Genomic DNA, 56521 nt, shown 5'->3' on the forward strand with positions numbered 1-56521 from the left:
CCCCCTCTTCACGTCGTCCTGGTGGTTCAGCGGCCGCGCACGGCGATCACCGCGTACGGGCCGACGTCGCGGCGCTCGAACCGCGGGTCGTCGAAGACCGCCGGATCGAAGAACACGTCGTAGTCCCGCACGTTCGGCAGCTGCGGGAACGCGTCGCCCTTCAGGTTCAGCGCGAGCTTGCGACCGTCCTCGTCGGACGGATCGGCGGCCCGCTCCTGATCGGCCGCGGAAGCCACCGGGCTGTCCTGGACCCGCAGCACGAACACGTTCGGCGCCGCGAACTCGCTGCCGCGCAACATCCCCAGCAGCTCGTCCGCGTCGCGCGCCTCGGTCCACCGCTGGATCTCCGCGGTGCGCTCGTCGTACTCGGCCAGCGGGTTCGCGTAGTGCGGCGTCTCCTGCTGGAAACCCCAGTACGGGCGGAAGGACATCAGCTTGTAGTCGGTGCTCAGCAGCAGGTCCTGCTCCGGCGGGCGGCCGGTGAGCCCGGAGATCGTGCGGTACACGTCGTCCGCCCAGGAACCGGTGCGCTGCGGGTCCCGAGCGCCCTTCGCGTTGTCACCCGTCGGGTAGTAGTCCTCGTAGGCCTGCTCCGTCGAAGGTGCCAGCGCGCTCCCGATCGCCCCCTGGGTCAAGGTGATCGCGCCCAGCAGGCCCAGGGCGAACGCCAGACCGGTGATCCGCGCGGCGTAGCTCAGGTCGACCCGCTCCCGGACCCAGCCGATGAGCTCCAGCACGGCGAACACTCCCGCCACGGCCAGCACCACGCCGAGGATCACGTTGAGCCGGAACGCCAGCAACGTCGTCTTCGCCACCAGCGCCAGCGTGGAGAGGCCGAACCAGGTGTAGATCGCGATCACCACGGTGAGCATCGCGCCCGCGACCTCGCTGCGCCTGCCGCGCAGCACCAGCCAGGCGACACCGGCCAGGCACAGCGCGCCGAACGGGCTCGCGTCCATCATCGGCACCGGAAGGAACGACCCGTCCTCCGGCAGGTAGTGCAGCGCCGCGCTGCGCGGGTTGTCGGTGAACACGTGCGTGCTCAGCACGTACGGCAGCCACACCAGCAGCGAGATCAGGCCGCTCACCACGCCGATCGGCAACAGGCGGAAGAACATCCGCCGCACCGTCGGCCACAGCGCCTCCCCCCGCCGCACCCGGAGCGCGCCGGCCACCACGGCCATCGCCACGATCAGCAGCACCGCGAAGCCGAAGTGCAGCGTGTAGGTGATCGCGGCGAAACCCACGTAGCCGCCGACGCAGACCAGCGTCCACCTCGGGGACCGCCCCTCGCGCCGCATCGCGTTCCAGGTCAGCACCGCTACCGGCGCGAGCCACGCCGCCGAGGGCCACGCGTAGGGCTCCTCGATGCCGTGCAGCATCCCCGCCAGCGAGGTCGCGAGCGCGGCCAGCAGCGCGAGCCGCCGCCGCACCACGATGCTCCACAGGGTGAACGCGACGACGCTCGTCACCGCCACCCAGATCAGCGCGTAGGGCTTGTAGGCGGCCCAGCCCTCCCACCCGAGCAGGTTCGCGAAGCGACCGCCCAGCCAGAACCAGCCGCCGGGGTAGTACGGCGCGGTGTCCGCGTAGTTCATGTCCGACAGGCCCCAGGTCGAGGCCATCCTGGTCATGTACTGCAACCGGAAGCCGTTGTCGGTGGAGGAACCACCGAAGTAGAACCGGGTCGCCTGCAGCGGGATCGCCAGGGCCAGGGTGGTGAACGCGGACAGCGCCGCCCAGGTCCCCGCCAGCCGCAACGGGCGCGGGAAGCGGTTCGGGCCGAACGCCAGCAGGCCGAAGGTGATCAACAACACCAGGGCCGCGCCCAGCGACGCCAGCGCTTCGGGGGCGAAGCTCGGCTCGCTGATGCCCAGCCGCGCCACCCCGAACTGGAGACCCAGGCTGACGACCGCGGCGAGCACCGATCCCACCAGCAGTTCGGAGACCGCGCTGCGCAGCGGAAGTCGCACGGCGGAATCCTGGTGCGGCGCATCGATGGGTCGGGGTCCGGTCAGCACCGGACTCGGCAAGGTTCCCGCCACGTGAGTTCGATCCTTCGGCAGTGGGGGACAGGACGCCCGCGCAGAATAGAGGATGGCCACCCGGCGTCCGCGCCGCGCCTGGCCGGGTGCGGCCGACGGTCTCCCGGCGAACTCGCGGTGCCGCGCCGTGCTCTCGCCGCCGACCGGACCGCGGCAGCAGCGGCGGAGCTGGAGCGGTCGGGCAGGCAGTACAGTGCTGGCTGCTCATCGCCGAACCGGCACCGCAGCGCGGTTCGCCGCGTTCGCCCCACATCGAGGAGGATCGGCTGTTGTCCCCAGGAGCGGTCGAGACCAGCGCCGTCCCCGAACCGCGGGGATGGTCGTCCGAGCGGACCGCCCCCGTCGTGGTGCGCGCCGACCTGCTGCCCGGCCTGAGCGCGCTGTCCCTGGTGGCGTTGCTCGGGATGCCGCTGGCCTGGGCGTGGTCGCGGTTGGCCCCCCCGCAGCAGAGCCTGCTGGGCCGCTCCGGCGCACCGGTTCCCGCGCAGATCGTGGAGAGCTACCACCGGTTCGACGCGCTCGCGGTGTTCCTGCTGCTCGCGTTCGGGACCGGGCTGGTCGCGTCGGCGGTGCTGTGGACGCTGCGCGGGCGGCGCGGACCGGTGCTGCTCGTCGCGGGCGTGCTGGGCTCGTTGATCTCCTCGTGGCTGGCGATCCGGATGGGCGCCACCTTCGCCGCCGAGCTCTACCCCGCGCCCGCCGGGCTCGGCTTCGGGGACCCGCTCACCGCGCCGCCCGAGGTGGCGAGCTGGTGGGCGGTGCTCGCGCAGCCGCTGGCGATGGCGCTCGGCTACGGGATCGCCACCTCGTGGAACGGCTTCGACGACCTGGGCCGCCGGTAGGGTCACCCCGCCGGGCGCAGCGACGCGGTGACCTGGTCCAGGGCCTCGGGAGGCACCGCGCCGGGGATGCCCTGGTCAGCGGCGGCGATGTGCACCACCGAGCCCTTGCCGTCGTTGTTGGTGGCCAGCACGTTGATCACCACGCCGGGCGATCCGCAGGGGCCGGGTGCGGGCACGACGGTGGCGACGACCTTGCTGGCCGCGATGCCGCCGGCCAGCCGCACCGGCCGCGGCGGGGCGAGGTCGATCCGCGCGCCGGGACCACCGTAGGCGAGTTCGGCGAACTTCCGCGCCGTGTCGGTGGCGACCGTCGCGTCGTCCGTCCCGGCCCGGCCGGTGGACCCGGCGATCGCGCGGTAGCTGCCCGGAGCGTCCGGGCAGAAGCCCTCCTGGAAGATCGCCACGCCGGACATCGTGACCGGGTCCTCCGGCGGCCCGAATCCGACGATGTTCTCCGGGGTCTCCAGCTGCCACTCCAGCGGGGCGTCGTACACGGCGCCGCGCTTGGGCACGGCCACGACCTGCCAACCGGGAACCACCGGCTCCGGCGGCGGTGCCGAGGCGGTGGGCCGCTGCGAGGAGGCCGGCGGGGGAGCGGGGGCGCTGGAAGGCGTGGCCGGGCCCGCTGCCTGCTCCTGCCGCGCGTTCACCAGCAGCACGGAGGTGACGGTCGCGATCACCACGACCGCGCCCGAGGCGAGCGCCGCGATCAGCGGACCCCGCCTCGATCGCCGCGGTCCCGGAGGTGGTGGCGGGGGGAAGTGCGGGGAGGCGCCCCACTGGTCCGAGGACTGCGGCTGCTGGAAGGTGCCGAAGCCCTGGTACTCCATGCCGCTCTGGTACGGCGACCGCGCGAACTGCTGCTGGGGAGCACCGGGGTGCTGCTGCGGGGGCCGGTCGCCCGATCCGCCCCAGCGCTCCCCGGATCCCCCGTTGTCCGGAGAACCCCAGTTCCCCGGCCCTCCAGGTGATGACATGGGGGCGATCTTAGCGAGCGCCCCGCGCGGCCCGGGGTCAGTTCGGGCTGGTCTGCTCGGCGAACTCCGCCAGCGGCGCCGGCACGGCCCGCAGCTCGCGCAGGAACTCGGCCTCCCGCACGAGCAGCCGCCGCACCAGCCGCAACCGCTCCAGCGGGTCGGTCTCGGCGAGCAGCTCCTGGCGGTCGTCAGCGCTGAGCACGCAGTCCTCCGCCAGCGCGTAGGACAGCTCGCCCGGAGTCAGCTCCGCGTCGGGCGCGTCGTAGTGCTCCCCGCGCAGACCGGTGCCGTGGTAGCGCTCGTGGGCGGCGCGGGCCGCGGAGTCCAGCCGGGAGATCAGCCTCGGGTCCTCGGCCGGTTCGGTGTCGGGGAGCCACTCGACGCGAGCCATCAGGTACGGCGCCGCCTCCCGGTCGATCTGCAGCAGGCGGAAGCGCCGGCAGCCGTCGGCGGTGATGTCGTAGCGGCCCTGCGGCAGCTGCCGCACCTGGCGCAGCCGCGCCGAGCAACCCACGTCGTACATCGAGTCGACGTTGTCGTCGCCGACCTCCCAACCCTGCCGGATCCCGACGACGCCGAAGCGCCGGTCCGGGACGACGTCGTTGACCAGGTCGAGCACGAGCTGCCGGTAGCGCGCCTCGAAGATGTGCAGCGGGAGGTCGGCGCCGGGCAGCAGCACCGTGCTCAGCGGGAACAGCGGGAGCGTCTCGGTCACAGCCGCCAACCTACGTCCCGGGCCCGCGGTCCTGCCAGCACGACGCCCCGGTGGCCTCACGCACGTTCGGCCGGTGGCCGCAGCACCGCGAACGGATCGGTGACCTCCAGGTCGGGAGCGGTGAACCGGAACAGCGCGGGCGGTCTGCCTCCCGCCGGGCCCGCGGGCACCGTCCGGCCGGTGGGCCGCAGGGCTCCGCGGCGGGTGAGGACCCGCTGCAGGTTCGTCGCGGCGACCTCGTAGCCGAGCGCCGCGGAGTAGATCCGACGCAGCTCCGAGATGGTGAACTCCGTCGGGGCGAGCGCGAAACCGATGTTGGTGTAGGACAGCTTCGCGCGGAGCCGGGCCCGCGCCGCGTGCGTGATGGCCTCGTGGTCGAAGGCGGTCGGGGGCGGGTCGTCCAGCGGGTGCCAGGCGGTGTCGGCCGGGACCTCGGGATCCACGTCCGAGGGCACCAGGCCGAGGAAGGCGGTCGCCACGACCCGCACGCCCGGGACCCGGTCGGGAGCGCTGAACACCGAGAGCTGCTCGACGTGGCTGAGCTTGTGCACGTCGACCTTCTCCGCGAGCTGGCGGCGGATGGAGGTCTCCACGTCCTCGTCCGCTCCGAGCCTGCCGCCGGGCAGGGCCCAGCGGTGCTCGTGCGGGGGCTTGGCGCGTTGCCAGAGCAGGACGTGCAGCCGCCCCTCGCAGGCGCGCAGCACGCCGGCGAGCACCTCGTGAGCCGGATCTCCCTTGTCCCCGCAAGCAGCGGTGTTACGATGGGGCATGTTTTCGATCCTAAGGCGAAAACTACTCGGCGGGCAAACGCCGGGAGGCGCGCGGGAGTGCGCGCCCGGGGGTGAGGAGGAACAGATGGTGGTGGCCGAACAGCTCGTGCCCTACACGGGTGTCGAGCCGGACGAGGAGTGGGCGCGGGAGGTCCGGCGGCTCGCTGACGAGCGCGGCGCGGTGCTCCTGGCGCACAACTACCAGCTGCCCGCGATCCAGGACATCGCGGACCACACCGGGGATTCGCTCGCGCTCAGCCGCATCGCGGCCTCCAGCGACGCCTCGACCATCGTGTTCTGCGGCGTGCACTTCATGGCCGAGACCGCGAAGATCCTCAGTCCCGGGAAGAAGGTCCTGATCCCGGACGCCCGCGCGGGCTGCTCCCTCGCCGACTCGATCACCGCCGGACAGCTGCGGGACTGGAAGGCCGAGCACCCCGGTGCCGTCGTCGTCTCCTACGTGAACACGACCGCCGAGGTGAAGGCCGAGACCGACATCTGCTGCACCTCCTCGAACGCGGTCGACGTGGTGCGCTCGATCCCCGCCGAACGGGAGGTGCTGTTCTGCCCGGACCAGTTCCTCGGCGCGCACGTGCGCCGCGAGACCGGCCGGGAGAACGTGCACGTGTGGGCGGGGGAGTGCCACGTGCACGCGGGGATCAACGGTGCCGAGCTCGCCGATCGCGCCGCCGCGAACCCGGACGCGGACCTGTTCATCCACCCCGAGTGCGGCTGCGCGACCTCCGCGCTCTACCTCGCCGGGGAGGGGACGTTACCCGCGGACCGGGTCAAGATCCTCTCCACCGGCGGGATGCTCGACGCGGCCCGCGCCACCGGCGCCGAGTCGGTCCTGGTGGCCACGGAGGTCGGGATGCTGCACCAGCTGCGCCGCGCCGCCCCCGAGATCGACTTCCAGGCCGTGAACGACCGCGCGTCCTGCCGCTACATGAAGATGATCACCCCTGCGGCGCTGCTGCGGTGCCTTCGCGAGGAGGCCGACGAGGTGCACGTGCCCCGCGACGTCGCGGAACGGGCCCGCGCCTCGGTGGAGCGCATGATCAGCATCGGCGATCCCGGAGGCGGCGAGTGAACTGGGAGGCGCGCGCCGACCTGGTCGTCGTCGGCACCGGAGTCGCCGGTCTCACCGCCGCGCTCCGCGCCCGCGAGCTCGGGCTGCGGACCCTCGTGGTGACCAAGGATTCGGCAGGAGCGGGCAACACGGCCTGGGCCCAGGGCGGGGTCGCGGTGGTGCGGGACGACGAGCACGACGACGGTGACAGCGTCCAGCGGCACGCGGCCGACACCCGCACCGCCGGAGCCGGGCTCTGCGACGAGGACGCCGTGCGCGCCATCCTCGCCGACGGGGCCGCCGCCGTGGAACGGCTCCGCGCGGCGGGCGCCCGGTTCGACCTCGCAGGCGCCGCGCTGGCCCGCACCCGCGAAGGCGGCCACACCGCGTTCCGCGTCATCCACGCCGGAGGCGACGCCACGGGCGCCGAGGTGCAGCGCGCGCTCTCGAGCGCCGTGGGCGCCGACGGGATCCCGGTGCTGGAGCGGCACTGCGTCGTGGAACCCGTCCGCGACGAGAGCGGTGCCCTCGCCGGCGTGCTCGCGTTGGACGAGCACGGCAACCCCGGCGTGCTGCGTGCCCCCGCCGTGCTGCTCGCCACCGGCGGTCTTGGCCAGCTCTACGCAGCGACGACCAACCCCGAGGTGGCCACCGGCGACGGAATCGCGCTCGCGCTGCGCGCGGGAGCGACCGTCGCCGACCTGGAGTTCGTCCAGTTTCACCCGACCGTGCTGCACACCCCCGGTGCGGCGAGGGGCAGGCGGCCGCTGATCACCGAGGCCGTGCGCGGCGAGGGCGCGGTGCTGCTGGACGTGCGAGGCGAGCGGATCATGGCCGGTGCGCACCCGCAGGCGGACCTCGCCCCGCGCGACGTGGTCTCCGCGGAGATCAACCGCCGGCTCGGCGAGACCGGGGCGGAGCACGTGCTGCTCGACGCCACCGGGATCGACGGCTTCGCCGCGCGTTTCCCGACCGTGCACGCCTCCTGCCTGCGCGCGGGCATCGATCCGGTGCGGGAACCGATCCCGGTGACCAGCGCCGCGCACTACGCCTGCGGCGGTGTCGTGACCGATGTGGAGGGCAGGACCGGCGTCGCCGGGCTCTACGCGGCCGGGGAGGTCGCCAGGACCGGCCTGCACGGGGCGAACCGGTTGGCCTCGAACAGCCTGCTGGAAGGCCTCGTCGTCGGCGCCCGCGCGGCCGAGGCCGTCGCCCGCGACCTGGCCCGAGGGGCCGCGGTCCGCAGACCGGTCCTGGTCCCGGTGCCCGCGGCCGCCGTGGTGGACCGGGACCTGCTGCAGCGCACCCTGTCCCGGCACGCCGGGATCGGACGCAGCGCCGAAGGACTCGCGGAGGCTCGCATCGCGCTGGACCAGGCCGGGGTCGTCCGGCCGCTGCGGACCAGGGAAGCCGTCGAGGACGCGTCGCTGGCGCTCACCGCGCAGGCCCTGCTCACCGCCGCCGAAGCCCGCACCGAATCCCGCGGCAGCCACCGGAGGCGGGATCACCCGGAGATCGACGACGTACGCTGGCGGCGCAGCATCGCGCTGCGCTTGGACGTGTCCGGCTGGCTGTTCCGCACCGACCGCGAACCCGTGAGGAGCGTCGCATGACCCTGTCCGAGGTGACCACCGATCACCTGCGCTCGGCGGGGCTCGACCCGCAGGAGGTCCGCTCGCTGGTGCGCGCGGCGCTGGCCGAGGACCTGCGCTACGGGCTCGACGTCACCACCGAGGCCACCGTCCTCGTGGATGCCATCGCCGAAGCCACCTTCAGCTCCCGGCCCGCCGGGGTCGTCGCCGGTGTCCCGGTCGCGCGGGCGGTGCTGGACGAGGTGCTCGGGCCGGACGGCTACAAGGTCCTGCACAGCCGCAACGACGGCGACATGATCATGCCCGGGGAGAGCGCGCTCAGCGTGCACGCACCGGTCCGCGGCCTGCTCACCGCCGAGCGCACCGCGCTCAACCTGCTCTGCCACCTCTCCGGAATCGCCACCGCCACCGCCGAGTGGGTGCGAGCGGTGGAAGGCACCGGCTGCCGGATCCGGGACAGCCGCAAGACGCTGCCGGGGCTGCGGGTCCTGCAGAAGTACGCGGTCCGCTGCGGCGGCGGAGTGAACCACCGGATGGGCCTGGGTGACGCGATGCTCATCAAGGACAACCACGTCGTCGCCGCCGGCTCGGCCGTCGCCGCCCTGCGCGCCTGCCGCGCGCACGCGCCGGAGCTCCCGATCGAGGTCGAGGTGACCACGTTGGAGGAACTCGACGAAGTGCTGGAGGAGGGTGCCGAGCTCGTGCTGCTGGACAACTTCTCCCCGCAGGACTGCGCCGACGCGGTGCGGCGGGCGAAGGAGATCTCCCCGGGGACCGAGCTGGAGGCCTCCGGCGGGCTCGCGCTCGGCGTCGCCCGCGCCTACGCGGAGACCGGGGTGCACTACCTCGCGGTCGGCGCGCTCACCCATTCGTCCCCGGCGCTGGACCTAGGCCTGGACATGTGAGCGCGCGCCGGGTCAGAACCGCCGGTTCGCCAGCACCGGGATGCTCGCCCGAGCCCGGTCCACGGCCTCGGGATCCAGCTCGGTGACGAGCACGCCGGGCGCGTCGGCGAGCTGCTCGTGCACCGTGCCGGTCGGGGTGGCCACCGTGCTGTACCCGATGCCGGTGGGGGCCTTGCCGCCCGGTTCGACGCCCGCGGTGCGCGGGTCGGCCTGGCCGCAGGCCACCACCCACGAGGTGCTGTCCAGGGCGCGGGCGCGCACCAGCAGCTCCCACTGCTCGCGCTTGCCCTCACCGGCTCCCCACGAGGCAGCGGTGACGATCGCCGTCGCCCCCCGTTCCGCCAGCGTCGTGAACAGCCCGGGGAAGCGCACGTCGTAGCAGGTCGTGACGCCGACCCGGGTGCCGTCGACCTCGACGACCAGCGGCTCCGCGCCGGGCGCGACGGTGCGCGACTCGGCGAAGCCGAACGCGTCGAAGAGGTGGATCTTGTCGTAGTGCGCCTCCACCCCCGGCCCGGTCACCAGCAGGGTGTTGGCCACCCTGCCATCACCGGCGGGGGTGAACATGCCGACGACCGCGGTGATCCCGGCCTCGGCGGCGAGCCGGCGAACCTCGGTCGCCCAGGGGCCGTCCAGCGGCTCGGCGAGCGGTGCCAGCGGGACCCCGAAGCAGGCCATGGTCGCCTCGGGGAAGACCACGAGCCGCGCGCCCGCGGCGGCGGCCTCGCGGAGGCCGTCCGCCACCAGCTCCAGGTTCGCCGCGGGGTCGGGGGTGGACACGATCTGGCACAGCGCCACGCGCATGGGTTCAGCCTCTCCACTGTGGTTGCATACCCAGGATATGCAAGAGTTCCGGTTCCGGACGACCGCCCGCACCGCTAGGAGCCACCGTTGACCTCGGGCCGCCAGCTCGCCTACGACCACCTGAAGGACACCGTGCTCAGCGATCCGGCGATGCAGGGCCGGTTCGTCAACGAGCAGACCCTCGCCGACGACATCGGGGTCTCGCGCACGCCGATCCGGGAGGCGCTGCTGCTGCTCGCCGCGGAGGAACTCGTGCAGCTGGTCCCCAAGCGCGGCGCCTACATCGCACCGGTCGGGGGCAGGCAGATCCGGGAGCTGTTCGAGCTGCGCGGGATGATGGAGCGCTACTCCGCCCGCCGCACCCTGGAACTCGGGACCGTTCCGGTGGCCGAGATGCGCGGTGAGCTGGACCGGCAGCGCGCGCTGCGCGCGGGCGAGGACGCCAGGGCCTTCATCGACCTCGACCACCGGTTCCACTCCGCCCTGGTGCGGGCCGTCGGCAACGACATGCTCACCAAGAACTACGACGGGCTGCGAGCACGCCAGATCCGCGCGGGCATCGTCGCGCTGTTCTCTGCGGAGAACCGGCGCACCGCCGTCGTCGACGAGCACGACGCGATCCTCGCCGCGCTCACCGAGGGCGACACCGAGGCCGCCGAGGCCGCGATCACCGCGCATCTGGGCGCGACGCAGCAGGTGTTGCTCGCGGGCTGATCGCCAGGCCGACGAGAGTGACCGCGCAGGCCGCGAGCAGGTAGCAGGCGGGCGCGATCCAGGTGTCGAAGTACGCGAACAGCCCGGTGAACAGCAGCGGGGCCAGCGCTCCACCGATCACCCCGGCCAAGGTGTAGGCGAGTGAGCAGCCGGTGTAGCGCAGCCGGGTGCTGAACTGCTCGGCCACGAAGGCGGCCTGCGGGCCGTACATCAGCGAGTGCCACAGCAGGCCGACCACCACCCCGACCACCAGCAGCGGCGCCGAACCGACGCCGATCAGGGGGAAGAACGCGAACGGCCACACCGCCCCGCCGACCACTCCGATCGCGTACACCCGGCGCCGCCCCCACCGGTCCGACAGCAGGCCCGCGGCCGGGATCAACGCGAGCTGGCAGGCCGAGCCGATCATGACCCCGGTGACCGCCCAGCCCTGCGGGAGCCCCAGCTCCTTCGTGACGTAGGTGAGGACGAAGACCGTGAACAGCGCGTAGAGCACGTCCGGGCCCACGCGGGAGAGGATCGCGGCGAGCAGGGCGCGCGGCTCCTCGGTGAACACCTCGCGCAGCGGTGCCGAGGCCCGCTCGCCGGAGCGCTGCAACTGCCGGAACACCGGGGTCTCCTCCAGCTTCACCCGGATCCACAGGCCGAACAGCACCAGCACCGCGGAGAGCAGGAACGCGACCCGCCAGCCCCAGGCCAGGAACTGCTCCGCGGTGAGCGCGGCGGCCAGCACGGCGAGCACGCCGTTGGCCAGGAGATTGCCCGCCGGCGGGCCGATCTGCGCGGCGGACGCCCAGAAGCCGCGGCGCCGCTCGTCGCCGAACTCGCTGGAGAGCAGCACGGCACCGCCCCACTCGCCACCGATCCCGACGCCCTGGGCGAAGCGCAGGGCCACCAGCAGCACGGCGCCCAGCGGACCCACCTGCTCGTGCGTGGGCAGCACGCCGATGAGCACCGTGGCGATGCCGGTGAGCAGCAGCGTGATCACCAGCACCTGCTTGCGGCCCAGCACATCGCCCAGGCGGCCGAACACGAAGCCGCCCAGCGGCCGGGACAGGTAACCCACGGCGTAGGTCGAGAACGCCAGCAGCGTGCCCGAGAGCGGGTCGTGGCTGGGGAAGAACAGATCTCCGAAGACCAGTGCGGAGGCCACCGAGTAGGCGGCGAAGTCGTACCACTCCAGGGAGGTCCCGGACAGCGCGGCGACGAAGGCCTTGACGAGGTCCTTGCGCGGCGGGCGGGTGGGCGTGTCGGCGAGTGCTCGACTCATCGGCGGTCCTTGTCGAGGGGGTCCGTCACATCGACCGGGTGCCCGGCCGAGATGTGGTACGAACTGTATACAAGAAGTATGCCGATGGGGAGGGTCTGATGTTTCCACTTCGTTTCGACGTCGCGGGCAGGTCCGTGGAGGTGCCCGTGCGCTCCCTGCTCAACGCCGGGTACGCCGGGCGGAGCCAGGACGACGTGGCCGCTCACGTCGCCGAGCTCGCCGAGCTCGGGGTGCCCGCGCCGACCCGGACCCCCTGCCTCTACCCAGTCGCGCCCTACCTGGCGATGCAGGTCGACGAGGTCCCCGCGCAGCACGCGCGGACCTCGGGGGAGGCCGAGTGGGCCCTGGTCATCGCCGGACCCGGGGAGGAGGACGTGCTGCTCACCGCCGCCTGCGACCACACCGACCGGCAGCTGGAGGTGCACGGGGTCGCGTGGAGCAAGCAGGCCGGCCCCGACGTGCTCGGCTCCCGGGCGTGGCGACTGGTCGACGTCGCCGACCGGATCGACTCGCTGACCCTCATCGGCGAGGCCGGTGGTCGGCGCATCCAGCGGGGAACGCTGGCGGAGCTGCTCACCCCGCGGTACTGGCTGGACCGGCTTCGCGAGCTCGGGCTGGACGAGACCGGTACGGTGCTGCTCTCCGGCACGATCCCGATGGACGGGGCGGTCGACCAGTTCGCCGGGTCCTGGCGGGTCGCGCTCGCCGATCCCGTCACCGGGGACGTGCTGGAGTGCGGCTACACCGTGCGCGAGCTGCCGGGGCCGATCGCCTGACCTGCGGTGGTCACCCGAAGGTCCTGTCGCGTCGCGGGCTTCGTCGATCCACCGGGCACGTGGTCGGAATGTGATCCGCCCGATGTGGCATCGTGACTCCCTGCAAGTTCGCGGCGGCCCGCCGTGAACGGTGCCAGGAGCAGCACACGACGAGTGGGAGGAAGACGTGAGCGACAGCGGCGAAGGCACCACTTTCATGCAGTGGCGCGAGCGGGCGCAGTCGGAGGTCCAGGAGGACCGGCCCCAGATGCGGGCGGTGCTCATCACCGCTGCGGTGGTAGTCCTGGTGGGCATCCTCGTGGGAGTCGTCGTCCTCCTGCTGTCCTGATCGGTTCGGGGAGGCCCTGGCGAGATCCGGACGGCCCCGCGGGGCGGGCGGTCCGGGTCGCGAGGTGGCCGTTCCGGGGTGGATACACCACCTTCAAGTGATGACGAACCGCTGTTCGAGCGGGAACACTCGTCGTCATGGAGCCCTTGGTCGCGTCGCAGACCCGCGTGCCGCAGCCCCGTTCACCGGAGCCGCGGCGCGAGTCGGCCGGTGCTGCCGAGGGCGCCACCGCAGCCCCGGACGCCCGGGCCGAGCTCGCGAGCGCGGTGGACGGACTCCTGGGCCGCGGCGAGCGGCCCGCTCCGTCCCGCTCGGACGCCGAGCTGGTCGAGGGAATCCGCGAGGCCGAGTCGGCGCTCCGGGCCGCGCTGTCCTGGCAGACCGAACTCATCGCCGAGGCCGAGCGCCGCGGCCTGCACCGCACCGCTGGTGCTCGTTCCGCCCCGGCATGGCTGCGAGAACTGCTCAACATCGGCTACGGCGACGCCCGTTCCCGCGTGGTCGTCGGACGAGTCGTGGCGGAACGAGTCGAGTTCGGCGGTGAGCCGCTACCGCCCGTGCTGCCCGCGACCGCCCGGGTTTTTCACGACCGGGAAGCGAGCCTCGCGCACGCCCAGGTGATCGAGCACGCGATGGACAAGCTGCCGTCCCGGATCGATGCCGGGCAGCGGGCCGGAGTGGAGCAGCTGCTCGCCGAGGAGGCCAAAGTCCTCTCCCCGCGCGAGTTGGAGATCGCCGCCGAGCGGGTGCGGTACCTCCTCGACCAGGACGGTGCGTTGCGGGACGAGCGGTCGCACGTCGAGCACCGCGAACTGCACCTGACCACCGACCGCGACGGCAGGACCCTGCTCAAGGGGCGGCTGGACCGCGAGAGCGGTGCCAAGCTGCGGGCCGCGCTCGAACCGCTGGCCGTCCCGCGCCCCGGCGACGGGGGCGAGCGGGATCGCCGGACGACGGCCAAGCGCAACGCGGACGCGCTCGCGGAACTCGTGGACATCGCGCTCAGCGCCGACGAACTCCCCCGCCACGGCGGGCAGCGCCCGCAGCTGACGATCACCATCGGCCACGAGCAGCTCCGGGAATCGCTCGCGGGCGACCGGCTCGGCGGCACGATCGAGACCACCGGCCAGCCGATCACCGCGGAGAGCGCCCGCCGGATCGCCTGCGATGCCGAGCTGCTGCCGGTCCTCCTGGACGGTGAGAGCCGCCCGCTGGACGTCGGTCGTGCGCGGCGCTCGGCGCCGCCGCACCTGCGCGCGGCGTTGCTCGCCCGGGACGGCAAGTGCGCCTTCCCCGCCTGCGATCCCCCGACCGGCGCCTCCGAGGCGCACCACGTCCGGCACTGGGCCGACGGTGGCGCGACGGCGCTGGACAACCTGGTCATGCTCTGCGCCCACCACCACTCGGTGGTGCACGAGCAGCGGTGGGAGGTCGAGCTCGAAGCGGGACGGCCCGTGTTCACCCCGCCCGAGTGGGTCGACCGGCACCGAACACCCAGGCCCGGCAACCGGGCTCAGCACGAACCACCCGACCTGTCCGCGTCCTGACGGCGGCACGGGCACCCCCGCGCGCCCGGGTGCCGTCGCTCAGCGAGGCGGTGGCGGAAGTGCGCCGACGGCGGCCCAGCCGTTGCTGACCGCCGCCCGCACTTCCCCGGGCACCGGGAAGTCCGGCCGCCAGTCCACCACCGACACCACTCCGGGCGGGATCAGCGACCAGCCGTCGAGCAGTTCCCCAGCCTGCTCGGCCGGTCGCAGGCTCAGCGGCGTCGCGGTCTGGTCGTAGATCCGCAGCCCCTCGACCACCTGCGTGGAGGACAGACCGGCGCCGGAGGCGTGGCTGATCGCGAGCGTACTCCCCGGTGCGCAGGCCTCCCGGTACGCGGCGAGGATCCCGGGAGGGTCCGCCTCGTCCGGAACGAAGTGCAGCACCGACAGCGCCAGCACGGCGACCGGCTCGTCGAAGTCGAGCAGGTCGCGCACCCCGGGTGCGGCGAGCACGTCCGCGGGCCTGGTCAGGTCGGCCTGCGTCACCGACACCTGGGGCTCGCCGTGCAGCAGGCGCCTGGCGTGCGCGACGGCCACCGGCTCGTCGTCGACGTAAGCGATCACGGCGTCCCGCCGTCCGCGGCGCGCCACCTCGTGGACGTTTCCGGCGGTCGGGATGCCCGAGCCGAGGTCCAGGAACTGCCGGATGCCGCGCTCGACGCAGTAGCGCACGACCCGGCGCAGGAAGGCGCGGTTCTCGCGGACTCCCGTCCGGGTCTCCGGGAGCAGGCTCAGCTGCTGCTCGGCGGCCTCGCGGTCCGCCGGGAAGTTCTGCGTCCCGCCCAAGTAGTAGTCGTACATGCGCGCGGCGTTGGGCCGCTGGAGGTCCAGGTCCCCGTGGATGTCCGCCAGCTCCTCGAGAAGATCGTCATCGCTGCTGATCGCGAACCCCTCCCGCCCGAGCCGGTGATCGCGACACTAGCGTTCGCCCGCGATCCGGCGAGGGGAAAGCCCGGACCCCGAGCGGGCATCCGGGCTTTCCCGTGGCAGGTGGGTCAGGCCGTCCGGATCAGGCACCCGCCTCGCGGAGCACGATGTCCACCGCCGCGTCGTTGCGGGAGGTCTCGCGCTCGATCACATCACCGGGCGGGTAGAACCCGTCGAGCCCGCCATCGGAGGGGTACATCTCCAACGTGAAGGCGAGGATCTTGTGCTTGCCCCACATCCAGTCGAGGCTGTCGCCGTCGGTGGTGTAGAGGTCGCTCGACTGCTGGGGGGTGTAGCCGTTGGTCCGCGCCATCTCGGTGCCGACCTCCTCGAAGCGGTCGTACTCCTCCTGCGTCATGCCCTCGGTCACGTCGTCCTGGGTGTGGCCGAACGGCCAGAGCACGAGTTCCGAGAACGTGTGGAAGTCGATCGCCGACTTGATCTGCTGGGTGCCCCCGACGACGCGGGAGTCGATGAACTCGGCCAGCGCGGCCGTCTCCGGCGCGGAGAACGCCTCCGGGCCGCGGTAGGTCTCGTCCCGCGGGTCGTCGCTGGCACCGCCGCAGCAGCCCCACAGGTAACCCCAGTTGCGGTTGAGGTCGGTGCCGCTGTCCTGCCGGTTCTTGCGCCAGCCCTGGTATTCGCCCGACTCGACGTCGTAGGTCGAACCGTCCACGTTGACCGAGGGGACGATCCAGATCTCGCGGTTGTCGACGTTCTCCCGGATCGCCGGGTCGTCGTAACCGTCCGTGAGGCGATTGGCGATCTGCAGGCACATCTCGGTGGTGAGGTGCTCGCGGGCGTGCTGGTTGCAGTCGAACAGGACCTCGGGCTCGTCCTCGTCCTCCGCCACGTTGTCGCTGATCTTCAGCAGCGGGATGTCGCGGCCCTCGTAGCTGGTGCCGAGGCTCGACTTGGCGGCGAGGTCCGGGTGGTCCGCCGTGATCGCGTCGAGCTCGGCGACCATCTCGTCGTAGTTGTGGTAGGCCTCGTCGCCGGGCGGGAAGTCCCTCGGCGACGCCTTGGGGCGCGGGGAGAGCCCCTGGGCGCGCAGCTCCTCCGCCTGCGCGGCGGTCGCCTCCACCGTCGCGACACCGTCCTTCGCTCCGAGGACCTGGGCGCCGGACGAGTTGATGTCGGTGCGGATGCGGCTGTCGGTGTTCGGCACCGCGTAGACCCCGGTGGCCTCCGCCGCGGGCTCCTGCTGGGGTGCGGCGACGCTCGCCTGGACCGGGAGTAGCAGGGCCAGGGAGGCGGCGGCCGCCACCGCCGTTGCTCTGCGCCGTGCGCTGGACATCGGGGCCTCCGATCGATCACGGATGGTGATCGGGTGAGATTCCCCGAGTTACGGGGCCCTGGCAACCCACTTACGTCGGAACCCGCCGATCGCCGTTTTCCCGTTCGTGCGCGGACGCGCGTCGGACGGCGCCGAGCTGGGCGATTACCCTGGTGGTCGAGCTACTCGCCGATATCGCTCCGCTTCGGAAGGACGCCCATGCTCACCCGTACCGACCTGCGCGGTCGTGTTCCGTCCACCGCCGAGCTGCGCGCCACGCTGCCGCGCGCCGACACGGACGTCGAGCACGTGCTGCACCAGGTCCGGCCGGTGATCGAGGCCGTCCGCGAGCGCGGCGCGGAGGCGGCGTTCGAGTACACCGAGAAGTTTGACGGGGTGCGCCCCGAGCGGGTCCGGGTGCCCCGGGCCGAGCTCGCGGCCGCCTTGGACGGCCTGGACCCGGAGATCCGCGCCGCGCTGCAGGAGTCCATCGATCGCGCCCGCCGGGTGCACGCGGAGCAGCGCCGGACCGACGTCACGACCGAGGTCGTGCCCGGCGGCACCGTGACGGAGCGCTGGGTGCCGGTGGCCCGCGTGGGGCTGTACGCCCCCGGCGGGCTGGCGGTGTACCCGTCCAGCGTGGTGATGAACGTGGTGCCCGCGCAGGCCGCCGGGGTGGAGTCCTTGGTGGTGTGCTCGCCGCCGCAGGCGGAGTTCGGCGGGCTGCCGCACCCGACGATCCTGGCGGCGGCCGCGCTGCTGGAGGTCGACGAGGTCTGGGCGGTCGGCGGAGCTCAAGCGGTGGCGCTGCTCGCCTACGGCGGCACCGATCCCGACGGCACACCGCTGACGCCCGCTGACCTGGTCACCGGCCCCGGCAACGTCTACGTGACCGCGGCCAAGCGCCACCTGCGCAGCGTCATCGGCATCGACGCGGAGGCCGGACCGACGGAGATCGCGGTGCTGGCGGACGGCACGGCCGACCCGGTGCACGTGGCCGCCGACCTGATCAGCCAGGCCGAGCACGACACGCTGGCCGCCAGCGTGCTGGTGACGACCTCGCCCGAGCTCGCCGACGCGGTGGACGCGGAACTCGCCCGCCAGGTGCCGCTGACGAAGCACGTCGACCGGATCCGCACCGCGCTGACCGGGGAGCAGTCCGGTTGCGTGCTGGTCGGCACCCTCGACGAGGGGTTGACGGTGGTGGACGCCTACGCCGCCGAGCACCTGGAGATCCAGACCGATGACGCCGCGGGCGTGGCGTCCCGGGTGCGCAACGCCGGTGCGATCTTCGTGGGGCCGCACGCCCCCGTTTCGCTGGGCGACTACTGCGCGGGGTCGAACCACGTGCTGCCCACCGGTGGCTGCGCCCGCCACTCCTCCGGGCTGAGCGTGCAGAGCTTCCTGCGCGGCATCCACGTCATCTCCTACGACGAGCGGGCGCTGCGGGACGTGGCGGGCCAGGTGGTCACGCTCGCGGAGGCCGAGGACCTGCCCGCGCACGGGCAGGCCGTCGCGGCCCGCTTCCCCTCCGGACTCGACTGACGACCCCGCGATCCCGAAGAGAGAACCATGAGTGACGTGCTCGGCGCCGAGGTGGCGCTGACCGATCTTCCGCTGCGCGAGGACCTCCGCGGCCGCAGCCCGTACGGCGCGCCCCAGCTGGACGTGCCGGTGCGGTTGAACACGAACGAGAACCCGTACCCGCCGCCGCCGGAACTGGTGTCGGAGGTGACCGAGGCGGTCCGGGAGGCCGCCGAGACGCTGCACCGCTACCCGGACCGGGACGCGGTGGCCTTGCGCGAGGACCTGGCCGCCTACCTCAGCGGGGCCACCGGGGTCACCGTCTCGGTCCACAACGTGTGGGCGGCCAACGGGTCCAACGAGGTCCTGCAGCAGGTGCTGCAGGCCTTCGGCGGCCCTGGGCGCACCGCCCTGGGCTTCGAACCCTCCTACTCGATGCACCCGATCCTGTCCGCGGGAACCCGCACGGACTGGCTGCCCGCGCCCCGACGTGCGGACTTCAGCTTGGACGGAGCGCAGGCGGCGGCGATCGTGGCCGAGCGGCGTCCGGACGTGGTCTTCGTGACCAGCCCGAACAACCCCACCGGGCAGGCGGTGGCGCAGGCGGACCTGCGTGCGGTGCTCGACGCGGCCCCGGGCGTGGTGGTCGTCGACGAGGCGTACGTCGAGTTCTGCGCGGAGCCGAGCGCCGTCGAACTCATCGACGAGTACCCGGCGAAGCTGATCGTGAGCCGCACCATGAGCAAGGCCTTCGCGTTCGCCGGTGGCAGGCTCGGCTACCTGGCCGCCTCGCCCGCCGTGATCGACGCGCTGCTGCTGGTGCGGCTGCCGTACCACCTGTCGGCTCCGACCCAGGCGGCGGCGCGCGCGGCGCTGCGGCACGCGCGGGCGACGCTCGCCTCGGTGCGGGCCCTGGTGGACGAGCGCGAGCGGGTGGTGGCGGCCCTGCGGGACTCGGGCTTCTCCCCGGTGCGCAGCGACGCGAACTTCGTGCTGTTCGGCCGGTTCGCCGATGCGCGTGCCGCCTGGCGGCGCTTCCTGGACGCCGGGGTGCTGATCCGCGATGTCGGAATCGAGGGGCACCTGCGGGTGACCATCGGCACGCCGGAGGAGAACGACGCGTTCCTGGCCGCGGCCGGGGCTCTGGTGAACGAGGGGGGCACGCGATGACGGGGACCGACACGACGTTCGCGCCGGGCACCCGCACGGGACGGGTGGAACGCACCACGAAGGAGTCCTCGGTCCTGGTCCGGCTGGACCTCGACGGCACCGGGCAGGTCGACATCGACACCGCGGTGCCGTTCTACGACCACATGCTGACCGCGCTGGGCACCCACGCCGCGTTCGACCTGGAGGTGAAGGCCTCCGGCGACGTCGACATCGACGCGCACCACACCGTGGAGGACACGGCGATCGTGCTGGGGCAGGCGTTGCGGCAGGCGCTGGGTGACAAGAAGGGCGTTCGCCGCTTCGGCGACGCCTGGATCCCGATGGACGAAACGCTCGCCCACGCCGCGGTGGACGTGTCCGGACGCTCGTACTGCGTGCTCGACGGGGAACCCGAGCAGTACAACGCCTTCACCATCGGCGGGAACTACCCGTTCGTGCTGAACCGGCACGTGTTCGAGTCGCTGGCCTTCCACGCGCAGCTCAACCTGCACGTGCGGGTGATCCACGGCCGGGATCCGCACCACATCGCCGAGGCGCAGTACAAGGCGATCGCGCGGGCTCTGCGCGCCGCCGTGGAGCCGGATCCGCGCTTCGCGGGTGTGGTCCCCTCGACCAAGGGCGCCCTGTGAGGGAGGCGCTGGGGCCGATCGTGCTGCTGGCCGTCGCGGGTTTCCTGGTGGGCGGGGTCGCCTCCCTGTGGCGGACCGCCCGGGTGGCCGCGGTGGCGTTGGGCGTGCTCGCCGCCGTGGCGGCGGCGGCTGGGATCGCCTGGCTGCTGTGACGGGGGAGTGACAGCAGCCAGGCGAAGTCCTGGTGGCGCCGGTCAGGAGTCCTTCGGGTGGTCCTGGAAGAACTCCCAGATCAGCGGCGTGGCGTCGATGACGGTCGGCTCGTCGGAATCCGGGTTGGAGGAGCGGCTGGGCCAGTCGTGACCCAGTTCGTCGATCCGGTAGTGCACGAGCTCGCCACGGCCCGCGCAGTCCGTCCACTCCTGCCGGGTCACCCGGTTCCCGGGGTGCTCGGTGACCGGGTCCGAGTCGCACCGGTCACGCTCGGCCCACCCGTCCAGCCAGTCCGGGATGGCGGGCAGGCCCTTGGTCGGATTGCCCTCGTAGGGGATGGTGGCGTCCGCCGTGCCGTGGAACGAGATCATCGGCACCGGTTCGTCGGGCGAGCACTCGCCGCTCTGCGGGTAGTAGGCGCCCGCGACCGGGGCGAACGCGGCGATGCGGTCGCCGAGGCGGCAGGCGAGGACGTTGGTGAACCCGCCGCCGTTGGACTTGCCCGCCGCGTAGATCCGGTCCTGGTCGGTGCAGAAGTCGGCCCGCACGCGGTCGAGCAGGTCTTCGGTGAACCGGACGTCGTCAGCGTCCGCCGAGTACGGCGCGCCCTGCCACGCGCTCTTGCCGTCGGTGCCGATGAGCCCCTGCGGGTAGACGGCGATCGCGTCCTCTTCGGAGAAGCGGGACAGCTCCTCCTGGTATTCGGCGGTGCGGCCGTGCCCGTGGAAGGACAGCACCACCGGCAGCGGGTGCCGCGAGTCGTAGTCCTCGGGCAGGTGCACCAGGTATTCGCGGGTCAGCCCGCCGGAGGTGACCCGCTGCGCGGTGGTGGTGCCCGGTTCGACGGCGGGGTCCGCCCCGCAGCCACCGCGCGGCGAGTGCCGCTCGGGGGTGGGGGCGGCGTGGGCGGGCGCGGCGGTGGCGGCGACCGCGCCGAGGGCTACCAGCAGGCTCAGCACTGCTCTGTGCATCTTCGACTCCTGTCTCGGCGCGGTCCGCCGCATCACGACGTCCGCGCGGTTCTCATCGGGTGGCCGCGGCCGGTTCCGGCTCCGGTCCGCTGGTGGCGGAGCCGTCCTCCTCGTCGACGAAGCTCTTCTCGTTGAAGGGCGATTCCTTCGCGAACACCCGCTGCATCTGCTCCCGGTCGATCTCCTTGGTCCAGGCTCCGATGATCACGGTGGCGATCGCGTTGCCCGCGAAGTTGGTCAGCGCGCGGGCCTCCGACATGAACCGGTCGATGCCGACGATGAGCCCCACGCCGTCGACGAGCTCGGGGCGGTGCGACTGCAGGCCGCCCGCGAGTGTGGCGAGCCCGGCGCCGCTGACGCCCGCGGCGCCCTTCGACGCAATGATCATGAACACCAGCAGCGAGATCTGCTCGCCGAGGGCGAGAGGTTCACCCATTGCGGAGGCGATGAACAGCGAGGCCATCGTCAGGTAGATCGCGGTGCCGTCCAGGTTGAACGAGTACCCGGTGGGCACGGTGATGCCGACCACGGGCTTGCTGACGCCGAGGTGCTCGAGCTTCGCGATCAGCCGCGGCAGCGCCGCCTCCGACGAGGAGGTGGACAGGATCAGCAGGAACTCGCGCCCGAGGTAGCCCAGCAGCTTGAACACGTTGACCCGCGCGAACGCCCACAGCAGTGGTCCGAGCACGAGGAAGATGAACAGCACGCAGGTCGTGTAGAAGCCGAACATGATGATGCCGAGGCCCTTGAGCGCGTCCACGCCGGTCGCGCCGACCACGGCGGCGATGGCGCCGAACGCGCCGATCGGGGCCGCCCACATGACCATCGCGAGGATCTTGAACACGAGCCGCTGGACGTGCTCGATCCCGCGCAGGATCGGGGTGCCCTTGTCGCCGAGCGACTGGAGCGCGAAGCCCGCGAGCAGCGCGACCAGCAGGGTCTGCAGCACCTCGCCCTCGGTGAGGGCGGAGACCAGCGTGTTCGGGATGATGCCGAGCAGGAAGCCGGTGAGGCCTTCCGCCTCGCCGGAGGCCTGCTCGCCCCCGCTGGCGCGCAGCTCCTCGGTGAGCTGGAGGCCCTCGCCCGGGTGCAGGATGTTGCCGACGAGGAGTCCGACGACGAGCGCGACGAAGGACATCACCATGAAGTAGCCGAGAGCGAGCCCGCCGACCTTGCCGACCTTCGCCGCCTGCCGGACGCCGCCGACGCCGAGCACGATGGTGCAGAAGATCACCGGCGAGATCATCATCTTGATGAGGGAGACGAAGCCGGTGCCCAGCGGTTTCAGCGAGGTGGCGAAGTCCGGGAACGCGAACCCGACCGCGATGCCGGCCAGGACCGCCACGATGACGAAGATGTAGAGGAAGTGGGTGCGGTCCCGCTTCCTCGGCGGTGCACCGGCGGCCTCGGGTGCAGCGTCTTTGCTTGCCACGGGTCAACTCCTACGGGGTGTACCGATCACACCGGTCGGTGCTCACTCATTCGGTCGTGTCTTGGATCACGAGGACGTCGGGGAGACTATCGGACTCGCAGGTGGTGACCGTCACGGTTGTGTTCATTGAGTTCATGCGGGAGCAACAACAACGTCATGTCCCAGTTCCGGCTTTCGCAGTTCCGGGTGCCCCGGACCGGCGCCTCCCAGTTCCGCCGGACCAGTCTCGCCGCGCAGTTGTTCGTGCTGCAGGTCGTGGTCGTGGCCCTCGTCGTGCTGGCCGGGGTCGCGCTGGGTTACCTGGACGCGCAGCGGCGCACCGCGCAGGCCGCGGCGGACGAGGTCGCCGGCGTGGCGGGCACCCTCGCGGTGGAGCCCGAGGTGGTGGCCGCGGTGACGGGCGATGACCCGTCGCGGGTGCTGCAGCCGCTGGCGGAGCGGACTCGCGCGTCGACCGGCGTCGCCTTCATCACGATCATGGATCCGTCCGGGATCCGCTACACGCACCCGAACCCGGCCTTGATCGGACGGCCGTTCCTGGGCAACATCGCCGAGGCGCAGCGGGGCCGGGTGCTCACCGAGACCTTCGCGGGCACGCTCGGTCCGTCGGTGCGGGTGGTCGTCCCCGTGTTCGACGACGTGGGCCGGGTGCGCGCGCTGGTGGCGGTGGGCATCACGGTTCGGGTGCTGACCGCCGAGCTCAGCGGGCAGATCCTCGTGCTGGCCGGGGTGGGCGCGGTCGCGCTGCTGTTCGGAGGCGTGGCTAGTTACCTGGTGGCGGCCCGGTTGCGCAGGCACACCCACGGCTTGACCCCGGGGGAGCTGAGCCGGATGTACGAGTACCACGACGCGATCTTGCACGCGGTCCGCGAGGGACTGCTGCTGGTGGCGCCGACCGGGGAGGTGACGTTGTGCAACGACGGAGCGGCGGTGCTGCTCGGTTCGGATCCCGCCGAGGTGACGGGCACGAACCTCGCCGAGCTCGGGTTCCCGGGAACGCTGGTGGACGCGTTGGCGTCCCGCCGTCCGGTGCGCGACGAGGTGCACGTGACGGATGACCGGGTGCTGCTGGTGAACGGGTCCGCGGTGCGCAGCGGTGGCCGGGACCTGGGCAGCGTGGTGACCTTGCGGGACCACACCGAGTTGCAGGCGTTGACGGGGGAACTGGATTCGATGCGCGGGTTCTCCGAGTCGTTGCGCTCGCAGGCGCACGAGTCGGCGAACCGGCTGCACGCGGTGGTCTCCCTGATCGAGCTGGGCAGGGTGGAGGAGGCCGTGGCCTTCGCGACCTCGGAGCTGAAGGTCGCCCAGCACTTGACCGATCGAGTGGTGGAGGCGGTGCGCGAACCGGTGCTCGCGGCGGTGCTGCTGGGCAAGAGCGCCGAAGCGCGGGAGCGCGGCGTGGAGGTCGTGCTGACCGAGGACAGCGCCGTGGACGACCGGGCGCTGGAGCACGTCGGTGCGCGCGACCTGGTGACGATCCTGGGGAATCTGATCGACAACGCCGTGGAGGCGACCTTCGACGTGCCGTCACCCCGGGTGGAGGTGAGCGTTCGCTCCGCGGAGCGGGAGCTGTCCGTCGTGGTCGCCGACAACGGCCCGGGCGTGGACCCGGAGGTGGCCAGTGCGGTGTTCACCCGCGGCTGGTCGACGAAGCGGCCGGGCCGCGGCCTGGGCTTGGCCCTGGTGGGGCAGAGCGTGCGGCGCTACGGCGGCGAGGTCGAGGTCGGCGGGGAGCGCGGCGCGGTGTTCGCGGTCCGGATCCCGCTGCCCGAGGTGTCGTCGTGATCTCGGTTCTGGTGGTGGAGGACGACCCGGTGGCGGGCGAGGCGCACGAGCTGTACGTGAACCGGGTGGAGGGGTTCGCGGTCGCGGGCCGGGCCCGCACCGGCCAGGAGGCGCTGCGCTTCCTGGAGCACACCTCGGTGGACCTCGTGCTGCTGGACCTGCGGCTGCCGGACGTGGACGGGTTGTCGGTGGCGCGGGCGCTGCGGACCGCCGGCAGCGGCACCGACGTGATCGCGGTGACCTCGGCGCGCGATCTGAAGGTGGTGCGCGCCTCGGTCGCCAGCGGCGTGGTGCAGTACCTGCTGAAGCCGTTCACCTTCGCCGCGATGCGGGAGAAGCTGGAGCACTACGCCCGGTTCCGGGAGAGCCTCGGTCACGATCGCGAGGCCAGCGGGCAGAGCGAGATCGACCGCGCCTTCTCCACGCTGCGCGGTGTCGACCGCGCGTCCCTGCCGAAGGGCATGGGGGAGGAGACGCTGGCCGCGGTGGTCTCGGCGTTGCGCTCGCACCGGGAGGGCGCGGCCGCGGGTGCGGTGGGGGAGTTGGCCGGGGTGTCCCGGGTGACGGCCCGGCGCTACCTGGAGTACCTGGTGGACAACGGGATGGCCCGCCGCGATCCGCGTTACGGCGGGGTGGGCAGGCCGGAGATGTTCTACCGCTGGGACGGGTAGCCCGGTGCTCAGCTCTGATCCGCCGCGGGCCGCAGCACGGGCGCGCCGGGACCGAGCTCGGCCATCCGGTCCTCGGCGTTGTTGAGACCGCAGGTGCGCAGCGACAGGCAGCCGCAGCCGATGCAGTCGGTGAGCCGGTCCCGGAGCCGCTGCAGGCCGTCGATGCGCGCGTCGAGCTCGTCGCGCCACGAGCGGGACAGCCTGCTCCAGTCGGCTTGGCCGGGGGCGTGGTCGGTGGGCAGGGTGGAGAGCGCCTCGGCGACCTGGTCGAGGCTGAGCCCGACCCGCTGGGCGGCGCGGATGAACGCGAGCCTGCGCAGCACGGCGCGTTCGAAGCGGCGCTGGTTGCCGCTGGTGCGGGTGGAGGTGATGAGACCGCGCTGCTCGTAGAACCGCAGCGCGGTCGGGGCGACTCCGCTGCGGTGCGCCACTTCGCCGATGGTGAGCAGGGGCGGGAGCGTGGACATGCCCCCACGGTAACCCTGGAGTTCACCTGAACTACCGGTCCTTGACTTGGAGCGCGCTCGAAGTTCCAGGCTGTCCGCATGACGACCTCAGCCGCCGCCCCGCGCGGAGTTCCGGACCGGCCGGACCTGACCGCCCTCCTGGCCCGGATGTCCGGCGACGAGAAGCACTCGCCCGCGGCGACCTCCACCGCCGACGTGCTGGAGGTGCTCTACGACCGCGTGCTCGCGGTCGACCCGGACAGGCCGGACGACCCGCACCGCGACCGCTTCCTGCTGTCCAAGGGCCACGGTCCGATGGCCTACTACGCGGTGCTCGCGGCGAAGGGCTTCTTCGACCCGGCGGAGCTCGACGGCTGGAGCCGCTTCGACTCGCGACTCGGCCAGCACCCGGACCGGGTGCTGGTGCCCGGGGTGGAGATCGGCAGCGGTTCCCTCGGCCACGGGTTGCCGCTGGCGCTGGGAACCGCGCTCGGCCTCCGAGCCCAGGGCCTGCACCGCCCCCGCGTCGTGGTGCTGCTCGGCGACGCCGAGCTCGACGAGGGCAGCAACCACGAGGCGATCGCGGTCGCGGGCCGGCTCGGGCTGGGTTCGCTGACCGCCGTCGTCGTGGACAACGCCTCGGCGACGCTCGGCTGGCCGGGCGGTCTCGACGAGCGCTTCGCCCGCGAGGGCTGGGCCGCGCGCACCGTCGACGGCCGGGACCACGACGCCCTGCACCGCGCCCTCACCGACACCCGCCCCCGCCAGCCGCTCGCGGTGATCGCCCGCGTCGAGCCGAAGGAGTCCGCATGACCGCCGTCCGTCCCACCGCGCCCGCTGGAGCCCCGGCGCCGCCGATGCGCGAGCAGTTCACCGAGATCGTCGGGGCCGCCCTGGACGTGGATCCCCGGCTGGCCGTGGTGCTCGCCGACATCTCCGCTGACCGGTTCGCCGCCGCCGCGTCCCGCCACCCGCACCGGGTGCTCAACGTCGGCATCCGGGAGCAGGCGCTGATCGGCGTCGCCGGTGGGCTGGCGCTGACCGGAATGCGGCCGGTGGTGCACTCCATCGCCCCGTTCCTGGTGGAGCGTCCGTTCGAGCAGCTCAAGCTGGACCTCAACCACCAGGGCGTCGGCGCGGTGCTGGTGAGCACCGGCGCCTCCTACGACTACCCGGCAGCGGGCCGCACCCACATGGCCCCGGGGGACGTCGCGCTGCTGGACGCGCTGCCGGGCTGGGCGGTGCACGTGCCCGGCCACCCCGCCGAGTTCGCCGAGCTGCTGCGCGGCGAGCTGCTCGCCGACGGGCTGGCCTACCTGCGGATGAGCGAGCGCACCAACGAGTTCCCGCTCCCCGCCGGACGGGGTTTCCAGGTGGTGCGGCGGGGGAGCGCGGGGGTGGTGCTCGCGGTGGGGCCGATGCTGCGCCCCGTGCTGGCCGCGACCGGGTCGCTGGACGTGACGGTGCTGTACGCCTCGACGGTGCGACCGTTCGACGGGGCGGCGTTGCGGTCCGCGGCGCTGGCGGCGGTGCCGGACGTGGTGCTGGTGGAGCCCTGCCTGCGGGACACCTCCACCGCGGCGGTGAGCGGCGCGCTGACCGATCTGCCGCACCGCGTGCTCGGGCTCGGCGTGGCCCGGGACGCCGAACTGCGCGCCTACGGGACCGCCGCCGAGCACGATGCCGCGCACGGCCTGGACGCAGCCGGGCTGGCGGGGGCGATCCGGCGATTCCTCGTTCTGGACGGCCGGTAGCCTGGCCTCGTGGCACGCGTCGTCGTACTGGACTATGGCTCCGGCAACCTGCGATCCGCTGAACGCGCCCTGGAGCACGCCGGCGCGGACGTGCGGGTGACTTCGGACGCGCACGCCGCCGTCGAGGCCGACGGGCTCGTGGTTCCCGGTGTCGGTGCCTTCGCGGCCTGCATGGAAGGTCTGCTCGCCGCCGGGGGGGACAAGATCATCGATCAGCGCCTGGCCGGGGACCGGCCGGTGCTGGGCATCTGCGTGGGGATGCAGGTGCTGTTCGAGCGCGGGGTCGAGCACGGCGTGCAGGCCGACGGTTGCGGCCAGTGGCCGGGCGACGTGGAGCGACTCCGGGCCGAGGTGCTGCCGCACATGGGATGGAACGAGGTCACCGCCCCGGCCGGCTCGGTGCTGTTCGAGGGCATGGACCCGGGGACCCGGTTCTACTTCGTGCACTCGTTCGCCGCGCGTCGCTGGGAGCAGCCGGGTTCGGGGACGATCGCCCCGGCGAAGGTCACCTGGGCGGAGCACGGCGAACCGTTCATCGCCGCCGTGGAGCACGGACCGCTGTCGGCCACCCAGTTCCACCCGGAGAAGTCCGGGGCGGCCGGGGCTCGCCTGCTGCGCAACTGGCTCGGGACGCTCTGAGGTGCGCCGCCACGGTCTGATGCACCCGAGGGGCGCGGCGCGCGTCGTGGCGCTGCTGCTCGCGATCGGCGTGATCGCCGGATTCAGCTCCACCTACCTGGTGCAGGCCGGTGTTCCGGGCTGGCTGATCCTGGTGGTGACCCTGCTGGCGCTGCTGGTGCCGATCGTGGCCGCCTCCCGCGGCTCGCACCGGAACCGCTGACCCGATGCCGGTGCCGAGCGCACCGGCCGAGACGGCGGATCCTAGGATGAACGGGTGACTTTCACGCTTCTTCCCGCTGTTGACGTGGCCGGAGGCCAGGCGGTCCGCCTGGTTCGAGGTGCGGCCGGTACCGAGACCTCCTACGGGGATCCGCTGGAGGCCGCGCTGGCCTGGCAGCGGGCCGGCGCCGAGTGGATCCACCTGGTCGACCTCGACGCCGCCTTCGGCCGCGGCTCCAACCGGGAGCTGCTGGCCGACGTGGTGCGGCGCCTCGACGTGCGGGTGGAGCTCTCCGGGGGCATCCGCGACGACGCGTCGCTCAAGGCCGCGCTGGACACCGGCTGCGACCGGGTCAACCTGGGCACCGCGGCGCTGGAGGACCCGGCGTGGGCGGACCGGATCGTCGCCGAGCACGGCGAGCAGGTCGCGGTGGGCTTGGACGTGCGCATCACCGAGCAGGGCCACCGCCTCGCCGCGCGGGGGTGGACCCGGGACGGCGGTGACCTGTGGGAGGTGCTGGCCCGGCTGGACGCCGCCGGTTGCCGCCGCTACGTCGTCACCGACGTGAGCAAGGACGGCACCTTGCAGGGGCCGAACGTCGAGCTGCTGCGCGAGGTGTGCGCCCGCACCGATGCCCCCGTCGTCGCCTCCGGCGGCGTGTCCAGCGTGGACGACCTGCGGGCGCTGGCGGAGCTGGCTCCGCTGGGCGTGGAGGGGTCGATCGTGGGCAAGGCCCTGTACGCGGGCAACTTCACCTTGGAGCAGGCCCTCGCCGCGGTGTCCTGATCGGACCGCGCACCGGACCGCGACCGGCCCGTGGCTAGGCTGGAGGCATGGGCGTCGCGGTACGAGTGATCCCCTGCCTGGACGTGGACGCCGGGCGGGTCGTCAAGGGTGTCAACTTCACGGACCTGGTTGACGCGGGTGATCCCGTGGAGCTGGCCGAGACCTACGACGCCGAGGGCGCCGACGAGCTCACCTTCCTGGACGTGACCGCGTCCTCCTCGGACCGGGAGACCACTTTCGAGGTGGTGCGCCGCACCGCGGAGCAGGTGTTCATCCCGCTGACCGTGGGCGGCGGGGTGCGCACGCCCGACGACATCGACCGGCTGCTGCGCGCGGGCGCGGACAAGGTCAGCGTGAACACCGCCGCGATCGCGCGCCCGGAGCTGCTGCGGGAGTCCTCCCGCCGGTTCGGCGCCCAGTGCGTCGTGCTCTCCGCCGACGCCCGCCGGGTGCCCGCGGGGGAGACGCCCACCGCGTCCGGTTTCGAGGTCACCACGCACGGCGGCAGGCGCGGCACCGGCATCTGCGCCGTGGAGTGGGCGGAGCGGGCCCAGGAGCTCGGCGTGGGCGAGATCCTGCTCAACTCGATGGACGCCGACGGCACCAAGGCCGGTTTCGACCTGGAGCTGATCGAGGCGGTGCGGGCCCGGGTGCGGGTGCCGCTGATCGCCAGCGGTGGTGCCGGGGCGGTCGAGCACTTCGCCCCGGCCGTGCGCGCCGGGGCGGACGCCGTGCTGGCCGCGAGCGTCTTCCACTTCGGCCAGCTGCGGATCGGCGAGGTCAAGGCGGCGCTGCGCGCGGAAGGGATCACGGTCCGATGAGCGGGCTCGACCCGGCGATCGCCGCCCGGCTCAAGCGCACCGCGGACGGCCTGGTGGCGGCGGTCGTCCAGCAGCGCGGCACCGGCGAGGTGCTGATGATGGCGTGGATGGACGACGAGGCGCTGCACCGCACGCTGACGACCCGGCGCGGCACCTACTACTCCCGGAGCAGGCGGCAGCTCTGGCTGAAGGGTGAGACCTCGGGGCACGTGCAGCGGGTGCACGAGGTGCGGCTGGACTGCGACGGCGACACCGTGCTGGTGGTCGTCGACCAGGTCGACGGCGCCTGCCACACCGGCGATCGCACCTGCTTCGACGCGGACCCGCTGCTCGCCGCCGAGGTCTGATCCGGGTCATTCCGGCGCGGCGAGCGCACCGGTGAGGTAGTGCTGCAGGTTGGGCCCGATGACGGCCACCACGGTGTCGTGGTCGGCGGAGGCCAGCGGTTCCAGCCGCACCACGTAGCGCGCCATCCCGAGGCCGACGAGCTGCGAGGCGGCCAGCGAGGCCCGCAGCTCGGGCCGGTCCACCTCCAGCGCTCGCGCGAGCCGGTCGATGACGACGATCGCGACGAACTCGCGGAGCAGGCGCACGGCCGTGCGATGGGAGGCGACGCTGCGCACGAGCGCGGCGAACGCCCCGCCCCCGGCCTCGTCCCAGGCGAGCAGGAACCGTCGCAGGATCCGCTCCGCGAGCCGTTCCGGGTCGCCGGCCAGCAGCTCCGGGAGCACCTCGGCGGGGTCCACCGGGATCTGCACGGCCGCGGTGAACAGGGCCTCCTTGCCGCCGAACCAGTGGTTGACCATGGCCGGGTCCACCCCGGCGCGGGTGGCGATGGTCCGCACCGTGGCGTCGTTGTAGCCGGACTCGGCGAAGACCTCCCGGGCGGCTTCGATCAGTGCCGCGCGGGTGTCCTGCCCGCCGGGTCTGCGGCCGCGCCGCTTCGGTGCCTCGTCGCCGGTGCCGTCCTGGCCAGGGGTGCCGTTCACCTCCGTCATCCTTCCGGCCGGTGGGGCCCGGCCGCAAAATCCGCCGCGCGGGCCTGACCGCTGCGACGCGATATAGGTGGTGTCGGCACAATGTCGGCATGGTTGGCGACGGCGACATCGGCTGCATCACCCCGGCCCGCGCGGAGTTCCGCGAGCTCGCCGCCGGGCGACGGGTCATTCCCGTGGTGCGGCGGCTCCTGGCGGACGACGAGACCCCGGTGGGGGTGTACCGGAAGCTGGCGAACGACCGGGCGGGCACGTTCCTGTTCGAGTCCGCGGAGAACGGCCGTTCCTGGTCGCGCTGGTCGTTCATCGGGGTGCGCAGCGCGGCTGCGCTGACCGTCCGGGACGGCGAGGCCTGCTGGACGGGCACGCCGCCGGTGGGGTTGCCGACGGGTGGTGATCCGCTGGAGGCGCTGCGCGAGACGCTGCGGCTGCTGCGCACCGACCCGCTGCCCGGGCTGCCGCCGCTGACCGGTGGCATGGTCGGCTACCTGGGTTACGACGCGGTGCGGCGCCTGGAGCGGCTGCCGGAGCTCACCGAGGACGACCTGCGGATCCCGGAGCTGGTGATGCTGCTGGCCACGGACCTGGCCGCGCTGGACCACCACGAGGGGACGATCACGCTCATCGCCAACGCGGTGAACTGGGACGACTGCTCCGACCGGGTGGACGCCGCCTACGACGACGCGGTGCGCAGGCTCGACGAGATGACGGAGCGGCTGTGCACCCCGGCCGAGCCGACGGTGGCCGCGTTCTCCCGTCCGAAGCCGGACTTCACCCGCCGCCGCACCCCCGAGGAGCACTACCGGGCGGTGGAGTCGGCCAAGGAGTCCATCCGCGCCGGCGAGGCCTTCCAGGTGGTCGTCTCGCAGCGCTTCGAGATGGAGACGAGCGCCGACGCGCTGGACGTCTACCGCGTGCTGCGGACGACGAACCCGAGCCCGTACATGTACCTGCTGCGGCTCTCGGACCCGGACGGCGGAGCGCCGTTCGACATCGTGGGATCGAGTCCGGAGTCGCTGGTGACGGTCCGCGACGGCCAGGCGACCACACATCCGATCGCGGGAACCCGCTGGCGCGGGGCGGACGAGGACGAGGACGTCCGGCTGGAGAAGGAGCTGCTCGGCGACGAGAAGGAGCGGGCCGAGCACCTGATGCTCGTCGACCTGGGCCGCAACGACCTGGGCCGGGTGTGCCGACCGGGGTCCGTGCACGTCGTGGAGTTCTTCCGCATCGAGCGCTACAGCCACGTGATGCACCTGGTCTCCACGGTGACGGGCGGCCTGGCCGAGGATCGGGCGGCGATCGACGCGGTCGCGGCGTGCTTCCCGGCGGGCACCTTGTCGGGTGCCCCGAAGCCGCGCGCCCTGGAGCTGATCGAGGAGCTGGAGCCGACGCGCCGCGCCCAGTACGGCGGTGTGGTGGGCTACCTGGACTTCGCCGGCGACGCGGACACGGCCATCGCGATCCGCACCGCCCTGGTGCGCGACGGGGTGGCCTACGTGCAGGCGGGCGGCGGCATCGTCGCGGACTCGGATCCGGTGGCCGAGGACCAGGAGACGCTGAACAAGGCCCGCGCGGTCCTCAACGCGGTCGCCACGGCGGAGACGCTGCGTCCTCCGGCCGCGCGGGAGGAGCCGCGGAGCGAGCCGGACGTGGCGGGGCGGGTGTGAGCACCGCACCGGTCGACCGATCTCGGGCGCGCTCGGCGCGGCTGCTGTGGGTGGTCGTGCTGCTGCTGGTGGCGGGCGCGGGCCTGCTGTGGTGGGCGAGCGCGCTGACCTGGTCCTCCCGCCCCTACCGGACCTCGTTCTCGGGTGACGTGACCGCGGCGGCCACGGGCGGTCAGGTGCGTCCGGAGCTGGTGCCGCTGGCGCTGGCCGCGCTGGCGGCGGTGGCGGCGGTGCTGGCCACCGGGGGCTGGTTGCGGCGCGCGGTGGGCGCGCTGACGATGCTCGGCGGGGTGCTGTTGGGCTGGCGGGTGGTGTCGTGGCTGGCGGGGCCCGCTGCGGACGCCACCCCGCCGGGCGCGCCCGCGGGGGCCGAGCCGGTCGGGGAGCTGGTGCGCTCGCCGCACGGGCCCGCCCTGGTGCTGCTGGCCGCGCTGGCTCTGGTCGGCGCCGGTCTCCTGGTCGCGCTGCGCGCGACCCGGATGCCCGCGATGGGGGCGAAGTACTCCGCGCCGGGCGCGGAGCGGCCGAAGTCGACCGATCCGGACAAAAGGCTCTGGGATGCCCTGGACGAGGGAGCGGACCCGACGGACGAGCGCTAGCCGCGCACGCCCCGTGGTCCCGGCACCGGTGCGGGTGCCTCCGCCCGGCGGTGGAGGTCCCGCGATGGGAGTCGGCAAGGGACGAAGGTCCTTGCTGTGCAGGGACGTTGTACCGACCCCTTGGGCGGAGGCCGCACCGCGCGGGGTTAGCATCGGCCATGCGAACGGCACGGCGGGAAGGGGAGTGTCGTGATCGAGCGCAAGGCGATCGTCTGCGTTGAAGACGGTGTTCGAGACCTGCGGGCGAGTGTTCGGGGCACACGTGACGAGGTGTTCGGGTGAGCGTTCTGGAAACCATCATCGAGGGCGTTCGCGAGGACATGGCCTCCCGCGAGTCCGCCGTTTCGTTCGACGAGATCAAGCAGCGGTCCGCGGCTGCTCCACCAGCGCACGACGTTCTCGCGGCCCTGCGCGCGCCGGGCGTCGGGGTGATCGCGGAGGTGAAGCGCCGCAGCCCGTCCAAGGGCGAGCTCGCGGAGATCGGTGAGCCCGCTGACCTGGCCCGGGACTACTCGGAGGCGGGCGCGCGGGTGATCAGCGTGCTGACCGAGCAGCGCCGCTTCGGCGGTTCGCTGGCGGACTTCGACTCGGTGCGGGCGAAGGTGAGCGGCACGCCGCTGCTGCGCAAGGACTTCATCGTGAGCCCGTACCAGGTGCACGAGGCCCGCGCGCACGGCGCGGACATGGTGCTGCTGATCGTGGCGGCGCTGGAGCAGAACGCGCTGGAGGCCCTGCTGGACCGGGTCGAGTCGCTGGGCATGACCGCCCTGATCGAGGTGCACACCGCGGAGGAGGCGGACCGCGCGCTGGAGGCCGGGGCGAAGGTCATCGGCATCAACGCGCGCAACCTGCACACCCTGGAGGTGGACCGGGAGGTGTTCGGGCGGATCGCGCCGGGGTTGCCGCCGGACGTGCTCAAGGTGGCGGAGTCCGGGGTGCGCGGCCCGAGCGATCTGATGGCCTACGCCGGGTCGGGCGCGGACGCCGTGCTCGTCGGGGAGGGGCTGGTGACCAGCGACAACCCGCGGGTCGCGGTCACCCAGCTGGTGACGGCCGGTTCGCATCCGGCCTGCCCGCGACCGAGCCGCTGAGGTTCCGCTCCGCCGCCCCGGCACCGCTTCCCGGTGTCGGGGCGGTGGTGTCGGGAACCCGGGGACGGGATGGTGTGGCGCGGGGAGTTTTCGGGCGGTCCGCCGCCCGCGATGGGGGCGACCCAGCCGGTCGCGGCTGGCGAGGACGATTGGAGAGGTGACCTTGATGGCGACGGTGCACGACGCGCGGGAGCACCGCGCGCACCGGCCGGACCGTCCGGTGCCCGAGGGGCACGACCCGGACGAGCGCGGCCACTTCGGTCCCTACGGCGGCCGCTTCATGCCGGAGGCGTTGATCGCCGCGCAGGACGAGCTCGCGGCGGAGTACGAGAAGGCCCAGCTGGACCCGGAGTTCGTCGACGAGCTCGCGCGGCTGCTGCGCGACTACGCGGGGCGGCCGTCGCTGCTGACGGAGGCGAAGCGGTTCGGCGAGCACGCGGGCGGGGCGCGGATCCTGCTCAAGCGCGAGGACCTGAACCACACCGGTTCCCACAAGATCAACAACGTGCTGGGGCAGGCGCTGCTGGTCAAGCGGATGGGCAAGCGCCGGGTCATCGCCGAGACCGGGGCCGGCCAGCACGGCGTCGCGACCGCGACGGCCTGCGCGCTGCTCGACCTCGACTGCGTGATCTACATGGGGAAGGTCGACACCGAGCGGCAGGCGCTGAACGTGGCGCGGATGCGGCTGCTCGGTGCGGAGGTCCGCCCGGTGGCGCACGGCTCGGCCACCCTGAAGGACGCGATCAACGAGGCGCTGCGGGACTGGGTCAGCAACGTCGACGACACCCACTACCTGCTGGGCACGGCGGCGGGAGCGCACCCGTTCCCGGTGATGGTCCGCAACTTCCACAAGATCATCGGCGAGGAGGCCCGCGCCCAGGCCGTAGAGCAGTTCGGCGGCCTGCCGGACGCGGTCGTCGCGTGCGTCGGCGGCGGCTCCAACGCGATCGGGATCTTCCACGGCTTCATCGACGACCCGGCGGTGCGCTTGGTCGGCTGCGAGCCCGCGGGCCACGGCCTCGACAGCGGGGAGCACGGGGCGACGCTGACCAGGGGAACCCCGGGCACCCTGCACGGCGCGCGCTCCTACCTGCTGCAGGACGACGACGGCCAGATCACCGAGGCCTACTCGATCTCGGCGGGCCTGGACTACCCGGGCGTCGGCCCGGAGCACTCGTACCTCAAGGACTCCGGTCGCGCCGAGTACCGGGCGGTCACCGACGACGAGGCGATGCAGGCCTTCAAGCTGCTCTCCCGCACCGAGGGCATCATCCCGGCGATCGAGTCCGCGCACGCCCTCGCCGGGGCGTTGCGGCTGGGCCGGGAGCTCGGCCCCGAGGCGACCCTGCTGGTGAGCCTGTCGGGCCGCGGGGACAAGGACATGGACACCGCCGCGAAGTACTTCGGTCTCGTCGACGAGGCGGGCGAAGCGGTCGCGGACGACGCGGACGGGGAGGCGGCGCGGTGAGCGCGGGGAACCTGCAGGAGGTGTTCGCGGGCTGCCGCGACGAGGACCGCGCGGCGCTGGTCGGCTACCTGCCCGCCGGATACCCCACGGTGCCGGGCTCGAAGGAGCTGCTGGCGGCGATGCTCGCCGGGACCGCTGAGGAGCCCGGCTGCGACCTCGTCGAGGTCGGCGTCCCGTTCTCCGATCCGGTGATCGACGGCCCGACCATCCAGGCCGCCGGGGACACCGCGCTGCGCGCCGGTTTCCGGTTGCGCGACCTGTTCGACGTGGTGTCCTCGGTCGCCGAGGCGGGTGGGCACGCGGTCGTGATGACCTACTGGAACCCGGTGCACCGCTACGGTCCGGATGCCTTCGCCCGCGACCTGCGGTCGGCGGGCGGCCTCGGCGTGATCACCCCGGACCTGGTCCCGGACGAGGCCGAGGACTGGATGGCCGCTTCCGACGCGCACGGGATCGACCGGATCTTCCTGGTCGCCCCGTCCTCCACCGAGCAGCGGCTGGCGATGACGGCGAAGGCCAGCTCCGGGTTCGTCTACGCCACCTCGGTGATGGGCGTGACCGGTGCGCGCGACGCCGTCGGCGACCAGGCGGAGGGCCTGGTGCGGCGCACCCGCGCGCACACCGACCTGCCTGTGGGGGTGGGCCTCGGTGTCCGCTCCGGGGCGCAGGCCGCGGAGGTCGCGAAGTTCGCCGACGGCGTGATCGTCGGCTCGGCGTTCGTGAACCGCGCCGAGCGGGACGGTGCCGACGGGGTGCGGGAGCTGGCGGCGGAGCTCGGACGCGGCGTGCGGTCCCGCTGAGCGGACCACGATCGGGAGGTCCGGAGAGGACCGATACGGTGGTCGGGTGAGCGCGCACAACCTGGCCGGCCCGGTGACGCAGGGCCCGATGACCCAGTTCTTGGCGAACATCCCCAGCCCACCGCAGGGGGTCTGGTACATCGGGCCGGTGCCGCTGCGCGCCTACGCGCTGTGCATCATCGCGGGCATCGTGGTCGCGATCCTGTGGGGTGACCGGCGGTGGCAGGCGCGCGGCGGGCGCAAGGGCACGGTCACCGACATCGCGGTGTTCGCGGTCCCCTTCGGCCTGGTCGGCGGGCGTCTATACCACGTGGCGACGGACTGGTACAAGTACTTCGGTCCGGGCCGTGATCCGCTGGACGCGCTGAAGGTCTGGGAGGGCGGCCTCGGCATCTGGGGGGCGGTGGCGCTGGGCGCCCTCGGCGCCTGGATCGGCTGTCGCAGGCGCGGTGTGCCGCTGCCGGCGTTCGCCGACGCGATCGCGCCCGCGCTGATCACGGCGCAGGCCATCGGCCGGCTGGGGAACTGGTTCAACCAGGAGCTCTACGGCAGCCCGACGACGGTGCCCTGGGGCTTGGAGATCTACCGCCGGGTCGACGAGTTCGGCATGGTCGACCCGATCCGGGGGCACGCGATCGACCAGGGCGCCCCGCTGGCGGTGGTGCACCCGACGTTCCTGTACGAGCTGCTGTGGAACCTGCTCATCGCGGTGCTGCTGGTGTGGGCGGACCGCAGGTTCCGGATGGGGCGCGGCCGGGTGTTCGCGCTCTACGTCGCCGGGTACACGGCGGGCCGGGTGTGGATCGAGATGATGCGCACCGACGCGGCCACCCACCTGTTCGGCATCCGCATCAACGTGTTCACCTCGCTGATCGTGTTCGCGCTGGCGGTGATCTACCTGCTGGTGGTGCGCGGCAAGCGGGAGGACCCGGAACTGGTGCGCGGCAAGCCGCTGCCCGGGGACGACGACTACGAGGCGGAACCTGCCTCCGGTGCGAAGACGGGCGGTGACGCCCAGGAGCCGTCAACGGCGACGACCGGGGAGAAGGCGGAGCCGGACCGCTCCCGCGAGGAGCGGGACCAGGAGTAGCGAACCGCTCGCGGCCGCGGCACCGGATCCCGGGGCCGCGGCCGTCGTCGCACCGGGGTCACCCCCGCGCGGGGGTGACGACCGGGTTGCCGTCCGGGCCGGTCAGCACGGTGACCCGGGCGTCGTAGTGCTCGGTGAGCACTGCGGGCGTGAGGACCTCGGCGGGCGTGCCCCGCGCGGCGATGCCGCCGTCGGCGAGCAGCAGCAGCTCCTCGGCGTACTGCCCGGAGATCGTCAGGTCGTGCAGCGTGGTGATCACCGTGGTGCCCAGCTCCCGGCGCAGCTCGTCGACGAGGTCCAGCAGCGCCTGCGCGTGCCCGATGTCGAGCCCCGTGGTCGGCTCGTCGAGCAGCAGCACCCCGGCGCGCTGCGCGAGCGCCCGCCCCAGCACGGCCCGTTGCCGCTCCCCGCCGGACAGCTCGGTCAGCGCCCGCCCGGCGAGCCCGCGCAGGTCCAGGCGGTGCAGGATCCCCTCGACGATCTCCAGGTCGGCAGCGCCCTCCCGGCCCAGGGGACCGAGGTGCGGGGTGCGGCCGAGCAGCACGTAGTCGGCGACGGTGAGCCCCGTCGGGAGCTGCGGGACCTGCGGCGAGTAGGCGAGCAGCCGCGCCCGCTCCCGGCGGCCCGCCGCGCGCAGCTCCCTCCCGCCGACGCGCACCGTCCCGCCGTGCGGCAGCAGCCCGGCGACTGCCTTGAGCAGGGTGGACTTGCCGGAACCGTTGGGTCCGATGATCGCCAGCCAGCTCCCGGCGGGCACTCGCGCGGACACCCCGGACAGCACGGTGCGCCGCCGGTATCCGGCGGTGAGCTCGTGCACCCGCAGCTCGGTCACGTGCGCCTGCTCCGGTGCAGCAGCACGGCGAAGAACGGCGCCCCGGTGAAGGCGGTGACCACCCCGATCGGAAGTTCGGCGGGGGCGAGCACCGTGCGCGCGAGCACGTCCGCGAGCACCAGGAACGCCCCGCCGAACAGCAGCGACAGCGGCACCACGATCCGGTTGCTCCCGCCGAAGACCAGCCGAACCAGGTGCGGGACGACGAGCCCGACGAACCCGATCAGCCCCGCGACCGAGACCGCGGCGGCGGTGGCCAGCGAGGCGGCGAGCAGCACCGCGGCCCGCACCCGGCCGGGGTGCACCCCGAGCGAAGCGGCCTCCTCGTCACCGGTGCCGAGCAGGTCCAGCAGCCGTCCGCAGGCGCACAGCACCGCGCCGGAGAGCACGAGCAGCGGCAGCACCAGCAGCACGTCGCTCCACCCCGCGGTGCTCACCCGGCCGAGGATCCACAGGTAGACCTGCTGCAGGCTTTCCAGCCGCAGCTGCTGCAGGAAGGTCTGCCCGGCGGCGAGGAACGCGCCGACGGCGACCCCGGCCAGCACGAGCGTCGCCGCGTCGCCGCCCGCCGAGCGTCCCAGCAGCCAGGTGAGGCCGACGCCGCCGAGCGCCCCGGCGAACGCCGCGGCCTGCGCGGTGCCCGGTGCCGAGGCGGCCTGCGGCCAGGCGGTGATGAGCAGCGTGACGGCGAGCCCGGCGCCCCCGGCGGCGCCCAGCAGGTAGGGATCGGCGAGCGGGTTGCGGAACACGCCCTGGAAGGCCGCTCCGGACACGGCCAGGGCCGCCCCCACCAGCGCCCCGAGCACCGCGCGCGGCACCCGCAGCTGCCAGAGGATCGCGGCCTCGCGCTCGGACAGCGGGCTGTGCCCGCCGGTGAGCTGCGCGGTGATCTCCGCGAGCACCCGGGTCCAGCCCAGGTCGGCGGCGCCGAGCAGCACCGAGGCGAGCAGTGCGAGCAGCAGCGCGGCCGTTCCCGCCAGCAGCGGGCCCGGCCGCAGCCGGGACGGGCGCGGCACCCCGCTCAGGGCCGCTGGGTCTGCGACACCGCGTCGCTGACCGAGCGCACCAGGTCCACCACGCGCGGTCCCCAGCGGCTCGCGATGTCGTCGTCGAGGGCGATGACGTGGTTCTCCCGCACGGCGGTGAGGGTGTTCCAGCCGGGCCGCTCGGCGACGGCCCGGGAGGTGACCCCGCAGCACTCCGCGTCCGCGAGGAAGATCAGGTCGGGGTCGGCTTCGACGATCCGCTCCTGGGACAGCTGCGGGTACTCGTTGCCCCCCGTGCCGGCCTCGTCGGCGATGTTGGTGAGCCCGAACAGCCCGTAGACGCCGCCGATGAAGCTGCCCGAGGTGGCGGTGTAGTGGTCGGGGCTGAGCTCGTGGAAGTAGCTCAGCGGCTCCGGCGGTGTCGGCGTGTCGGCGACGATCTTCTTGATGTCCTCGCGCATCCGGCCGGTGACGTCGCGGGCCTGCCTGCTGTGCCCGGTGGCCTGGCCCAGCGTCTCGATCTGCGCGTAGGCCTCGTCGAGGCTGGCCGCCGCGGGCGTGACCAGCACCGGGATTTCCAGCTTCCGCAGCCCGTCGACGAGCTCGGCGGCACCCTCGGGCGCGATGACCAGGTCCGGGTCGTGCCCGGCGACGGCGGCCGCGTCGCTGGTGAGGGCGTTGAGCTCGGTGCGCGGCGCGTCCTGCGGGAAGGTCGAGAGCTGGTCGGCGGCCGCGACCTGGTCCCCGGCGCCGATCGCGTACAGCGATTCGGTGGCCGTGGGGCTGAGCGAGACGACGTGCTTGGGTTGCTGGGTCAGGGTCACCGGTTCCTGGCCCGCGAGGGTGATCTGCGCGGGGAACGCGGCGGCGGGATCTTCGACCGGGGCCTCCGGCGCCGGTGAAGGGGTGCGCGTGGCGCACGCCGTGCCGGCGAACAGCAGGGCCAGCACGGTCAGCAGCAGGGCGGGCAGGCGGCGGAACCCGAGCATGACGTCCTCGTGGTCGGGCCGGTGCACCACGGGTGCGCACCGGGCGCGGTGGCGGGCGGCGACGCCCGCGCGAACGCACCGGAATTCGCTGCCGCGAGCGCCCCGAGCTGGAAAGATACCAGGGGCGGATCGGTGACCCGTGCGGAGCGGGTGCGCGGTCGTCCCGACCGCGCCCGGACCTCGCCGGTTCCATCGGAAGTCGGAATATTCACGCGGGCCGAGAGCTTACTTGTGGTGCTGCTTCCGGGTATCGTGCCTGTTAAGGTTCGACGAATTCCGACCGTGGGCGACGGTGCCCAGCAGCGGTGAGCGGGCCCCTCGCGGGTGCGGGGGAGGGCCGTCAGCGGTGCGGCGGTCCCGTCGCGGCCCGGGTGGTTGAGAACTCCGACGCTCCGCGCAACGGATCGACGCGGGGCTCCGCGCCCGAGCACCGGCCCCTGGTCCGATCGCCGAACTCCTTGCTGTTGTTCGCCGAGCGCGGTGCCCATTCCCGGCTCGGTTCCTCGTCCAGCGCCGGACGACCACCGCGGGCCAGCGTCGTCCCGTGCCCCGAAGAGATCATCGCTCGTTCCGCGGTGCTCTCCAGCACGAGAACCGACGAGGGAGGTTTGCGCAGTGGCCTTCTCTGCCTTTCCCAGCGAGCAGGGTCTCTACGACCCCGCTGCCGAGCACGATTCCTGCGGCGTCGCCATGGTGGCCGATGTCCGCGGCCGCCGCTCGCACGGCATCGTGGCCGACGCGTTGACCGCGCTGGCGAACCTGGATCACCGCGGGGCCGCGGGCGCCGAGCCGACCAGCGGTGACGGGGCCGGGCTGCTGCTGCAGCTGCCCGATGCGCTGCTGCGCGCCTGCGCGGGCGTGGCGCTGCCGGAACCGGACGCGGCGGGCCGGGCCCGCTACGCGGCGGGCATCGCGTTCCTGCCCGCCGAGGCGGAGCGCCGCGCCGAGGCCGTGGCCCTGGTGGAGCGGGTCGCCACCGAGGAGGGCCTGCACGTGCTGGGTTGGCGGGACGTGCCGATCGCGCCGGAGCGCGCCGGGGTCGGCAGCACCGCCCTCGCGTGCATGCCGCACTTCGCGATGCTGCTGGTGGAGGGTTCGGCCGACGAAGCGGGTCTGGAGCTGGACCGGTTGGCGTTCTGCCTGCGCAAGCGCGCCGAGCGGGAGTCGGCGCGGGAGGGCGCGGAGCTGTACTTCGCGTCGCTGTCGGCGCGCACCCTGGTCTACAAGGGGATGCTCACCACCGAGCAGCTGCCGCTGTTCTTCCCGGATCTCACCGACGAGCGCCTGGTCTCGGCGATCGCCGTGGTGCACAGCCGGTTCTCCACGAACACCTTCCCCTCCTGGCCGCTGGCCCACCCGTTCCGCTACCTGGCGCACAACGGCGAGATCAACACGATTCGCGGGAACCGGAACCGGATGCGGTCCCGGGAGGCGTTGCTGGCCTCGGACCTGATCCCGGGCGACCTGTCCCGGCTGTTCCCGATCTGCGCCGAGGACGGTTCGGATTCGGCTTCGTTCGACGAGGTCCTGGAGCTGCTGCACCTGGGTGGGCGGAGCCTGCCGCACGCGGTGCTGATGATGATCCCGGAGGCGTGGGAGAACCACGCGGAGATGGACGCCGAGCGCAAGGCCTTCTACCGCTTCCACGCGGGCCTGATGGAGCCGTGGGACGGCCCGGCCTGCGTCACCTTCACCGACGGTTCCCTGGTGGGGGCGGTGCTGGACCGCAACGGGCTGCGCCCGGCGCGCTGGTGGCGCACCGCGGACGACCGGGTGGTGCTGGCCAGCGAGTCCGGCGTGCTGGACCTCAAGCCCGAGGAGGTCGTGGCGAAGGGCCGCTTGCAGCCGGGCCGGATGTTCCTGATCGACACCGAGCAGGGCCGCGTCGTGGACGACGACGAGGTCAAGTCGGCGCTGGCCGCCGAGCACGCCTACGGGGAGTGGCTGCACTCGGGCCAGCTGAACCTCGGGCAGCTCGCGGATCGGGAGCACGTGGTGCAGAGCCACGAGTCCGTGGTGCGCCGCCAGCTCACCTTCGGCTACACCGAGGAGGAGCTGGCGCTGCTGCTGTCCCCGATGGCCGTGGGCGGTGCGGAGCCGCTGGGCTCGATGGGATCGGACACCCCGCAGGCGGCGTTGTCGCAGCGCTCCCGGCTGCTCTACGACTACTTCGTGCAGCACTTCGCGCAGGTCACGAACCCGCCGCTGGACGCGATCCGGGAGGAGATCGTGACCTCGGTGGCGCGCGTGATGGGCCCGGAGCAGAACCTGCTGGAGCCGGTCCCGGCCTCCTGCCGCCACGTCGTGCTGCCCACCCCGGTGATCGACAACGACGAGCTGGCGAAGCTCATCCACATCAACTCCGACGGTGACCTGCCCGGGTTCGCCTCCACGGTGCTCTCCGGCCTGTACGAGGCGGACGGCGGCGGGGCCGCGCTGGCCGAGGCCGTCGAGCGGGTGCGCCGCGAGGCTTCCGAGGCCATCGCGCAGGGCGCCCGGGTACTAGTGCTCTCCGATCGCGATTCCGATCACCGGCGGGCTCCGATCCCGTCGCTGCTGCTGGTCTCCGCCGTGCACCACCACCTCGTGCGGACCAAGGAGCGGCTCAAGGTCGCGCTGGTCGTGGAGACCGGTGATGCCCGCGAGGTGCACCACGTGGCGGCGCTGCTCGGCTTCGGTGCCGCCGCGGTCAACCCGTACCTGGCCTTCGAGACGATCGAGGACATGATCGCCACCGGTCAGATCACCGGGACCCGGCCGCGGGTGGCGATCCGCAACTACGTGCAGGCGCTGGTCAAGGGCGTGCTCAAGGTGATGTCGAAGATGGGCATCTCCACCGTCGGCGCCTACACGGCGGCGCAGATCTTCGAGGCCGTGGGGCTGTCGAAGGAGCTCGTCGAGGAGTACTTCACCGGTACCGGCACCCAGCTCGGCGGGGTCGAGCTGGACGTGCTGGCCGAGGAGGTCGCGCAGCGGCACCGCCGCGCCTACCCGGACAACCCGACCGACCGCGCGCACCGCAGGCTGGAGGTCGGCGGCGAGTACGCCTACCGCCGCGAGGGCGAGCTGCACCTGTTCTCCCCGGAGATGGTGTTCCACCTCCAGCACGCCACCCGGACCGGCAAGGTGGAGGCGTACCGCAGCTACACGGACGAGTGCGACCGGCTGGCCCGCGAGGGCGGCACGCTGCGCGGCATGTTCGAGTTCGACAGCGGCCGCGATCCGGTGCCGCTGGACGAGGTCGAGCCCATCTCGGCGATCATGAAGCGGTTCGCGACCGGCGGCATGAGCTACGGGGCGATCTCCGCGGAGGCGCACGAAACGCTGGCGATCGCGATGAACCGCATCGGCGGCCGCTCCAACTCCGGCGAGGGCGGCGAGGACGCGGACCGCCTCTACGACCCGGAGCGCCGCTCCGGGATCAAGCAGGTGGCCTCCGGCCGCTTCGGCGTGACCAGCGAATACCTGGTCAACGCCGAGGACGTGCAGATCAAGATGGCGCAGGGCGCGAAGCCCGGCGAGGGCGGCCAGCTGCCCGCGCACAAGGTGTACCCGTGGATCGCGAGGACGCGGCACTCCACGCCCGGCGTCGGTCTGATCTCGCCACCGCCGCACCACGACATCTACTCGATCGAGGACCTGGCCCAGCTGATCCACGACCTGAAGAACGCCAACGACCGGGCGCGGGTGCACGTGAAGCTGGTCAGCTCGGTCGGCGTCGGGACGGTCGCGGCGGGCGTGAGCAAGGCGCACGCCGACGTGGTGCTCATCTCCGGGCACGACGGCGGGACGGGCGCGGCGGCGCTGACCTCGCTCAAGCACGCGGGCACCCCGTGGGAGATCGGACTCGCCGAGACGCAGCAGACGCTGCTGCTCAACGGCCTGCGGGACCGGATCACGGTGCAGGTCGACGGTGGCATGAAGACGGGCCGGGACGTGGTGGTCGCGGCGCTGCTGGGAGCCGAGGAGTACGGCTTCGCCACGGCCCCGCTGGTCGTCGAGGGCTGCGTGATGATGCGCGTCTGCCACCTCGACACCTGCCCGGTGGGCGTGGCCACCCAGAACCCGGAGCTGCGCAAGCGCTACACGGGCCGCGCCGAGCACGTGGTGAACTTCTTCGAGTTCGTCGCCGAGGAGGTCCGCGAGCACCTGGCGCGGCTCGGCTTCCGCTCCCTGGACGAGGCGATCGGCCAGGTCAGCGCCCTGCGCACGGACGAGGCCGTGGAGCACTGGAAGACCACCGGCCTGGACCTGAGCCCGGTGTTCGCTGAACCGGAGGCGCCGCGCTCGGCGGTGCGCCGCCGCGTCCGCGAGCAGGATCACGGCCTCGAGCACGCCCTGGACCGCACGCTGATCCAGCTGGCGGAGGCCGCGCTGGAGGACGCGCACCCGGTGCGGCTGCGGTTGCCGGTGCGGAACGTGAACCGCACCGTCGGCACCCTGCTGGGGGCCGAGGTCACCCGGCGCTACGGCGGTGCCGGCCTGCCGGAGGACACGATCCACGTGCAGCTCGAAGGCTCGGCCGGGCAGTCGCTGGGCGCGTTCCTGCCCCCGGGCATCACGCTGGAGATGGTCGGCGACGCGAACGACTACGTCGGCAAGGGCCTCTCCGGCGGCCGCGTGGTGGTGCGCCCGCACCGGGATTCGGCGTTCGCCGCCGAGGACCAGGTGATCGCGGGCAACGTGATCGGCTACGGCGCCACCTCCGGCGAGCTGTTCCTGCGCGGCAAGGTGGGGGAGCGGTTCTGCGTGCGGAACTCGGGCGCGACCGCGGTCGCCGAGGGCGCCGGGGACCACGCCTTCGAGTACATGACCGGGGGCCGGGCGGTGGTGCTCGGCGGCACCGGCCGCAACGTCGCGGCCGGCATGTCCGGCGGCATCGCCTACGTGCTGGACCTGGATCCGGTGCGGGTGAACACGGCGATGGTGGACGTGCAGCGGCCGACCGCGAAGGACCTCAGGTGGTTGCACGAGGTGGTGCGCCGCCACCACGAGTGGACCGGTTCCACGGTGGCCGCTTCGCTGCTGGGCGACTGGACCCGGCGCTCGGCGGCGTTCACGAAGATCATGCCCCGCGATTACGCGCGGGTGCTGGAGGCGATGCGGCTGGCCCGTTCCGAGGGCCGCGACGTCGAAGAGGCGATCATGGAGGCGTCCCGTGGCTGACCCGAAGGGTTTCCTGAAGTTCTCCCGGGCCGAGGCCCCGAAGCGCTCCCACGACGAGCGGCTGGGTGACTGGCGGGAGGTCTACGCCGCGCTGTCCACCGCGGACCGAGACCGGGAGGTCTCGACGCAGGCGTCGCGCTGCATGGACTGCGGCATCCCGTTCTGCCACTCCGGTTCGGCCGGGTGCCCCCTGGGCAACCTCATCCCCGAGTGGAACGACCAGGTCCGCCGCGGTCACTGGGACCGGGCGGGTGAGCGGCTGCACGCCACGAACAACTTCCCCGAGTTCACCGGCAGGCTCTGCCCCGCGCCGTGCGAGGCGGCCTGCGTGCTCGCGATCTCCCCGGACGCCGGGGGCGCGGTGGCGATCAAGAGGGTGGAGGAGACCATCGCGGAGGTCGCCTGGGAGCACGACCAGGTGCGGCCGCAGCCCTCGGAGATCCGCACCGGGCACCGCGTCGCCGTGGTGGGCTCCGGCCCGGCCGGTCTCGCCGCCGCCCAGCAGCTCACCCGCGCCGGGCACGAGGTCACGGTGTACGAGCGCGACGACCGCCTCGGCGGCCTGCTCCGCTACGGCATCCCCGAGTTCAAGATGGAGAAGTCCGTCCTGGACCGGCGGCTCGGCCAGATGCGCGCCGAGGGCACCCGCTTCGTCACCGGCTGCGAGGTCGGGGTGGACCTGACCGTGGAGCAGCTGCGCGCCGGGCACGACGCGGTGGTGCTCGCGGTGGGGGCGTTGCGCGGCCGCGACGACCGCTCGGTGCCCGGCCGGGAGCTCGACGGCGTGCACCTGGCGATGGAGCACCTGGTGCCGGCGAACAAGGAGGTCGAGGGCGACGGCCCGACGCCGATCTCCGCGGCGGGCAAGCACGTCGTGGTCATCGGCGGCGGTGACACCGGCGCGGACTGCTACGGCACGGCGACCCGGCAGGGCGCGCTGAGCGTGCTGCAGCTCGACCAGTACCCGCAGCCGCCGACGCAGCGCGACGACGAGCTGTCCCCGTGGCCGACCTGGCCGTACCTGCTGCGCACCTACCCCGCGCACGAGGAGGCGGGGGAGCGCCGCTTCGCGGTGGCGGTGGAGGAGTTCGTCGGCGACGACGAGGGCCGGGTGCGCGCGGTGCGGCTGCGGGAGGTGCGCGTGGAGCGCGACGCCGACGGCAGGCGCCAGGTGGTCCCGGTGTCCGAGGAGGCCGAGGAGCTGCCGTGCGACCTGGCGCTGTTCGCGATCGGGTTCGAGGGCGTGGAGCACCTGCCGCTGCTCGGCGGGCTCGGCATCGAGCTGTCCGGGCGCGGCACCATCGGCTGCGGCTCGAACTGGGAGACCTCGGCGCCGGGCGTGTTCGTCTGCGGTGACGCGCACCGCGGGGCGTCGCTGGTGGTGTGGGCGATCGCGGAGGGCCGGTCCGTGGCCAGCGCCGTGGACGCCCACCTCACCGGCAGTTCCGGCCTGCCCTCGCCGGTGCACCCGACGGCCCTGCCGCTGGCGGCCGTCTAGCTCGCCGCCCGCGCCCGCCCCGCCGCTGGGGCGGGCGCGGGCTCAGGGCAGCAGCCGCGCGGTGTAGCCCGCGTCGACGAGCCGCCGGTAGGCCGCGTGCACCTCGCCGGGGACCGGCTGCGGGATCGCGAACCCGAGCTCGGCGTAGCGGGTGATCCGCTGCGTGTCGCCTACCAGCATGGCGATCACCCGTGCCGGGTCGCCGATGCTCGCCACGTGCTCCTCCAGCGGCAGGGATCCGCCCGCGCAGACGAACTCCGCCTCGGGCCACCGCTGCTTCGCCGTCGCGTAGGCGCGGCGCTGCTGGTACGGGCGCGAGATCAGCATGATCTCGGTGGCGGGCAACCGCCGCCGCGCCAGCAGCTCCCGGGTGAAGTCGATGTTCTCCCCGGTGTTCGTCGCCGCCGTTTCCAGCAGGATCGCCTCGTCCGGGACGCCGAGCGCCAGCGCGTGCTCCCGGAAGTGCACGGCCTCCCCACGCGGGAACCGCTCGACGGTGGTGGGCGCGTTGGCACCGGTGAACACGATCCGGGGGAACCAGCCCTGGTGGTAGAGCTCCGCGGCGCGCGTCGCGACCCCGAGGTCGTGGCTCCCGAGCCCCACCCCCGCGTCGCACACCCGGAGTTCGTGCCGGAGGTCGTGGTAGTCCCACAACGTCCGCACCGCCGCCGCCAGCTCCGGTGGCAACCCCATCGATCCGCACCTCCCCGCGACTCCGCCGGACTCCCCGGCCTGCCGACGACGCTCTCCCACTGCCGTGCGATCCGCCCGCGCCGCGCGCCCGGCCGTACGGGGCAGTTCCGGCGGTCGCCTCGGGCCGGGCCGGTGGAGCGCGGCCACCGGCCCCGAGCCGTCGATCACTCCGCCAGGGCGGAGAGCACCTCCGGTGGTTCCGGGCCGGTGTGCACGACGCCGAGGCGCTGGGTGGCGCGGGTCAGGGCGACGTAGAGATCGTTGAGCCCGCGCGCGGACTCCCCGAGCACCCGGTCCGGGTCGGCGACCAGCACCGAGTCGAACTCGAGGCCCTTCGCCTGCTCCACGGTGAGCACGACGGCCCGCGACTCCAGCCCGTCCTGCCCGGCCCCGAGCTCCGCCTCCGGCACGAGGTCGGCCACCCGCCCTCCGACCTCGGCGAGGTGTTCCGGTGGCAGCAGCACCGCGAGGGTGCCCTCGACCGCGTCCAGCTCGGCGCGCACCAGTTCCGGCAGCTCCGCGGCCAGCTGCGCCTCCGGCACCTGCCGGATCCACGGCTGGTGCCCGCTGGTGCGGACCGAGGTCGGGGCCTCCAGCTCGGTGTCCATCGCCTCCAGCACCTCGGCGGCCACCGACATGATCTCCGCCGGGGTCCGGTAGTTGACGGTGAGCTCGGACAACGCCCACCGGTCCATCACGTACGGGGAGAGCACCTCGTCCCAGGACGAGGCCCCGCCCAGCGCCCCGGTCTGCGCGATGTCGCCGACCAGCGTCATCGACCGGCTCGGGCAGCGGCGCATCAGCACCCGCCAGGCCATCGCCGAGAGCTCCTGCGCCTCGTCGACGATGACGTGCCCGAACGTCCAGGTGCGGTCCTCCGCCGCGCGCTCGGCCGCCGTCAGATCGCTGCGGGTGCGGTGCCGCTGCGCCAGCAGCTCGGCGTCGAGCACGTCCGAGACCCGGAGCCGCTCCTCGTCGGCGATCTCCTCGTCCTGCTCCATGAGGTGCAGGACTCCCTGGGCGTAGGCGAGTTCCTCCCGCTCCTGGCGCGCCTGCTCCTCGTGGGCCTTCGTGTCGTCCTCGCCGAGCAGTTCGGCGAGTTCGTCCAGCAGCGCCGCGTCCGCCGGGGTCCACGGCGAACCGGGAGCGCGCAGCAGCGCGGCCCGCTCCTGCTCGGACAGGTGCTTGCGGGCGGCGGTGGTGAGCCGCTTCGGGGTGCTCAGCAGCTCGTCGAGCAGCCGCTGCGGGGTGAGCTGCGGCCACAGCGCGTCGAGGACCTCGCCGACGGCCTCGTCGGAGCGCAGCTCGGCGCCGATGTCGTCCAGGTCGCGCCGGTCCAGCAGGTCCCGGCCGAGCCGGTCCGCCACCTGCCGGGTCAGTCCCGAGATCATCTCCTTGCGGAAGATCTTGCGGGCGTGGTTGTGCGGCTTGCGGGACCGGCGGGCGCGGCTGCGGGCGTGCGAGACGAGGTTCTTGCCGATGGTCAGCGGCTCCCGGTCGAACTGCACCTCGATCGGGTTCTTCGGGACCTGCTGGCGATCGCGCACCGCCGAGTTGAGGACGCTCACCATCGTCGCGCGCCCCTTGATCTCGGCGGCCGCGGCGGGTTCGGCGGCGGTGGCGGTGATGCCGGGGAACAGCTCGCCCGCGGTGGACAGCAGCACACCGGTTTCGCCGAGCGAGGGCAGCACCTGGCCGATGTAGCGCAGGAACGTCGAGTTCGGGCCGACGACCAGCACACCGCGCCGGGTCAGCTGCTCGCGGTAGGTGTAGAGCAGGAACGCGGCCCGGTGCAGCGCCACCGCGGTCTTGCCGGTGCCGGGGCCGCCCTGCACCACGAGCACCCCGTTCATGGGGGCGCGGATGATGCGGTCCTGCTCGGCCTGGATGGTGGCGACGATGTCGCCCATCTGCCCGGTGCGCCGCGCGTCCAGCGCCGCCAGCAGCGTCGCCTCGCCGGCCAGGCCGAGGTCGCTGCCCTGCTCGGCGGCGTCGAGGTCGAGGATCTCGTCCTCCAGCTCGACGACGGTGCGCCACTTGCTGCGCAGGTGGCGCCGCCGCCACACGCCGTCGCGGGCGGCGGCGGTGGCCAGGTAGAACGGCCGCGCGGCCGGGGCGCGCCAGTCGATGAGCAGCGGCTCGTACTCGCGCTCCTCGTCGAACAGGCCGAGCCGTCCGATGTGGAACACCTCGTCGCTGTCCAGGTCCAGGCGGCCGAAGCAGAGCCCGTGCTCCACGGCGCTGAGCTGGGTCAGCTTGTCGGTGTACATCGTGGTGGAGATGTCGCGCTCGGTGCGCGCCTGCGGCGTGCCGCCGGTCTGTCGCAGTGTGTCGGTGAGCCGCTTCGTGGCATCTCGGCGGAGCTCGTCGAGCTTGTCGTAGAGCGTCGAGACGTACTGCTGCTCAGCGGCTAGGTCGTCGGTGCGGTCGGGTCCCCGATCAGCTCGGGCGTTGGACAACGTGGCTCCACCTCGTGCTCAAGCGTGATGTGTCGGAACGATGCATCGGCGGGCCGCGGTGCGTCCCGGGCGAGAAGTCCGACCAACCATCATACCGGCCGCGAGGAGGCGGCCTGTCGGCTACAGCAGCAGGTCGAGCACGCAGATGACCGCGAAGGAGACCACCGAGAGGATCGTCTCCATCGCCGACCAGGTCTTGAGCGTCTGCCCGACGCTCATGCCGAAGTACTCCTTCACCAGCCAGAACCCGGCGTCGTTGACGTGCGAGAAGAACAGCGAACCGGAGCCGATGGCCAGCGCGATCAGCGCGCCGTGCACCGGATCGAGCCCGACCACCAGCGGTGCGACCATGCCGGCGGCGGAGATCGTGGCGACCGTCGCGGAGCCGGTCGCGACCCGGATGGCCACGGCGATCAGCCAGGCCAGCAGCAGCGGCGACAGGTTCGCGCCCGAGGCCACGTCGGTGATCATGGTGTTGACGCCGGACTCGACGAGGGTCTCCTTGAACCCGCCGCCCGCGCCGACGATGAGGATGATCCCCGCGACCGGCGGCAGCGATCCTCCGACGATGCCCGACAGCGCGCCGCGCCCCAGCCCGGAGCGCGGTCCGAGCACGGCCATCGCGATCAGCACGGTCAGCATCAGCGCCACCACCGGCGTGCCCAGGGTGTCGAGCACGACGTAGCCCGCGCTGTCCTCGGCCAGCCACAGGTCGGCGACGGACTTGCCGAGCATGAGCACCACCGGCAGCAGCAGCATCACCACCGAGGGCGCGAACCCGGGGCGGCGTCCGCCGCTGTCCGGGCCGGGGGCCTTGCCCAGCAGTGCCGACGCCGGGGGCAGTTCCACGCGCGGCGCGATGAACGAGCCGAACACCGGCCCGGCGACCACGGCGGTGGGGATGGCGACGAGGATGCCGAGGGCGAGGGTGGTGCCGAGGTCCACGCCGAGCGCGTCGACCGCGGCCAGCGGCCCCGGGTGCGGCGGCACCAGGCCGTGCAGGATGGAGAGCCCGGCCAGCGCGGGGATCCCGATCCGCAGCATCGGCTGCTCGGAGCGGGCCGCGACCATGACCACGATCGGCACCAGCAGGACCACGCCGACCTCGAAGAACATCGGCAGGCCCAGCAGCGCGGCCACGAACACCATCGCCCACGGCAGGGTGCGCCGGGTGGTGCGCGACAGGACGGTCTCGACGATCTGCTCGGCGCCGCCGGTGTCGGTGAGCAGCCTGCCCAGCATCGCGCCGAGCGCGACCAGCAGGCCCACGTCGCCGACCGTCTTGCCGAGGCCTCCGGTGAACGTCTCGACGAGGTCCGCGAAGGGCATCCCCGCCACGACGCCGAGCGTCGTCGCGCCGAGCGCGAGCGCCAGGAAGGGGTGCAGCTTCACCCAGCTGATGAGCACGACGATCACGGCGATGCCGCCTACCGCGGCCGCCACCAGCCGGGTGTCGTGCGCGGTCCAGGCGTCGGCCGGGGCTTGCGCGAGCAGGCTCGCCGCGGCGGGGGAAATCGATGGCATGGGGGCTCCTCGCTGAGCTGGTGCGCGATCAGCCTAGATGCTCATCACCTTTAAGTATGACTTTTTTCGCCAGTGAACCGATTAAGTAGGCCCTGTTAATCGGCTCACCGGCACACTGCGGACGAGCGCTCACCGCGGCACCCGGTGCGGGGAGCGAGAGGTTCGAGAGCGGGCGGCTAGGTTGAGAGCAGACGGGACGAGGGGGAACCGGTGAGCGGCGGACTGCACGGGCAGGTGGTCGACGTGCTCGGCCACGAGATCAGCGCGGGTGAGCACCCGCCCGGCACCGTGCTGCGCATCGACGGGCTGGAGCGGCGCTTCGGCATCTCCCGCAGCGTCGCCCGCGAGGTCGTGCGCACCCTCGCCTCGATCCGGCTCGTCGTCAGCCGCAAGCGCGTCGGCGTCGTGGTGCGCCCCCGCGCCGAGTGGAACACCTTCGACCCGGCGCTGATCCGCTGGCTGCTCGCGGTGGACCGCGCCGCCCAGGTCCGCACCCTCGTCGAGCTGCGCACCGCGGTGGAACCCGTCGCCGCCGCGGCCGCCGCCCGGAACGCCGGTCACGAGCAGGCCGCACGGCTGGTCGCGCTCGCCGAGCGGATGGTCGCCACCGCCCGCGCCGGGGACCTGGAGGCGTTCCTGGAGGCCGACGTCGACTTCCACGGCTCGGTGCTCGCCGCCTCCGGCAACGAGATGTTCGCGCAGCTGCGCGACGTGTTCGGGGAGGTGCTGCGCTGGCGCACCGGCCAGGGACTGATGCCCGAGCACCCCGAGCCGGTGGCGCTGCGCCTGCACTGCGAGATCGCCGAGTGCGTCCGCGCCGGTGATCACGAGCGGGCCGAGTCGGCGATGCGGGAACTCGTGCAGGAGGCCTTCGAGGGCACCCTCGAAGGCCTCGCCGCCGGGCGGGCTCAGTAACCCTCGTAGGACCCGCCGCCACCGACGCCGACGACGCCGGGCACGTTCGACACCGAGCCGTAGCGCTCGATCGAGTAGCGGGTCGCGGCCACGATGTTGTCCACCGGGTTCCAGATGTCCTGGTGCCCGGGCAGCGCGTAGGACTCGAAGGTCGGGTCGATGGTCTGCATCAGGCCCTTGGAGGGGGTGCCGGCCGCCGCGTTCGAGTCCCAGGCGTTCGCGGCCGTCGGGTCGCCGCCGGACTCGTGCTCGATGATCGTGCGCAGCGCCGCCGGGTCCACCTGGTCGCGGGGCACGCCGTGCGCCTCCAGCACCGCGGTCGCCTGCCCGATCCAGCCGTCGATCGGGTCAGCGGGAACGATGCCCGGACCCGGACCGGTGTTCGGGGGACTCACCGGTCCGGGCGGGACCTGCCCGGCCACCTCGGCGGCCGGGAGCCCGGGGTCGGCGACCTGCTCGTCGGCGGCGGGCACGGGGGCGGCCGGGGCTCCGGGTGCGGCGACCTGCTCGGCGGCGGGGGATCCGCCGAGCGCGGCGCTGAGCACTCCGGTGGCGAGGACGGCGGCGCCGAGCTGCGCGCGCCGCATCCTCGGGCTGAGCCGGTGGGGGCCGGCCGCGGCGTCGTCGCCGATGCTCCGCAGCTCGCGCAGCGCCGGGACCGCCCGTTCGCGCAGGCGCCGCAGCGCGGCCGGGGCCCTGCCTGGCGCGGTGCGGTCGGGGTCGGACAGGACGTCGGGGAAGGTGTGGTCGGGGGAACTCACGAGATCCGACGTTCCCTCACCGCCCGTGCACCTGCATCGCGGTATTTACCTACGCGGGTACCTGCTTCAGGGGCGTCCGGGGGAACCTGGGACGGCGCCGGTCACGCTCGGTGCCGAAGCGGACGCGAGCGGCGGGTGATCGCCGGGGCGGATCCTTCCTGCCGAGGTCCCTCCGGGTCAAGACGACCGGCGTCCCGCGAGCCATCCGGCGATCTGGGCCCGGGAGGAGAAGTCCAGCTTGGTCAGGATGTGCTGCACGTGGCCCTCCACGGTGCGCTGCGCGATGACCAGCGATTCGGCGATCTCCTTGTTCGTGCGGCCCTGCGCGACGAGTTCGGCGATCTCCCGCTCCCGCTTCGTCAGCGTCGTCACCGCCAACTCGTCCGGCGGCGCCGAGCGGGTAGTGCGCTTGAGCTCCAGCGCGTAGTCCACGGCGGCCTCCGGGGACATCTCGTAGCCGCGGTCGAAGGCGTCCCGGTAGGCGCGCTCGCCCAGCTCCCGGCGGGTCCCCGTCTCGTGCTCCTCGTGCAGGGCGCGGAACGTCCCGAAGAACTCCGGCGCCGCCCGGACCGCGTCCCACACCGCCGCGGCCGCTCCGAACAACCGCGCCGCCCGCTCGTCGCGGCCCAGCCCGTGCGCGATCCAGGCCAGGATGTCGATGGTGAACGCGCTGGAGAGCCGGTTGTCCAGGGTGCGCTGCAACCGCAGCGCTTCCTTCGCCGCCGTCTCCGCCCGCGCCGAGGCACCCCGGATGATCTCGATCTGCGCGCAGCCCCACAACGCCGCCGATCGCCAGAACAGCTCACCCCGCGCCATCGACTCCTCGACGCACTCCCGCAGCAGCGCGATCCCCCGGTCGTGCTCTCCGAGCAGGCCTGTGACCAGGCCCAGCGCCGAGAGAGCGAACCACTCCCCGGACGGGTCCTCGACCGACCGGAAGCTCTCCAACGCCTCGCCCAGCAGCCGCTGCGCCGAATCGAGATCGTCGTGGAAGAACGCCGCCAGGCCCCGGATCTGCGCCACGTAAGCCAGGTCGAACTCGTCCTGGTGCTCGTCGGCCAGCTCCGCCGCCTCGTCCAGCAGCCGCTCGGCGGCCGCGGTGTCGCCGTGCAGCAGCGCGAACCAGGCGTTCGCCCGCAGGCCCGACACCCGCTCCGGTGCGTCGGGCGCGACGTGCGCCAACGCCATCTCCAGCCAGTGCCGCGCCTCCCCGTTGAGCCCGCGGACGCCCCAGAACGGGGTGAGTCGCGACGCCATCCGCAGCGCGATCGGCGCGGTGCCCGGCCGGTGCGCGGCCGTGTCCAGCGCCAGCCGCAGGTTGTCCAGGTCCAGCCGCAGCTCCCGCACCCACGCCACCTGGTTGGGCCCCGGCCAGTCGATCGCGAACCGCTCCACGACCTCGGCGTACCAGTCCCGGTGCCGGTCCAGCACCCGCTGCCGCTCCCCGGAGGCCACCAGCCGCTCGTGCCCGTAGTCGCGCAGCGCGTGCAGCAACCGGAACCGCACCTCGTCGCCCTCCTGCTCGCGCATCAGGATCGACTGGTCCACCAGGGAGTGCATCGCTCCCAGCACGTCCACCCGGCTCAGCCCGTTCCTGGCGACGTGCTCGGCGGCGCCCAGCGCGAAGCTGCCCGCGAACACCGAGACCCGCGCCCACGCCATCCGGTCCTGCTCCGAGCACAGCTCGTAGCTCCAGTCCACCATCGCCCGCAGGCTCTGCTGCCGCGCCGGGGCGCCGCGCCGACCCTCGCTGAGCAGGGCGTAGCGCTCCACCAGCCGTTCCTCCAGCTGGGGCAGCGACAGGGACCGCAGCCGCACCGCCGCCAGCTCGATCGCCAGCGGATTGCCGTCCAACCGGGCGCACAGCCGCATCAGGACCGCGCCGTCCTCCTCGCTCACCTCGAAGTCCGGCACCGTGGCCCGCGCCCGGTCCAGGAACAGCCGCACCGAGGAGAACTGCTCGTGGGAACCGGGCGGCGGCGGATCGTCCAGGTCCGGCATCTGCAACGGCGGCACCACCGCCGTCGCCTCCCCGGCCACGCCCAGCGACTGCCTGCTGGTGGCGAGGATCCGCACGCCCGGGCACCAGCGCAGCACCGAATCCACGAACAGCGCGGCGTCCTCGATGACGTGCTCGCAGTTGTCCAGCACGAGCAACATCTCGCGGTGCCGGAGGTGCTCGACCACGGAGTCCACGTCGGCGCCGGAGGAGGGGCCACCGAGGCTGAGCTGCTCGATCGCGGCCTCGGCGATCAGCGCGCCGTCCCGGAGATCCTCCAGGCTCACGCACCACGCCTTGTCCCGGAAGTTGCGCCGCATGCTGCCCGCCACCCGCAGCGCCAGCCGGGTCTTGCCGACCCCGCCCTGCCCGGTGAGCGTCACCAGCCGGGACTCGGCGAGCAGCCGCTTGGTCCGGGTGATCTCGTGCCGCCGGCCGACGAAGCTGGTGACGTCGACCGGTAGGTTGCCCGCCGACTCGCGGACGCGGGCCGAGCGCGCGCTGGAGACCACGCCCTGAGCCTAACCCCGTTCTCCGCCCACCGTCGGAGCGATCTTGCAGGTCAGGGCCTCGCGCCGTCGAGCAGGCCCGGGCGAGATCGATGCGCCGGGCACCCGGCACCTGCCGCGGGAACGCGGTGGGAGTCCCGGTGCGACCGCGTTCTCCGGCCGGGCGCGGAAAACCGGGGGCGGGATGTCGGTGCCGGGTGCGAGGCTGCGCGCATGGGAACCGATGCCAAGGACGACCTGCACGAGTACCTGCGCGCCGCGCGGCAGGCCCTGCTGTGGAAGCTCGACGGGCTCTCCGACTACGACGTCCGGCGGCCGCTGACGGCGACCGGGACCAACCTGCTCGGTCTGCTCAAGCACGTCGCCAGCGTCGGGGTCGAGTACTTCGGGACGGTGCTCGGCCGTCCCTTCCCGGAGCCGATGCCGTGGATCCAGAACGGCGGCGAGGCCAACGAGGACATGCACGCCTCCGCCGAGGAGTCCCGCGAGCAGATCATCGCGTTCTGGCACCGGGCCTGGGCGCACGCCGACGCGACCATCGAGGCCCTGCCCCTGGACGCCCCGGGCCGGGTGCCGTGGTGGCCACCGGAACGCGCGGAGATCACGATGCACCGGCTGCTGGTGCACGTGCTGGAGGAGGTCGCTCGGCACGCGGGCCACGCCGACATCGTCCGCGAACTCGTCGACGGCGCCGCGGGCAGGCGGGAGGGCAGCAGCAACCTGCCCGAGCACGACCAGGCGTGGTGGACTGACTACCACGACCGGCTGGAGGAGATCGCCCGCGCGAGCCGCTAGGCCCGCTGCCTGCGACGCACCATCTCCGCGATCCAGACCGGCGCGTACGGGGACGTGCAGTTCGGCGGCGTCGGGTAGTCCTTGAGCACTTCCAGCCGCTGCCCGATGTCGATCGCCCGCTCCCGGAGCTCGGGGTGCT

52 protein-coding genes (1 of these 52 cut by a window edge) are annotated in these 56521 nt (G+C 73.1%); 31 read left to right on the plus strand and 21 right to left on the minus strand.

Annotated features, from left to right (window positions below; translation table 11 throughout):
* Positions 1–26: 26 nt before the first annotated feature.
* Positions 27–1973, minus strand: a complete 1947-nt coding sequence (locus tag ACL03H_RS20660) for an arabinofuranosyltransferase (RefSeq protein ID WP_412812937.1) — start codon at positions 1971–1973, stop codon at positions 27–29.
* A 341-nt stretch (positions 1974–2314) separates the two neighbouring features.
* On the opposite strand from ACL03H_RS20660, the gene ACL03H_RS20665 reads away from it, so the two are divergent.
* On the plus strand, positions 2315–2887 hold the full coding sequence (locus ACL03H_RS20665; protein ID WP_412812938.1) for a DUF2567 domain-containing protein: 573 nt from the start codon (positions 2315–2317) through the stop codon (positions 2885–2887).
* 2 nt (positions 2888–2889) lie between these two features.
* Here the strand turns inward: ACL03H_RS20665 and ACL03H_RS20670 are convergent, their stop codons facing one another.
* From ACL03H_RS20670 to ACL03H_RS20680, 3 genes are read right to left on the minus strand one after another with little or no spacing between them, the layout of a single operon-like run.
* A complete protein-coding gene (locus ACL03H_RS20670) occupies positions 2890–3864 on the minus strand; it encodes a hypothetical protein (protein WP_412812939.1) in 975 nt (324 codons plus the stop codon).
* A gap of 37 nt (positions 3865–3901) precedes the next feature.
* Complete coding sequence (locus tag ACL03H_RS20675; protein ID WP_412812940.1) at positions 3902–4579, minus strand: LON peptidase substrate-binding domain-containing protein; 678 nt, start codon at positions 4577–4579, stop codon at positions 3902–3904.
* A gap of 56 nt (positions 4580–4635) precedes the next feature.
* Positions 4636–5349, minus strand: a complete 714-nt coding sequence (locus ACL03H_RS20680; protein WP_412812941.1) for an NUDIX hydrolase — start codon at positions 5347–5349, stop codon at positions 4636–4638.
* Positions 5350–5434: 85 nt separating this feature from the next.
* Here ACL03H_RS20680 and nadA point away from each other — a divergent pair, with 85 nt between their 5' ends.
* From nadA to nadC, 3 genes are read left to right on the plus strand one after another with little or no spacing between them, the layout of a single operon-like run.
* Positions 5435–6439 (plus strand): quinolinate synthase NadA, encoded by a 1005-nt coding sequence (nadA, locus tag ACL03H_RS20685; protein ID WP_412812942.1) that lies wholly within the window; start codon positions 5435–5437, stop codon positions 6437–6439.
* On the plus strand, positions 6436–8031 hold the full coding sequence (locus ACL03H_RS20690; protein ID WP_412812943.1) for an L-aspartate oxidase: 1596 nt from the start codon (positions 6436–6438) through the stop codon (positions 8029–8031). The genes nadA and ACL03H_RS20690 overlap by 4 nt, the downstream gene beginning before the upstream one ends.
* Positions 8028–8915: a carboxylating nicotinate-nucleotide diphosphorylase gene (nadC, locus tag ACL03H_RS20695; protein ID WP_412812944.1), complete on the plus strand. Its 888-nt coding sequence runs from the start codon at positions 8028–8030 to the stop codon at positions 8913–8915. The genes ACL03H_RS20690 and nadC overlap by 4 nt, the downstream gene beginning before the upstream one ends.
* 12 nt (positions 8916–8927) lie before the next feature.
* Here nadC and ACL03H_RS20700 read toward each other — a convergent pair whose 3' ends face one another.
* On the minus strand, positions 8928–9719 hold the full coding sequence (locus ACL03H_RS20700; RefSeq protein ID WP_412812945.1) for a carbon-nitrogen hydrolase family protein: 792 nt from the start codon (positions 9717–9719) through the stop codon (positions 8928–8930).
* Positions 9720–9806: 87 nt separating this feature from the next.
* Here ACL03H_RS20700 and ACL03H_RS20705 point away from each other — a divergent pair, with 87 nt between their 5' ends.
* Positions 9807–10433: a GntR family transcriptional regulator gene (locus ACL03H_RS20705; protein WP_412812946.1), complete on the plus strand. Its 627-nt coding sequence runs from the start codon at positions 9807–9809 to the stop codon at positions 10431–10433.
* Here the strand turns inward: ACL03H_RS20705 and ACL03H_RS20710 are convergent.
* Positions 10387–11703 (minus strand): MFS transporter, encoded by a 1317-nt coding sequence (locus ACL03H_RS20710; protein WP_412812947.1) that lies wholly within the window; start codon positions 11701–11703, stop codon positions 10387–10389. The genes ACL03H_RS20705 and ACL03H_RS20710 overlap by 47 nt on opposite strands.
* 98 nt (positions 11704–11801) lie before the next feature.
* Between ACL03H_RS20710 and ACL03H_RS20715 the strand changes: the two genes are divergently transcribed.
* The 3 genes from ACL03H_RS20715 to ACL03H_RS20725 all read left to right on the plus strand — a co-directional run bounded on the left by ACL03H_RS20715 (position 11802) and on the right by ACL03H_RS20725 (position 14354).
* Positions 11802–12479, plus strand: coding sequence for a DUF2848 domain-containing protein (locus ACL03H_RS20715; RefSeq protein WP_412812948.1), 678 nt, complete (start codon positions 11802–11804; stop codon positions 12477–12479).
* A gap of 166 nt (positions 12480–12645) precedes the next feature.
* Entirely contained in the window at positions 12646–12807 is a 162-nt protein-coding gene (locus tag ACL03H_RS20720) for a hypothetical protein (RefSeq protein WP_412812949.1), read from the plus strand.
* Positions 12808–12944: 137 nt separating this feature from the next.
* A complete protein-coding gene (locus tag ACL03H_RS20725; RefSeq protein ID WP_412812950.1) occupies positions 12945–14354 on the plus strand; it encodes an HNH endonuclease signature motif containing protein in 1410 nt (469 codons plus the stop codon).
* A 39-nt stretch (positions 14355–14393) separates the two neighbouring features.
* Here the strand turns inward: ACL03H_RS20725 and ACL03H_RS20730 are convergent, their stop codons facing one another.
* Positions 14394–15236: an SAM-dependent methyltransferase gene (locus tag ACL03H_RS20730; protein ID WP_412813000.1), complete on the minus strand. Its 843-nt coding sequence runs from the start codon at positions 15234–15236 to the stop codon at positions 14394–14396.
* Between the two features lie 127 nt (positions 15237–15363).
* Complete coding sequence (locus ACL03H_RS20735; protein ID WP_412812951.1) at positions 15364–16578, minus strand: M14 family metallopeptidase; 1215 nt, start codon at positions 16576–16578, stop codon at positions 15364–15366.
* A 198-nt stretch (positions 16579–16776) separates the two neighbouring features.
* On the opposite strand from ACL03H_RS20735, the gene hisD reads away from it, so the two are divergent.
* The 4 genes from hisD to ACL03H_RS20755 are packed head-to-tail and all read left to right on the plus strand — an operon-like array spanning position 16777 to position 20032.
* Positions 16777–18102 carry a histidinol dehydrogenase gene (gene hisD / locus ACL03H_RS20740; protein WP_412812952.1) on the plus strand — a complete coding sequence of 442 codons (1326 nt, stop codon included), beginning with the start codon at positions 16777–16779 and terminating at the stop codon, positions 18100–18102.
* Between the two features lie 27 nt (positions 18103–18129).
* A complete protein-coding gene (locus ACL03H_RS20745; RefSeq protein WP_412812953.1) occupies positions 18130–19251 on the plus strand; it encodes a histidinol-phosphate transaminase in 1122 nt (373 codons plus the stop codon).
* Positions 19248–19880 carry an imidazoleglycerol-phosphate dehydratase HisB gene (gene hisB / locus ACL03H_RS20750; protein WP_412812954.1) on the plus strand — a complete coding sequence of 211 codons (633 nt, stop codon included), beginning with the start codon at positions 19248–19250 and terminating at the stop codon, positions 19878–19880. Before ACL03H_RS20745 ends, hisB begins: the two co-directional genes overlap by 4 nt.
* Positions 19877–20032 (plus strand): hypothetical protein, encoded by a 156-nt coding sequence (locus ACL03H_RS20755; protein ID WP_412812955.1) that lies wholly within the window; start codon positions 19877–19879, stop codon positions 20030–20032. The genes hisB and ACL03H_RS20755 overlap by 4 nt, the downstream gene beginning before the upstream one ends.
* A 42-nt stretch (positions 20033–20074) precedes the next feature.
* Here the strand turns inward: ACL03H_RS20755 and ACL03H_RS20760 are convergent, their stop codons facing one another.
* A complete protein-coding gene (locus ACL03H_RS20760; protein ID WP_412812956.1) occupies positions 20075–21004 on the minus strand; it encodes a CE1 family esterase in 930 nt (309 codons plus the stop codon).
* Between the two features lie 52 nt (positions 21005–21056).
* The gene (locus ACL03H_RS20765) at positions 21057–22436 is read right to left on the minus strand and encodes a cation:dicarboxylate symporter family transporter (RefSeq protein WP_412812957.1); all 1380 of its coding nucleotides are present in this window, start codon (positions 22434–22436) and stop codon (positions 21057–21059) included.
* Between the two features lie 156 nt (positions 22437–22592).
* Here ACL03H_RS20765 and ACL03H_RS20770 point away from each other — a divergent pair, with 156 nt between their 5' ends.
* Both ACL03H_RS20770 and ACL03H_RS20775 read left to right on the plus strand, forming a co-directional pair.
* Positions 22593–24224 (plus strand): sensor histidine kinase, encoded by a 1632-nt coding sequence (locus tag ACL03H_RS20770; RefSeq protein ID WP_412812958.1) that lies wholly within the window; start codon positions 22593–22595, stop codon positions 24222–24224.
* Entirely contained in the window at positions 24221–24895 is a 675-nt protein-coding gene (locus ACL03H_RS20775; RefSeq protein WP_412812959.1) for a response regulator, read from the plus strand. The genes ACL03H_RS20770 and ACL03H_RS20775 overlap by 4 nt, the downstream gene beginning before the upstream one ends.
* An 8-nt stretch (positions 24896–24903) precedes the next feature.
* Here ACL03H_RS20775 and soxR read toward each other — a convergent pair whose 3' ends face one another.
* A complete protein-coding gene (gene soxR, locus ACL03H_RS20780; protein ID WP_412812960.1) occupies positions 24904–25362 on the minus strand; it encodes a redox-sensitive transcriptional activator SoxR in 459 nt (152 codons plus the stop codon).
* A gap of 78 nt (positions 25363–25440) precedes the next feature.
* On the opposite strand from soxR, the gene ACL03H_RS20785 reads away from it, so the two are divergent.
* From ACL03H_RS20785 to hisI, 7 genes are read left to right on the plus strand one after another with little or no spacing between them, the layout of a single operon-like run.
* Positions 25441–26154 carry a thiamine pyrophosphate-dependent enzyme gene (locus ACL03H_RS20785; RefSeq protein WP_412812961.1) on the plus strand — a complete coding sequence of 238 codons (714 nt, stop codon included), beginning with the start codon at positions 25441–25443 and terminating at the stop codon, positions 26152–26154.
* Complete coding sequence (locus tag ACL03H_RS20790) at positions 26151–27095, plus strand: transketolase family protein (RefSeq protein ID WP_412812962.1); 945 nt, start codon at positions 26151–26153, stop codon at positions 27093–27095. The genes ACL03H_RS20785 and ACL03H_RS20790 overlap by 4 nt, the downstream gene beginning before the upstream one ends.
* A 9-nt stretch (positions 27096–27104) precedes the next feature.
* Positions 27105–27734: an imidazole glycerol phosphate synthase subunit HisH gene (gene hisH, locus ACL03H_RS20795; protein ID WP_412812963.1), complete on the plus strand. Its 630-nt coding sequence runs from the start codon at positions 27105–27107 to the stop codon at positions 27732–27734.
* 1 nt (position 27735) lies between these two features.
* On the plus strand, positions 27736–27936 hold the full coding sequence (locus ACL03H_RS20800) for a hypothetical protein (RefSeq protein WP_412812964.1): 201 nt from the start codon (positions 27736–27738) through the stop codon (positions 27934–27936).
* Positions 27937–27990: 54 nt separating this feature from the next.
* The gene (gene priA / locus ACL03H_RS20805; RefSeq protein ID WP_412812965.1) at positions 27991–28722 is read left to right on the plus strand and encodes a bifunctional 1-(5-phosphoribosyl)-5-((5-phosphoribosylamino)methylideneamino)imidazole-4-carboxamide isomerase/phosphoribosylanthranilate isomerase PriA; all 732 of its coding nucleotides are present in this window, start codon (positions 27991–27993) and stop codon (positions 28720–28722) included.
* Between the two features lie 47 nt (positions 28723–28769).
* Positions 28770–29543: an imidazole glycerol phosphate synthase subunit HisF gene (hisF, locus tag ACL03H_RS20810; protein WP_412812966.1), complete on the plus strand. Its 774-nt coding sequence runs from the start codon at positions 28770–28772 to the stop codon at positions 29541–29543.
* Entirely contained in the window at positions 29540–29890 is a 351-nt protein-coding gene (hisI, locus tag ACL03H_RS20815; protein WP_412812967.1) for a phosphoribosyl-AMP cyclohydrolase, read from the plus strand. Before hisF ends, hisI begins: the two co-directional genes overlap by 4 nt.
* A gap of 6 nt (positions 29891–29896) precedes the next feature.
* Here the strand turns inward: hisI and ACL03H_RS20820 are convergent, their stop codons facing one another.
* Positions 29897–30532, minus strand: a complete 636-nt coding sequence (locus ACL03H_RS20820; RefSeq protein WP_412812968.1) for a TetR/AcrR family transcriptional regulator — start codon at positions 30530–30532, stop codon at positions 29897–29899.
* Between the two features lie 98 nt (positions 30533–30630).
* Here ACL03H_RS20820 and ACL03H_RS20825 point away from each other — a divergent pair, with 98 nt between their 5' ends.
* The 6 genes from ACL03H_RS20825 (at position 30631) to lgt (ending at position 37256) form a co-directional block, all read left to right on the plus strand.
* On the plus strand, positions 30631–32208 hold the full coding sequence (locus ACL03H_RS20825) for an anthranilate synthase component I (protein WP_412812969.1): 1578 nt from the start codon (positions 30631–30633) through the stop codon (positions 32206–32208).
* Complete coding sequence (locus ACL03H_RS20830; RefSeq protein ID WP_412812970.1) at positions 32205–32807, plus strand: Trp biosynthesis-associated membrane protein; 603 nt, start codon at positions 32205–32207, stop codon at positions 32805–32807. The genes ACL03H_RS20825 and ACL03H_RS20830 overlap by 4 nt, the downstream gene beginning before the upstream one ends.
* Positions 32808–33085: 278 nt before the next feature.
* Positions 33086–33898, plus strand: a complete 813-nt coding sequence (trpC, locus tag ACL03H_RS20835) for an indole-3-glycerol phosphate synthase TrpC (protein WP_412812971.1) — start codon at positions 33086–33088, stop codon at positions 33896–33898.
* A 166-nt stretch (positions 33899–34064) separates the two neighbouring features.
* Entirely contained in the window at positions 34065–35366 is a 1302-nt protein-coding gene (gene trpB / locus ACL03H_RS20840) for a tryptophan synthase subunit beta (RefSeq protein ID WP_412812972.1), read from the plus strand.
* Entirely contained in the window at positions 35363–36166 is an 804-nt protein-coding gene (trpA, locus tag ACL03H_RS20845; protein ID WP_412812973.1) for a tryptophan synthase subunit alpha, read from the plus strand. The genes trpB and trpA overlap by 4 nt, the downstream gene beginning before the upstream one ends.
* An 88-nt stretch (positions 36167–36254) precedes the next feature.
* Complete coding sequence (lgt, locus tag ACL03H_RS20850; RefSeq protein WP_412813001.1) at positions 36255–37256, plus strand: prolipoprotein diacylglyceryl transferase; 1002 nt, start codon at positions 36255–36257, stop codon at positions 37254–37256.
* A gap of 58 nt (positions 37257–37314) precedes the next feature.
* Here the strand turns inward: lgt and ACL03H_RS20855 are convergent, their stop codons facing one another.
* The 3 genes from ACL03H_RS20855 to ACL03H_RS20865 are packed head-to-tail and all read right to left on the minus strand — an operon-like array spanning position 37315 to position 40093.
* The gene (locus ACL03H_RS20855; RefSeq protein ID WP_412812974.1) at positions 37315–38088 is read right to left on the minus strand and encodes an ABC transporter ATP-binding protein; all 774 of its coding nucleotides are present in this window, start codon (positions 38086–38088) and stop codon (positions 37315–37317) included.
* Positions 38085–39104, minus strand: coding sequence for a FecCD family ABC transporter permease (locus ACL03H_RS20860; protein ID WP_412812975.1), 1020 nt, complete (start codon positions 39102–39104; stop codon positions 38085–38087). The genes ACL03H_RS20855 and ACL03H_RS20860 overlap by 4 nt, the downstream gene beginning before the upstream one ends.
* A 5-nt stretch (positions 39105–39109) precedes the next feature.
* Positions 39110–40093 (minus strand): ABC transporter substrate-binding protein, encoded by a 984-nt coding sequence (locus ACL03H_RS20865; RefSeq protein WP_412812976.1) that lies wholly within the window; start codon positions 40091–40093, stop codon positions 39110–39112.
* Between the two features lie 585 nt (positions 40094–40678).
* On the opposite strand from ACL03H_RS20865, the gene gltB reads away from it, so the two are divergent.
* Together gltB and ACL03H_RS20875 are read left to right on the plus strand one after the other, a co-directional pair.
* Positions 40679–45229, plus strand: coding sequence for a glutamate synthase large subunit (gene gltB / locus ACL03H_RS20870; RefSeq protein ID WP_412812977.1), 4551 nt, complete (start codon positions 40679–40681; stop codon positions 45227–45229).
* Positions 45222–46727, plus strand: coding sequence for a glutamate synthase subunit beta (locus tag ACL03H_RS20875; RefSeq protein ID WP_412812978.1), 1506 nt, complete (start codon positions 45222–45224; stop codon positions 46725–46727). The genes gltB and ACL03H_RS20875 overlap by 8 nt, the downstream gene beginning before the upstream one ends.
* Positions 46728–46769: 42 nt before the next feature.
* Here ACL03H_RS20875 and ACL03H_RS20880 read toward each other — a convergent pair whose 3' ends face one another.
* From ACL03H_RS20880 to ACL03H_RS20890, 3 genes are all read right to left on the minus strand, one after another.
* Positions 46770–47420 carry a YdcF family protein gene (locus ACL03H_RS20880; RefSeq protein ID WP_412812979.1) on the minus strand — a complete coding sequence of 217 codons (651 nt, stop codon included), beginning with the start codon at positions 47418–47420 and terminating at the stop codon, positions 46770–46772.
* A 164-nt stretch (positions 47421–47584) separates the two neighbouring features.
* Entirely contained in the window at positions 47585–49879 is a 2295-nt protein-coding gene (locus ACL03H_RS20885; RefSeq protein WP_412812980.1) for a HelD family protein, read from the minus strand.
* Positions 49880–49999: 120 nt separating this feature from the next.
* Positions 50000–51403 carry a GntT/GntP/DsdX family permease gene (locus ACL03H_RS20890; protein WP_412812981.1) on the minus strand — a complete coding sequence of 468 codons (1404 nt, stop codon included), beginning with the start codon at positions 51401–51403 and terminating at the stop codon, positions 50000–50002.
* A 210-nt stretch (positions 51404–51613) separates the two neighbouring features.
* Here ACL03H_RS20890 and ACL03H_RS20895 point away from each other — a divergent pair, with 210 nt between their 5' ends.
* Complete coding sequence (locus ACL03H_RS20895) at positions 51614–52318, plus strand: FadR/GntR family transcriptional regulator (RefSeq protein ID WP_412812982.1); 705 nt, start codon at positions 51614–51616, stop codon at positions 52316–52318.
* Here the strand turns inward: ACL03H_RS20895 and ACL03H_RS20900 are convergent.
* Entirely contained in the window at positions 52312–53079 is a 768-nt protein-coding gene (locus ACL03H_RS20900) for a transglycosylase SLT domain-containing protein (protein WP_412812983.1), read from the minus strand. The two genes, ACL03H_RS20895 and ACL03H_RS20900, sit on opposite strands and share 7 nt — an antisense overlap.
* Before the next feature lie 177 nt (positions 53080–53256).
* Positions 53257–55590 (minus strand): ATP-binding protein, encoded by a 2334-nt coding sequence (locus tag ACL03H_RS20905; protein ID WP_412812984.1) that lies wholly within the window; start codon positions 55588–55590, stop codon positions 53257–53259.
* 210 nt (positions 55591–55800) lie between these two features.
* On the opposite strand from ACL03H_RS20905, the gene ACL03H_RS20910 reads away from it, so the two are divergent.
* Positions 55801–56382 (plus strand): DinB family protein, encoded by a 582-nt coding sequence (locus ACL03H_RS20910; protein ID WP_412812985.1) that lies wholly within the window; start codon positions 55801–55803, stop codon positions 56380–56382.
* Here the strand turns inward: ACL03H_RS20910 and ACL03H_RS20915 are convergent.
* Positions 56379–56521 carry the 3' portion of a DNA alkylation repair protein gene (locus ACL03H_RS20915; RefSeq protein WP_412812986.1) on the minus strand. Its footprint extends 529 nt past the window's final position, so only the last 143 of its 672 coding nucleotides appear in the window; the start codon falls outside the window, past its right edge — the gene reads right to left on this strand; its stop codon occupies positions 56379–56381. The genes ACL03H_RS20910 and ACL03H_RS20915 overlap by 4 nt on opposite strands.

It is taken from the genome of Saccharopolyspora antibiotica, from assembly GCF_047200635.1.
Classification (GTDB): domain Bacteria; phylum Actinomycetota; class Actinomycetes; order Mycobacteriales; family Pseudonocardiaceae; genus Saccharopolyspora_C.

What these genes read in the sequence shown, in the direction of transcription:
- hisF (WP_412812966.1), top strand. Translation starts at nt 28,770, where the DNA reads ATGGGCGTCGCGGTACGAGTGATCCCCTGCCTGGACGTGGACGCCGGG.
- nadA (WP_412812942.1), top strand. Translation starts at nt 5,435, where the DNA reads ATGGTGGTGGCCGAACAGCTCGTGCCCTACACGGGTGTCGAGCCGGAC.
- ACL03H_RS20700 (WP_412812945.1), bottom strand. Translation starts at nt 9,719, where the DNA reads ATGCGCGTGGCGCTGTGCCAGATCGTGTCCACCCCCGACCCCGCGGCG.
- ACL03H_RS20735 (WP_412812951.1), bottom strand. Translation starts at nt 16,578, where the DNA reads ATGTCCAGCGCACGGCGCAGAGCAACGGCGGTGGCGGCCGCCGCCTCC.
- ACL03H_RS20890 (WP_412812981.1), bottom strand. Translation starts at nt 51,403, where the DNA reads ATGCCATCGATTTCCCCCGCCGCGGCGAGCCTGCTCGCGCAAGCCCCG.
- hisB (WP_412812954.1), top strand. Translation starts at nt 19,248, where the DNA reads ATGACGGGGACCGACACGACGTTCGCGCCGGGCACCCGCACGGGACGG.
- ACL03H_RS20715 (WP_412812948.1), top strand. Translation starts at nt 11,802, where the DNA reads ATGTTTCCACTTCGTTTCGACGTCGCGGGCAGGTCCGTGGAGGTGCCC.
- hisI (WP_412812967.1), top strand. Translation starts at nt 29,540, where the DNA reads ATGAGCGGGCTCGACCCGGCGATCGCCGCCCGGCTCAAGCGCACCGCG.
- trpB (WP_412812972.1), top strand. Translation starts at nt 34,065, where the DNA reads ATGGCGACGGTGCACGACGCGCGGGAGCACCGCGCGCACCGGCCGGAC.
- nadC (WP_412812944.1), top strand. Translation starts at nt 8,028, where the DNA reads ATGACCCTGTCCGAGGTGACCACCGATCACCTGCGCTCGGCGGGGCTC.
- ACL03H_RS20680 (WP_412812941.1), bottom strand. Translation starts at nt 5,349, where the DNA reads ATGCCCCATCGTAACACCGCTGCTTGCGGGGACAAGGGAGATCCGGCT.
- ACL03H_RS20745 (WP_412812953.1), top strand. Translation starts at nt 18,130, where the DNA reads ATGAGTGACGTGCTCGGCGCCGAGGTGGCGCTGACCGATCTTCCGCTG.
- ACL03H_RS20760 (WP_412812956.1), bottom strand. Translation starts at nt 21,004, where the DNA reads ATGCACAGAGCAGTGCTGAGCCTGCTGGTAGCCCTCGGCGCGGTCGCC.
- ACL03H_RS20725 (WP_412812950.1), top strand. Translation starts at nt 12,945, where the DNA reads ATGGAGCCCTTGGTCGCGTCGCAGACCCGCGTGCCGCAGCCCCGTTCA.
- ACL03H_RS20880 (WP_412812979.1), bottom strand. Translation starts at nt 47,420, where the DNA reads ATGGGGTTGCCACCGGAGCTGGCGGCGGCGGTGCGGACGTTGTGGGAC.
- ACL03H_RS20710 (WP_412812947.1), bottom strand. Translation starts at nt 11,703, where the DNA reads ATGAGTCGAGCACTCGCCGACACGCCCACCCGCCCGCCGCGCAAGGAC.
- ACL03H_RS20770 (WP_412812958.1), top strand. Translation starts at nt 22,593, where the DNA reads ATGTCCCAGTTCCGGCTTTCGCAGTTCCGGGTGCCCCGGACCGGCGCC.
- ACL03H_RS20790 (WP_412812962.1), top strand. Translation starts at nt 26,151, where the DNA reads ATGACCGCCGTCCGTCCCACCGCGCCCGCTGGAGCCCCGGCGCCGCCG.
- soxR (WP_412812960.1), bottom strand. Translation starts at nt 25,362, where the DNA reads ATGTCCACGCTCCCGCCCCTGCTCACCATCGGCGAAGTGGCGCACCGC.
- ACL03H_RS20825 (WP_412812969.1), top strand. Translation starts at nt 30,631, where the DNA reads ATGGTTGGCGACGGCGACATCGGCTGCATCACCCCGGCCCGCGCGGAG.
- ACL03H_RS20910 (WP_412812985.1), top strand. Translation starts at nt 55,801, where the DNA reads ATGGGAACCGATGCCAAGGACGACCTGCACGAGTACCTGCGCGCCGCG.
- ACL03H_RS20670 (WP_412812939.1), bottom strand. Translation starts at nt 3,864, where the DNA reads ATGTCATCACCTGGAGGGCCGGGGAACTGGGGTTCTCCGGACAACGGG.
- ACL03H_RS20785 (WP_412812961.1), top strand. Translation starts at nt 25,441, where the DNA reads ATGACGACCTCAGCCGCCGCCCCGCGCGGAGTTCCGGACCGGCCGGAC.
- hisD (WP_412812952.1), top strand. Translation starts at nt 16,777, where the DNA reads ATGCTCACCCGTACCGACCTGCGCGGTCGTGTTCCGTCCACCGCCGAG.
- lgt (WP_412813001.1), top strand. Translation starts at nt 36,255, where the DNA reads ATGACCCAGTTCTTGGCGAACATCCCCAGCCCACCGCAGGGGGTCTGG.